59 protein-coding genes and 1 other annotated feature (1 of these 60 running past the window's edge) are annotated in these 53,151 nt (G+C 57.1%); of the genes, 9 read left to right on the plus strand and 50 right to left on the minus strand.

Features of this window, described 5'->3' with window-relative positions; all coding sequences use genetic code 11:
• Positions 1-58 carry the end of a hypothetical protein gene (locus KDN35_RS02850; protein ID WP_171564993.1) on the plus strand. Its footprint begins 407 nt before the window's first position, so only the last 58 of its 465 coding nucleotides appear in the window; its start codon lies off the left edge, out of view; the stop codon is at positions 56-58.
• 119 nt (positions 59-177) lie between these two features.
• Here the strand turns inward: KDN35_RS02850 and KDN35_RS02855 are convergent, their stop codons facing one another.
• The 16 genes from KDN35_RS02855 to prsW form a co-directional block, all read right to left on the minus strand.
• Entirely contained in the window at positions 178-447 is a 270-nt protein-coding gene (locus tag KDN35_RS02855) for a stage VI sporulation protein F (protein ID WP_212132019.1), read from the minus strand.
• Between the two features lie 90 nt (positions 448-537).
• On the minus strand, positions 538-1,566 hold the full coding sequence (locus KDN35_RS02860) for an NAD(P)H-dependent glycerol-3-phosphate dehydrogenase (protein ID WP_171564995.1): 1,029 nt from the start codon (positions 1,564-1,566) through the stop codon (positions 538-540).
• Between the two features lie 20 nt (positions 1,567-1,586).
• Positions 1,587-2,192 (minus strand): glycerol-3-phosphate 1-O-acyltransferase PlsY, encoded by a 606-nt coding sequence (gene plsY / locus KDN35_RS02865; protein ID WP_171564996.1) that lies wholly within the window; start codon positions 2,190-2,192, stop codon positions 1,587-1,589.
• Between the two features lie 14 nt (positions 2,193-2,206).
• Positions 2,207-3,520 (minus strand): ribosome biogenesis GTPase Der, encoded by a 1,314-nt coding sequence (gene der, locus KDN35_RS02870; protein WP_212132020.1) that lies wholly within the window; start codon positions 3,518-3,520, stop codon positions 2,207-2,209.
• Positions 3,521-3,573: 53 nt separating this feature from the next.
• Positions 3,574-3,756, minus strand: a complete 183-nt coding sequence (locus tag KDN35_RS02875; RefSeq protein ID WP_171564998.1) for a capping complex subunit for YIEGIA — start codon at positions 3,754-3,756, stop codon at positions 3,574-3,576.
• Between the two features lie 3 nt (positions 3,757-3,759).
• Positions 3,760-4,665: a YIEGIA family protein gene (locus KDN35_RS02880; protein WP_171564999.1), complete on the minus strand. Its 906-nt coding sequence runs from the start codon at positions 4,663-4,665 to the stop codon at positions 3,760-3,762.
• 5 nt (positions 4,666-4,670) lie between these two features.
• Complete coding sequence (locus KDN35_RS02885; protein ID WP_212132021.1) at positions 4,671-5,306, minus strand: YphA family membrane protein; 636 nt, start codon at positions 5,304-5,306, stop codon at positions 4,671-4,673.
• A 66-nt stretch (positions 5,307-5,372) separates the two neighbouring features.
• Entirely contained in the window at positions 5,373-6,437 is a 1,065-nt protein-coding gene (gene fni / locus KDN35_RS02890) for a type 2 isopentenyl-diphosphate Delta-isomerase (RefSeq protein ID WP_212132022.1), read from the minus strand.
• Between the two features lie 115 nt (positions 6,438-6,552).
• Entirely contained in the window at positions 6,553-7,725 is a 1,173-nt protein-coding gene (rpsA, locus tag KDN35_RS02895; RefSeq protein WP_171565002.1) for a 30S ribosomal protein S1, read from the minus strand.
• 156 nt (positions 7,726-7,881) lie between these two features.
• A complete protein-coding gene (locus tag KDN35_RS02900) occupies positions 7,882-8,478 on the minus strand; it encodes a lysophospholipid acyltransferase family protein (RefSeq protein WP_212132023.1) in 597 nt (198 codons plus the stop codon).
• On the minus strand, positions 8,475-9,146 hold the full coding sequence (gene cmk, locus KDN35_RS02905) for a (d)CMP kinase (RefSeq protein ID WP_171565004.1): 672 nt from the start codon (positions 9,144-9,146) through the stop codon (positions 8,475-8,477). Before cmk ends, KDN35_RS02900 begins: the two co-directional genes overlap by 4 nt.
• Positions 9,147-9,291: 145 nt before the next feature.
• A complete protein-coding gene (locus KDN35_RS02910; RefSeq protein WP_171565005.1) occupies positions 9,292-9,474 on the minus strand; it encodes a hypothetical protein in 183 nt (60 codons plus the stop codon).
• A 26-nt stretch (positions 9,475-9,500) separates the two neighbouring features.
• On the minus strand, positions 9,501-10,184 hold the full coding sequence (locus tag KDN35_RS02915; RefSeq protein ID WP_212132024.1) for a flagellar brake protein: 684 nt from the start codon (positions 10,182-10,184) through the stop codon (positions 9,501-9,503).
• 118 nt (positions 10,185-10,302) lie between these two features.
• Positions 10,303-11,667 (minus strand): germination protein YpeB, encoded by a 1,365-nt coding sequence (gene ypeB / locus KDN35_RS02920; protein ID WP_212132025.1) that lies wholly within the window; start codon positions 11,665-11,667, stop codon positions 10,303-10,305.
• A gap of 399 nt (positions 11,668-12,066) precedes the next feature.
• On the minus strand, positions 12,067-12,228 hold the full coding sequence (locus tag KDN35_RS02925; RefSeq protein ID WP_212132026.1) for a hypothetical protein: 162 nt from the start codon (positions 12,226-12,228) through the stop codon (positions 12,067-12,069).
• Positions 12,229-12,249: 21 nt separating this feature from the next.
• On the minus strand, positions 12,250-12,924 hold the full coding sequence (gene prsW, locus KDN35_RS02930) for a glutamic-type intramembrane protease PrsW (protein ID WP_212132027.1): 675 nt from the start codon (positions 12,922-12,924) through the stop codon (positions 12,250-12,252).
• 86 nt (positions 12,925-13,010) lie between these two features.
• Between prsW and KDN35_RS02935 the strand changes: the two genes are divergently transcribed.
• Positions 13,011-13,979, plus strand: coding sequence for an asparaginase (locus KDN35_RS02935; RefSeq protein ID WP_171565010.1), 969 nt, complete (start codon positions 13,011-13,013; stop codon positions 13,977-13,979).
• Between the two features lie 108 nt (positions 13,980-14,087).
• Here the strand turns inward: KDN35_RS02935 and KDN35_RS02940 are convergent, their stop codons facing one another.
• Positions 14,088-15,380, minus strand: coding sequence for a Glu/Leu/Phe/Val family dehydrogenase (locus KDN35_RS02940; RefSeq protein WP_171565011.1), 1,293 nt, complete (start codon positions 15,378-15,380; stop codon positions 14,088-14,090).
• Between the two features lie 301 nt (positions 15,381-15,681).
• On the opposite strand from KDN35_RS02940, the gene KDN35_RS02945 reads away from it, so the two are divergent.
• On the plus strand, positions 15,682-16,428 hold the full coding sequence (locus KDN35_RS02945) for a PIG-L deacetylase family protein (protein WP_212132028.1): 747 nt from the start codon (positions 15,682-15,684) through the stop codon (positions 16,426-16,428).
• 66 nt (positions 16,429-16,494) lie between these two features.
• Here the strand turns inward: KDN35_RS02945 and KDN35_RS02950 are convergent, their stop codons facing one another.
• From KDN35_RS02950 to KDN35_RS02980, 7 genes are all read right to left on the minus strand, one after another.
• On the minus strand, positions 16,495-17,097 hold the full coding sequence (locus tag KDN35_RS02950) for a genetic competence negative regulator (RefSeq protein WP_171565523.1): 603 nt from the start codon (positions 17,095-17,097) through the stop codon (positions 16,495-16,497).
• A gap of 254 nt (positions 17,098-17,351) precedes the next feature.
• A complete protein-coding gene (locus tag KDN35_RS02955; RefSeq protein ID WP_171565524.1) occupies positions 17,352-17,819 on the minus strand; it encodes a hypothetical protein in 468 nt (155 codons plus the stop codon).
• Positions 17,820-17,934: 115 nt separating this feature from the next.
• The gene (locus tag KDN35_RS02960) at positions 17,935-18,840 is read right to left on the minus strand and encodes an NAD(P)/FAD-dependent oxidoreductase (protein WP_171565525.1); all 906 of its coding nucleotides are present in this window, start codon (positions 18,838-18,840) and stop codon (positions 17,935-17,937) included.
• A gap of 61 nt (positions 18,841-18,901) precedes the next feature.
• Positions 18,902-19,603, minus strand: coding sequence for a LysM peptidoglycan-binding domain-containing protein (locus KDN35_RS20060; RefSeq protein WP_171565526.1), 702 nt, complete (start codon positions 19,601-19,603; stop codon positions 18,902-18,904).
• The gene (locus KDN35_RS02970) at positions 19,600-20,181 is read right to left on the minus strand and encodes a CPBP family intramembrane glutamic endopeptidase (protein ID WP_171565527.1); all 582 of its coding nucleotides are present in this window, start codon (positions 20,179-20,181) and stop codon (positions 19,600-19,602) included. Before KDN35_RS02970 ends, KDN35_RS20060 begins: the two co-directional genes overlap by 4 nt.
• A complete protein-coding gene (locus KDN35_RS02975; RefSeq protein WP_304414370.1) occupies positions 20,178-21,755 on the minus strand; it encodes a RecQ family ATP-dependent DNA helicase in 1,578 nt (525 codons plus the stop codon). The genes KDN35_RS02970 and KDN35_RS02975 overlap by 4 nt, the downstream gene beginning before the upstream one ends.
• Positions 21,752-22,870, minus strand: coding sequence for a YpbB family protein (locus KDN35_RS02980; RefSeq protein WP_171565528.1), 1,119 nt, complete (start codon positions 22,868-22,870; stop codon positions 21,752-21,754). Before KDN35_RS02980 ends, KDN35_RS02975 begins: the two co-directional genes overlap by 4 nt.
• Positions 22,871-22,939: 69 nt before the next feature.
• On the opposite strand from KDN35_RS02980, the gene KDN35_RS02985 reads away from it, so the two are divergent.
• The 6 genes from KDN35_RS02985 (at position 22,940) to KDN35_RS03010 (ending at position 29,555) form a co-directional block, all read left to right on the plus strand.
• Positions 22,940-23,857, plus strand: coding sequence for a hypothetical protein (locus KDN35_RS02985; protein WP_171565529.1), 918 nt, complete (start codon positions 22,940-22,942; stop codon positions 23,855-23,857).
• 103 nt (positions 23,858-23,960) lie between these two features.
• Positions 23,961-24,170, plus strand: a complete 210-nt coding sequence (locus tag KDN35_RS02990) for a ferredoxin (RefSeq protein WP_171565530.1) — start codon at positions 23,961-23,963, stop codon at positions 24,168-24,170.
• Positions 24,171-24,304: 134 nt separating this feature from the next.
• On the plus strand, positions 24,305-24,802 hold the full coding sequence (locus KDN35_RS02995) for an inorganic diphosphatase (protein WP_171565531.1): 498 nt from the start codon (positions 24,305-24,307) through the stop codon (positions 24,800-24,802).
• Positions 24,803-25,097: 295 nt separating this feature from the next.
• Positions 25,098-25,343: a binding site (T-box leader), on the plus strand.
• Positions 25,344-25,414: 71 nt separating this feature from the next.
• Complete coding sequence (locus KDN35_RS03000) at positions 25,415-26,569, plus strand: pyridoxal-phosphate-dependent aminotransferase family protein (RefSeq protein WP_212132029.1); 1,155 nt, start codon at positions 25,415-25,417, stop codon at positions 26,567-26,569.
• Positions 26,562-28,145, plus strand: a complete 1,584-nt coding sequence (serA, locus tag KDN35_RS03005) for a phosphoglycerate dehydrogenase (protein ID WP_212132030.1) — start codon at positions 26,562-26,564, stop codon at positions 28,143-28,145. The genes KDN35_RS03000 and serA overlap by 8 nt, the downstream gene beginning before the upstream one ends.
• Positions 28,146-28,271: 126 nt before the next feature.
• Positions 28,272-29,555, plus strand: coding sequence for an ArsB/NhaD family transporter (locus KDN35_RS03010; protein ID WP_212132031.1), 1,284 nt, complete (start codon positions 28,272-28,274; stop codon positions 29,553-29,555).
• A gap of 115 nt (positions 29,556-29,670) precedes the next feature.
• On the opposite strand, the gene KDN35_RS03015 is transcribed toward KDN35_RS03010, so the two are convergent.
• The 26 genes from KDN35_RS03015 to KDN35_RS03140 all read right to left on the minus strand — a co-directional run bounded on the left by KDN35_RS03015 (position 29,671) and on the right by KDN35_RS03140 (position 52,987).
• Positions 29,671-30,807 (minus strand): HAD family hydrolase, encoded by a 1,137-nt coding sequence (locus KDN35_RS03015; protein WP_212132032.1) that lies wholly within the window; start codon positions 30,805-30,807, stop codon positions 29,671-29,673.
• Positions 30,808-30,827: 20 nt separating this feature from the next.
• Positions 30,828-32,609: an ATP-binding protein gene (locus KDN35_RS03020; RefSeq protein WP_212132033.1), complete on the minus strand. Its 1,782-nt coding sequence runs from the start codon at positions 32,607-32,609 to the stop codon at positions 30,828-30,830.
• Position 32,610: 1 nt separating this feature from the next.
• Positions 32,611-33,327, minus strand: coding sequence for a response regulator transcription factor (locus tag KDN35_RS03025; protein WP_171565537.1), 717 nt, complete (start codon positions 33,325-33,327; stop codon positions 32,611-32,613).
• Positions 33,328-33,422: 95 nt separating this feature from the next.
• Positions 33,423-34,652 carry a c-type cytochrome biogenesis protein CcsB gene (gene ccsB / locus KDN35_RS03030; protein WP_212132034.1) on the minus strand — a complete coding sequence of 410 codons (1,230 nt, stop codon included), beginning with the start codon at positions 34,650-34,652 and terminating at the stop codon, positions 33,423-33,425.
• Between the two features lie 25 nt (positions 34,653-34,677).
• Positions 34,678-36,333, minus strand: a complete 1,656-nt coding sequence (resB, locus tag KDN35_RS03035; RefSeq protein ID WP_212132035.1) for a cytochrome c biogenesis protein ResB — start codon at positions 36,331-36,333, stop codon at positions 34,678-34,680.
• Positions 36,334-36,345: 12 nt separating this feature from the next.
• A complete protein-coding gene (gene resA, locus KDN35_RS03040; RefSeq protein ID WP_171565540.1) occupies positions 36,346-36,870 on the minus strand; it encodes a thiol-disulfide oxidoreductase ResA in 525 nt (174 codons plus the stop codon).
• 115 nt (positions 36,871-36,985) lie between these two features.
• Complete coding sequence (locus KDN35_RS03045) at positions 36,986-37,735, minus strand: pseudouridine synthase (protein ID WP_212132036.1); 750 nt, start codon at positions 37,733-37,735, stop codon at positions 36,986-36,988.
• Between the two features lie 103 nt (positions 37,736-37,838).
• Positions 37,839-38,372, minus strand: coding sequence for a spore maturation protein (locus KDN35_RS03050; protein WP_171565542.1), 534 nt, complete (start codon positions 38,370-38,372; stop codon positions 37,839-37,841).
• Positions 38,373-38,387: 15 nt separating this feature from the next.
• Positions 38,388-38,978 carry a nucleoside recognition domain-containing protein gene (locus KDN35_RS03055; RefSeq protein ID WP_171565543.1) on the minus strand — a complete coding sequence of 197 codons (591 nt, stop codon included), beginning with the start codon at positions 38,976-38,978 and terminating at the stop codon, positions 38,388-38,390.
• Entirely contained in the window at positions 38,971-40,131 is a 1,161-nt protein-coding gene (locus tag KDN35_RS03060; RefSeq protein WP_212132037.1) for a D-alanyl-D-alanine carboxypeptidase family protein, read from the minus strand. Before KDN35_RS03060 ends, KDN35_RS03055 begins: the two co-directional genes overlap by 8 nt.
• Positions 40,132-40,224: 93 nt before the next feature.
• A complete protein-coding gene (scpB, locus tag KDN35_RS03065; RefSeq protein WP_171565545.1) occupies positions 40,225-40,809 on the minus strand; it encodes an SMC-Scp complex subunit ScpB in 585 nt (194 codons plus the stop codon).
• Positions 40,799-41,566, minus strand: coding sequence for a segregation/condensation protein A (locus tag KDN35_RS03070; protein ID WP_212132038.1), 768 nt, complete (start codon positions 41,564-41,566; stop codon positions 40,799-40,801). The genes scpB and KDN35_RS03070 overlap by 11 nt, the downstream gene beginning before the upstream one ends.
• A 25-nt stretch (positions 41,567-41,591) precedes the next feature.
• Positions 41,592-42,266, minus strand: coding sequence for a site-2 protease family protein (locus tag KDN35_RS03075; RefSeq protein WP_212132039.1), 675 nt, complete (start codon positions 42,264-42,266; stop codon positions 41,592-41,594).
• Between the two features lie 208 nt (positions 42,267-42,474).
• Positions 42,475-42,909: a peptidylprolyl isomerase gene (locus tag KDN35_RS03080; RefSeq protein ID WP_029099542.1), complete on the minus strand. Its 435-nt coding sequence runs from the start codon at positions 42,907-42,909 to the stop codon at positions 42,475-42,477.
• 86 nt (positions 42,910-42,995) lie between these two features.
• Positions 42,996-44,318 carry a diaminopimelate decarboxylase gene (gene lysA, locus KDN35_RS03085; RefSeq protein ID WP_171565548.1) on the minus strand — a complete coding sequence of 441 codons (1,323 nt, stop codon included), beginning with the start codon at positions 44,316-44,318 and terminating at the stop codon, positions 42,996-42,998.
• A gap of 189 nt (positions 44,319-44,507) precedes the next feature.
• Positions 44,508-45,980, minus strand: coding sequence for a spore germination protein (locus KDN35_RS03090; protein ID WP_171565549.1), 1,473 nt, complete (start codon positions 45,978-45,980; stop codon positions 44,508-44,510).
• A complete protein-coding gene (gene spoVAEA, locus KDN35_RS03095) occupies positions 45,907-46,548 on the minus strand; it encodes a stage V sporulation protein SpoVABEA (RefSeq protein WP_212132040.1) in 642 nt (213 codons plus the stop codon). Before spoVAEA ends, KDN35_RS03090 begins: the two co-directional genes overlap by 74 nt.
• A gap of 29 nt (positions 46,549-46,577) precedes the next feature.
• Positions 46,578-46,928 (minus strand): stage V sporulation protein AE, encoded by a 351-nt coding sequence (gene spoVAE / locus KDN35_RS03100; protein ID WP_171565551.1) that lies wholly within the window; start codon positions 46,926-46,928, stop codon positions 46,578-46,580.
• Positions 46,928-47,956: a stage V sporulation protein AD gene (gene spoVAD / locus KDN35_RS03105; protein ID WP_212132041.1), complete on the minus strand. Its 1,029-nt coding sequence runs from the start codon at positions 47,954-47,956 to the stop codon at positions 46,928-46,930. The genes spoVAE and spoVAD overlap by 1 nt, the downstream gene beginning before the upstream one ends.
• A gap of 13 nt (positions 47,957-47,969) precedes the next feature.
• Positions 47,970-48,419: a stage V sporulation protein AC gene (gene spoVAC / locus KDN35_RS03110; RefSeq protein WP_216369384.1), complete on the minus strand. Its 450-nt coding sequence runs from the start codon at positions 48,417-48,419 to the stop codon at positions 47,970-47,972.
• 158 nt (positions 48,420-48,577) lie between these two features.
• Positions 48,578-48,997 carry a stage V sporulation protein AB gene (locus KDN35_RS03115; RefSeq protein WP_171565554.1) on the minus strand — a complete coding sequence of 140 codons (420 nt, stop codon included), beginning with the start codon at positions 48,995-48,997 and terminating at the stop codon, positions 48,578-48,580.
• Positions 48,994-49,608: a stage V sporulation protein AA gene (locus KDN35_RS03120; RefSeq protein WP_171565555.1), complete on the minus strand. Its 615-nt coding sequence runs from the start codon at positions 49,606-49,608 to the stop codon at positions 48,994-48,996. The genes KDN35_RS03115 and KDN35_RS03120 overlap by 4 nt, the downstream gene beginning before the upstream one ends.
• A gap of 473 nt (positions 49,609-50,081) precedes the next feature.
• Positions 50,082-50,837 (minus strand): RNA polymerase sporulation sigma factor SigF, encoded by a 756-nt coding sequence (gene sigF, locus KDN35_RS03125; protein ID WP_171565556.1) that lies wholly within the window; start codon positions 50,835-50,837, stop codon positions 50,082-50,084.
• A gap of 11 nt (positions 50,838-50,848) precedes the next feature.
• Positions 50,849-51,295 carry an anti-sigma F factor gene (spoIIAB, locus tag KDN35_RS03130; RefSeq protein ID WP_171565557.1) on the minus strand — a complete coding sequence of 149 codons (447 nt, stop codon included), beginning with the start codon at positions 51,293-51,295 and terminating at the stop codon, positions 50,849-50,851.
• 1 nt (position 51,296) lies between these two features.
• Positions 51,297-51,647: an anti-sigma F factor antagonist gene (spoIIAA, locus tag KDN35_RS03135; protein WP_212132042.1), complete on the minus strand. Its 351-nt coding sequence runs from the start codon at positions 51,645-51,647 to the stop codon at positions 51,297-51,299.
• A 149-nt stretch (positions 51,648-51,796) separates the two neighbouring features.
• A complete protein-coding gene (locus tag KDN35_RS03140; protein ID WP_212132043.1) occupies positions 51,797-52,987 on the minus strand; it encodes a D-alanyl-D-alanine carboxypeptidase family protein in 1,191 nt (396 codons plus the stop codon).
• Positions 52,988-53,151 lie beyond the last annotated feature (164 nt).

Consider the following 53,151-nt stretch of genomic DNA (forward strand, 5'->3'; position numbering starts at 1 on the left):
GCAAAGCCTGCTGAACCAGACGGCAAACGGTGCCGCGAAACGAAAAAAAGAGGGATGACATCCCTCTTTTTTTCTTGAATCTGTAGGCCAGCCATGTCCCTGTAGAGCCATGATTGTTCCTAGTCATACTGTATGACGTTTTGCGCAACAGGGAACGGGCATAATCGCCCAAATCGCTTACTTCAGCAATTTGCTGAGCGAGGACAGGTCGCTGAGGTTGATCTCCTGGTTGCGGAACATCTGCACGACCTTGTCTTCCTGCTCTTCGTTCAAGGTTTTGCCGTTCAATGCGGCGAGCGATCGGATTACGTGGCGCAGTTTGGCCTCGTCCTCAAAGTCGTCTCGCGTAAAATTGCTGGCCAGCGTGCGCAGCCTGCCCTCATCCACGTTTCCTCCTGCTTTTGCCAGCAACCGTTCCAATAAACGATACGACACGTTTTTGCTCATCCCTTCAGCTCCTCCTTACGGCTTAGGCAATACTGCCACATCAATAACGTATGTACAGGAGCCTAATATGGTGAGCGAACGTCCGTGACTTTACACGCCAAACGGCCCGAGGTATTCCATTTCGCGCGTGCGGCCGCGTCCCATCAGTTCTTCCACGCCCTGACGGGGCGACTTGCCTTCAAATAAAATCCCGTACAGCACCGAGGCGATCGGCATGTCCACCTGATTGCGGCTGGCCAGCGCGTACGCGGCTTTGGTCGTGCGCACGCCTTCCACCACCATGCCCATCTGCTCCAGCACCTCGTCCAGCGGTTTTCCCTGGCCAAGCAGATATCCGGCCCGCCAGTTGCGGCTGTGCTTGCTCGTGCAGGTGACGATCAGGTCGCCCACGCCGGCCAGTCCGGCAAACGTCAGCGGCATGGCGCCCAGTTTGATACCAAGCCGGGTAATTTCCGCCAGGCCGCGGGTGAGCAGCGCTGCTTTGGCGTTGTCGCCAAATCCCAGCCCGTCGGACATCCCCGCTCCCAGCGCGATGATGTTCTTCAGGGCCCCGGCAATCTCCGCTCCGACCAGGTCGGGGTTGGTATAGACGCGGAAATACGCGTTCATGAACAGGTCCTGTGCGCGCAGCATGCGGTCCTCGCAAGCGGAAGCGACGACTACCGTGGTCGGCGACCGGCGCACCACTTCCTCTGCATGGCTCGGTCCTGTCAGCACAACGACTCCTTTGCCGATCGGCTCGGGCACTTCCTCGCCGATCACCTCCGTCATGCGCTTCAAACTCTCCAGTTCAAAGCCTTTGGCGGCGTGAATCAGCAGCACATCCGGACGCAAAAATGGCGCAAGCTCGCGCGTCACCTGCCGCATCGCGTGCGAGGGGACGGCCAACAGCACAACCGGTTTGTCCGACACGACCTCCCGCAGATCGACCGAGGCACGAATCCCGGGTGACAGCATTACGCGCGGCAGGTATTTTTCATTGGTATGACGGGTATTGACCTCGTCGGCCAGTTTCGGATCGCGCACCCAGACGTTTACGCGATGGCCGTTATCCGCCAAGACCGAGGCCAGCGCCGTACCCCAACTGCCGGCGCCGATAACAGCAACATCCTGACTCACATGATTCCCTCCACGTTACCTTACTGCAGATTGCGCTGGGACGGTTCCCCCAGTTTGCGCTCTCTGCCTGCAAGAAGATTTTGGATATTGTTGTAATGGCGGACGTAGGCGAAGACAGCAAGGGCAATGCTGACCCAGACGAACGCCATGTCCTTGGCGAGAAAATACAGACACACCGGCAGTAGTGTCACAAACACGAGCGAACCCAGCGACACATATCGCGTCAGAGCAATGACCACAACGGTGACGATGACCGAGATGAGAAAGGCCAACGGAGAGAAGCCCAGTGCCACACCCAGCGTGGTGGCGATACCCTTCCCCCCGCGAAATCCGTAATAGACAGGCCAGTTATGCCCGACGATGGCAAACAGCCCGGACATCGCGTACGCCGTCGGATCGCCGTTTGTCAGCAGGTGCGTGATGCCCATCGCGGCCAGTCCCTTCAGCGCGTCCAGGACCAGCACGACGACGGCCGGTCCTTTTCCCAGAACGCGCAGGGTATTGGTCGCGCCTGCGTTTCCGCTGCCGTGGGCGCGAATGTCAATGCCCGCAATCTTTTTGGCAATAAGATAACTGAAGCTGATCGAGCCGATCAGGTAACTGATCACCCAGGACAAAAACAGCATGTTGTTTCCTCTCCCTATGTTTTTTTGCGCGTCCAAATCCGGATCGGCGTGCCTTCGAAGACAAACGCCTCCCGTATTTTGTTTTCAATGTAACGCTCATAGGAGAAATGCATCAGTTCCGGGTCGTTGACAAACAGAATGAAGGTTGGCGGTTTGACGGCCGCCTGGGTCGCGTAGTTGATTTTCAGCCGCTTGCCCCGGTCCGACGGCGGCGGTGTCATGATCGTCGCGTCCGTGATCAGATCGTTCAGCACCGATGTGGAGACGCGCATCGAATGCGCTTCCGCCACCTGGTTGACTTTCGGCAAAATCGTGTGAATCCGCTGCTTGGTTTTGGCCGAGACAAACAGAATCGGCGCGTAATCCAGATACTTGAACTCTTCCCGGATCAACTCGGTGAAGCGAAGCATCGTCTTGTCGTCCTTTTCGACCGCATCCCATTTGTTGACAACGATAATCACGGCGCGGCCTGCTTCGTGGGCGTACCCGGCGATCTTCTTGTCCTGCTCGATAATGCCTTCTTCCCCATTCAGGACGACCAGCACGACATCCGACTCTTCGATCGCCTTCATCGCCCGCATCACGCTGTATTTTTCCGTCGTTTCATATACTTTGCCCCGTTTGCGCATCCCGGCAGTGTCGATCAAAATGTAGTGCTGCCCGTCGCGCTCAAACGGCGTGTCGATGGCATCCCGCGTCGTGCCGGCCACATCGCTGACGATGACGCGCTCTTCACCAAGGATCGCGTTGGTGAGTGAAGATTTCCCTACGTTGGGCCGCCCAATGATGGCGATGCGGATTACGTCGTCGTCCCGCTCTTCTTCCTCTCCTCCCGGGAAGTGCTTCACCACCTCTTCGAGCACGTCGCCCAAGCCAAGCCCGTGACTGCCGGAAACAGGGAATGGATCGCCCAGTCCCAGCGTGTAAAAGTCGTAAATGTCAGCACGCATGTCCGGATTGTCGATCTTGTTGACGATCAAAACGATCGGCTTCCCGGTGCGGTTCAGCATGCGCGCCAGTTCCTGATCGGCATCGGTTACGCCGGCGCGGCTGTCGGTCACCATCAGGATGACGTCTGCCTCGTCGATGGCCAGTTCCGCCTGGTGGCGCATTTGTGTGAGAATTGCGTCGGTCTCACCAAATTCGATGCCGCCGGTATCGATGACGTGGAAGTAGCGGTTCAGCCATTCCCCCTTCCCGTACAGGCGGTCGCGGGTCACGCCCGGCTTGTCCTCCACGATGGCGATGCGCTCACCGACCAATCGGTTAAAAATCGTGGACTTGCCCACGTTGGGTCTACCCACAATGGCTACCACTGGCAATCCCATAGTTGACAACACTCTCTCTCATATCTGTTTTGACTAGCTAATCATACCACACTCTAGTTGTGACGAACAACGATCAGCGTCTCGTCATCCAACTCGTGCACCATCGCGTCCATCACTTTTTCCAGTGTAAAAGCCGTCTGCTGCATCCGCTCCCGGCTGGGAACGACAAAGACGGGAACGCCCCCGGCGACGTGCTCTTTGTTGGTGGTAACCACTGCTACGATTCTGGCGGACATGCACTACCCTCCTTGTTCGACCGGCTGTACCTCATTCGGCATGCGATAGACGCTCTCCAGAATCGGCACCGCTTCTATGACCGCTTTGGCCCGCTCGCGGCTAGGCACCTGCGGAAGCAAGAACACGCCCAAGCGACCTGTCTCCAGATCCCGTTTCACCAGCGGTGTGAGTGACGGCTCTCCCTCGTCGGTAAACACCCCCATCTGCGTCGCCACGTCGTGCAAAATCGCCTGCCGCTGACCCGGATGGGCAATGGAGACGGAGGCGTTGTCATCCTTGGGCACCAGAATGAAACCCATGCCCCGTTTTTGAATCAGTTCCTGGGCCTCCTTCAGGCCGACGTTCATGATGTATATGTCGCCTACGTACAGGTTTTTCCCCTCTACCCGCACGTCAGCCGGCTGCACCTCCACGATGCTGCCGAGGGTTTGGCCGGATTTGAGCAGGCGGGAGATGACCAGTGCCGCGATCCCCACCAGGCAGCCTCCCCACCAGTTGAACAGCACGGTGGCAAACGTCGTCAACAGTGAGGTGAAAATGACCAGGTAGTTGCGCCCTTCAAACACCATCGCAATTCCCTCGATGTACGGTCCGCCCCGGGGCACCAGCTCCCGCTTGTCGATCTCCGTAAGCGTCGTCCGCTCCATGTTGCGGACATCGCGAAACTGTTGGGCCGCTAAGGTCAGAAAGGTGACCGCAGTGTAGTCCTGCTTCAGCAGCGACGGCACGGCCAGCGCCCCCAGCGCAGACGCGATCACCCCCAGGGAGATGTGGATGATCTTGCCGTGGGGAAAGGTCGGATACTGCCGGTAATCTGTGCGAAGCAGATACAGCCGGCAGAGAATGCCAAAACTCAGCCCTATCGTGAGTGGAATGATGTACTCATTGGCAAGCAGTTCTCGAAACATCGGCATCACCTGTGCGTATCGGAATGGGACGTTTCTGTCTCCCGGTATCCAAACAGTCGTCTGACGGCTGCCAGTGTCGATCCGGTCAGACTCCAAAGCGAGACAGCGCTCCACAACAGATCTTGCGCATAGCCGCCGCCGATCTCACAGGTTCCCGACAGCTTCCACACATACAGTGCATACAGCACATCGGCACCGGGAAGGGAGACGGCGAGCAAATAGAGGCGGGCCAGTCCGCGGCGAGCGATGGCAAACACGGCCAGCACCGCCGCTGTTGGCAGGAGGACCGTTTCGTCCCACACCTGCAGAACCGGGTCGGTAAAAAAGAGCCAGCGCAACCAGAACAGTGCCAAGCCTGCAGCGGCACCAGCCAGCAAATAGAGGCGTCGTTTCTCTTTGGCCAACCGTCCGTACAACCAACCGCCGCAAAGAAGAGGCAGAATCGTTCCGCTGAGGCTGACCTGCACGGGCAGAAACGTGATCTGCCAGCTGACAAACGAGCATGCGAGAAACGCGGCGAGCACAGCCAGGGTGCCCGCGCGCGACACGCCCCAACGCTTCAGCGGCCGGTCGAAACTGCCCATCCAGACGAGACAGAGAAAACACCACTGGATGAGGATCGCAAGCGTTCCCTCGTTCATGTCCATCTCCTCACGTTGCGGATGTCTTCCAAAGTATGCCTCATCTGGCGATCTTTCATGAGCCAATCAAAACGGTTCCTCGTCCCGGCGGGCATAACGCTCCGGTTTGCAGCCGCGCAGCCGCGCCCGCTCCGCCGTCACGCCCGTGATCAATACCGGCACCCGCCGCAATTCAATCAGCTCCGACACACCCAGCGCCGTCATCGCCACCCGCAGTTGATGATGCCAGGCATCGACAGCGGCAAGGCACGCCTCCAACGGCACGTTCGTCACCAGGCGCAACAGGGCACCCGCCACGCCCACGGCGGAAGCTCCCAACGCCAGCGCCTTGGCCGCATCCAGCCCGTGCCGAATCCCGCCTGTTGCGATCAGACGGACCCCATCCAGGCGGCAGTTATCCGCTTCCAGCAGGCTCTCCGGCGCAGACAGCCCCCAGCTTTCAAACATGGTCAGCGGCGCAGAATGGCGCTGATTTTCCACTTTGGCAAAATTGGTGCCGCCCCTGCCGCCCACGTCGATGATCGAGACACCGGCGGAGGCCAGCTGCTCGATCGTGCGGCGGGACATGCCAAACCCCACTTCCTTGACAATCACCGGCACCCCGATCGCCTCGCGAATCGCGCGAATCCGTTCCAGATAGCCGGTAAAATCGCGGTCTCCTTCCGGCATCAAAAGTTCCTGCAAGACGTTGAGATGAATCTGCAGACCGTCGGCGCGAATCATCTCCACCGCACGCTGAGCCTCTTCCACCGTCGCTTCCGCCCCCAGATTGGCAAACACGATGCCGTCCGGATTTTCCCGACGCACCACCGCATAGCTCTCCACCACGGCCGGATCGCGCAGCGCCGCCATTTGCGAGCCTACGGCCATCGCCAGTCCCTTTTCCCGGGCGACGATCGCCAGCAGCCGGTTGATCTCGGTGACGGCAGCCGCTCCCCCAGTCATCGCATTGATCAGGAAAGGGGACGAGAGACGAAACGGAGGGATATCCGTTTCCACTTTCGTGTTACCATAACATATATTCGGTAAACTGTTTGGCACAAACGACAGGTCGTCCCAGGCGTTTCTGTGTGCTTCCGCCGTCGCCAATGCGTACTCGATATGCTCCACTTTTCGCTTCGATCGCTCCATGTCCGCCTCCCGTATAAAACTAGCCCTCCTCGTCCGTCATGGGCAATGCCCACGGCGGAATGGATCTATAAAGACCTATAAAAAAGGGATACGCCTGCGCGTATCCCCTCGGTATTTACTTCAATTTTTCTTTCAGATCGCCAAACAGTTCGCCCAGCGTAACGCCCAGCGGCTGGTTGTTTTCCTGCTGGAACTGCTGTTGTTCCCGTTTGCTGGCACGCTCCGCCTGCTCGGCGCGCTCCTCTTCGACGGCGCGAATGCTGAGGCTGACGCGCTGCTCGGAGGGAACGACATCCAGCACTTTCACCTGCACCTCTTGGCCTTCCTTCAGCACTTCACCCGGCGTTGCGACGCGGCGGTTGGCGATTTGCGAGATGTGCACCAGTCCCTCGATGCCCGGAGCGATTTCCACAAAAGCGCCGAAGGAGACGAGGCGTTTTACGGTGCCAGTCACAATATCTCCCCGCTTGAACTGTTCGCCCACCGTTGCCCAGGGACCAGGCTGGGTCTCCTTGATGCTCAGGCTGATTCGCTCGTTTTCCTTGTCAACTTTCAGCACTTTTACCTGTACCTTATCGCCTTCCTTGACGACGTCGGACGGTTTTTCCACGCGGTGCCAAGCCAGTTCGGACACGTGCACCAGACCGTCTACACCACCGATGTCGACGAACACACCGAAATCAGTCATGCGCTGTACGGTTCCCTCCAGCACCTGACCCGGCTGCAGGCGTTCCAGTACGGCTTGTTTTTGCTGTTTTGCTTCTTCTTCCAGCACCGCTTTGTGAGACAGGATCACTTTGTTCTTTTCCTTGTCCATCTCCACCACTTTCAGCCGCAGCGTCTTCCCTTTGTAATCGGAAAAGTCTTCCACGAAGTGGCGTTCCACCATGGAGGCCGGAATGAAGCCGCGCACGCCTACGTCTACGACGAGACCGCCTTTCACTACTTCCTTGATTTCGGCTTCAATGATTTCTCCGGATTCCATCTTTTTCTCCAGGTCCGCCCACGCTGCTTCCATGGCGACGGCTTTCTTGGATACGACCAGTTCTTCTTTCTCGTCGTTCAGCTTCAGCACCTTTACGTCAAAGGTGTCGCCAACCGAAACCACGTCGGACACCTTCTCCACGTGCAGCGGAGAGAGCTCGCTGATCGGAATCAGGCCGTCGTATTTGTAGCCTACGTCTACCAAAGCCTGTTTGTCTTCCACTTTGGTGACGGTAGCCTTCACTACATCCCCTACGGAAATGGTTGTTGCATCCGTCAGGCTTACGTTGCTTTCTTCCATCATGAATAAAACCTCCTTAAATACCATCCAGTCCCATGCTGTCTAAAAAGAAGCGGGAGCAGTATATTTTTAACTACCGCCGGTAGGCTAGCAGTTAGTTGACAAGCCAAGAAGTTCCAACAGATTTAGTATTCTACCCTTTGTTATTTCTATACCGACTCACGATGAACGGTGCTGATCGAGCAGTGACTGAATATGAGCCATGATCAGGTCGGTAGTCTCCTTGAGGGTATCGGACCCCGGTTTTGCTGCACGCTGCGCGGACAGGTCGATGGGCGGGCCGTACACGATTTTGATCGGGCGGAACCATTTGTAGTTGCCGATAATCGCCACCGGTATGACCACGGCCTCCGATTTCAGGGCAAACATGGCCGCTCCTGGCATGCCCGGTCCCAGTTTCCCCGTTTTGCTGCGGGTCCCTTCCGGAAAAATTCCAAAGATTTTTCCATCTTCCAGCAGCTTGAGGGCGGTGCGGATGGCAGCGCGGTCGCCAGCCCCCCGCTTGACGGGAAAAGCGCCAAACTTGGTGATGAAGTAGGAGAGGATCGGTATGCGGAACAGCTCCTCTTTTGCCATAAAGTGCACCGGTCGGTCAATTCCCGCACCCAAAAGGGGCGGGTCCCACAGCGAGATGTGATTGGCACAGAGAATAACAGGGCCTTTCTTAGGTATATGTTCAGCGCCGATTACTTGCCAACGAAAGATGATGGAAAATAAGGCGCGGAACAGGCTGTGAAAAAAACGATACGTCCTCACTGTATCGACTCACCCGACCGTTCGCAAATTTTCAAGATTTGCTCCACGACCTGTTCGATCGTCATCCCTGTCGTGTCCACCAGCACAGCGTCCGCCGCCTGGCGCAGGGGAGCCGCTTCCCGCTCCATATCCCGCTTGTCCCGTTCGGCGATCTCCGCTTCCAGCGTAGCCAGATCGGTTTGGAGCCCCTTCGCCAGCAGTTCTTTCAACCGCCGCTCGGCACGTTCCCGGGTAGAAGCAGTCAGGAAAATTTTTACATCGGCATCCGGCAGCACGTGGGTGCCGATGTCCCTCCCGTCCATGACGACGTTGCCGCCTGCTGCCATTTGACGCTGCAGCACCAGCATCTGCTCACGTACGGACGGGTAGCTGGCGACGATGGACGCGTACTGGCTCACTTCGGGCGTGCGGATCTGGTCGGTGATGTCCTGGCCGTTCCAGAATACGCGCTGGCTGTCGCGTTCCCGTTCGAGCCGGATGTCGCTTGACCGCAGCAGTTCGGATACCGCTGCTTCGTCGTCGATCGGAATGCGGTTGTTCAGCACTGCCCACGCCAGCGCCCTGTACATCGAGCCCGTGTCGATATACAAGTACGCCAGCCGTTTTGCCACCTGTTGAGCAACGGTGCTTTTCCCCGCCCCGGCCGGACCGTCGATTGCAATGTTCATTTTGTTCTCACCTGCTATGTATGAAAGTCCTGGAAGAAATGTAGAAAAATAGAAACAAGAAAAGCTTCTGTCGAAGCCCCATTCGCGTCGTCGCCACTCTATGTTATCTTTAATAGTACCATAGTATGGAAGCACGCGCAAACCTTTAGGGGCGTCCGGGCACCCCCTCCAGCCAATGGGTCTCCACGAAAAAGGCGCGAACCGGTTCGAACTCGATCAGCAATTCCCCGCACGCCAGCATGATAACGCTGATGACGATCAGCGCCATGATTCCCTTTTCCACGCGCCGCGAGAATCGGCAATAACGCGAGTCGAAGTCGTTGGCCATCGGGGATCATCCTTCTCTCGTTGCCATCAATCGAGTACACCTTTTTTCCGCCAATCAAGCTGCCGTTCGTAACAGGCGCGGACAATTTTCGCCCGGTCCGCTTCGCTGATCTGCACAAACTTTCCGGAGATCCACTGATGCAGACCCTTTTCCTCCGCGGGATTGCAGCGGACGATTTCCACCACGCCATAAGCGTGCTGTACTTGTCCGTTTTTTCCGGGCAGTGCCATCCACACCTGCAGCCGATCTTTTACCTGCAGCCGATAGGATGCTTCGCACGTAAACGAGATGCCGCCCCCGCTCAGATTAATCGTCCGCGTAAGGAAATGATAGCGCCGAACAGGGTCTGTCGTTTTGACGGCAATTTCCACCGCCGTGTTGATGCGCAGGTAACTGCGCCGCTGTGTTCGTTTCACCGCGGTTTTTTCCGGCTTCCTGATCAACAGGACGGGAATGTTTTCGCTTTGCCTGCCGTTGATGACAGTGCGGAACTCATAGCGGGAGCCGTCATCGCCTATGTACCACACGTTGCATTCGGTCCCTACAGGAAAGGGGCCGGTTCTGCCCGTTGCCTCACTGATTGGAAGCTCGATGACGATGTGTTCCTCCGTCAGATCGGCGACCCGGGTCTTGAACGTCTGGCCGTTTCGCTCTTCGGAAGCGTGGACAAGGCTCAGTCGGAGTGTTTGTCCAATTCGTGGCAGCTTCATGTACGGAATGTTCCCCCTTTTCTCCTCACCTGTTTATTATAACCTGTTTTCTTTGGAAACGGCAAATAGGGAAAGCCGGACATCCCCCGTCTTTCCCTATTTCGATGGGGCAGAGGATTTATCCCGCCTCTCCCTCTGCACCGGTGTCCATTTTGATGATGTCTTCCTCATCTCCGGTCAAGGCGTTGATGTAAACCGTGTAGGTGCTGTCCTCATACGTCCCGGTGATTTCCCAGCACAGCACGTCCCGGCCGTCGTCCTTGCTCTCGATCAAGGCCAAACGCTGACTTTTCACATTGACGGCGGGATTCACCCTGGCTCTTGCCTGTTCCTTGGTCACGCGCGGCTTGGGCAGCTTGCGCGGCTTGTGATTGAACAGGTATTCGGCCGCATTGAATGCGATGACGGAGCCGTTGTCCAGCGCCGTTTTGACCGTGACGGCATCGGGGTTGAGGCGCACCCCGTTTTGCTCCGGCACGAAGGTAAAGATGCCGATTCTGTCATAGGTGTCGCTTTCCGACACCACCATGTTGCCGAACCCGTGATCCCGCAAAAACTTGCGCGCGCTTTCCTCCGCTTCGTCCAGACTGATGCGTTCTTCGCCGACTTCCCGTTCGTTCATCATCCAGACAACTTTTCCGCTCCGTTTGGTCACATCCAGGTTGATCGGGGCGCCCGCTTTCTTGGAGGTTATCCGGACGCTGTAGGCGGTGTACCCTTCGGCCTTGCCGTTATCGTCCACTTCAACCGTCGCTTCCGCGGGATTCAATCCTGTGAATGCCAGCGCGATCCGCTTCGCCTCTTCCTTGTCAATCGGTTTGCCATCGATACCTTTGATCCGCTTCAGTTTTTTTGTTTCCAGGCTCCGAATGCCGACGCCCCAGTCGATCTCGGGGTTTTTCGACATGTTTTTTTCAATCGTGCGGAACCCGTCAATAATCGTGTTGTCCGATTTTTTGTCGTCCGAGGCCAACGCCGTCTCCACGTCCATCCAGCGCAGTTGTTTGGCAAACACGTTGGCCTGCACGTTGCGCAACTGGTTCTGGATGTTTTTGGAGTGTTTGTGCAGCTCTTTCAGCGTCTGGTACTCCTTTGCTGTCAGCGGCTCCTTGTCCAGATCGCGCACCGCTACCCGGTATGAAAAGTCAGCGACGCGGGACAAAAACTCTTCCGTGTTGTTGAACGGCATCAAGGTCAGCGGCAGTTGACCGACCTCCGACCGGGCCTCGTTGGCAAGCCGCCAGACATTGGTGAGGCAGGGGGTCATCTGCCTGCGCGTGTTGATAACCAGCGATTTACCCAATTCGTCATGCAAGTTGTCGATGTGGTAGTTCAAATCGTGAAAGGCACGCTGATACTGGTTTTCCGCCTTGATCAAAATGGAGTTTTTTTCGTTGTGCTCCTGATAGCCCCACACCCCGACACCGACAAGCGCAACCAAGGCGACGGGAAAGAGGACGCGCGCAACCGTTCCGTATCCCATTTTTATCCAATCCTCCCTTCACCAATTCCAGCCGCATTGCTGGCGGTCATCACTGTGCCAGTCGAACCGTTTAACCTGCGGCACGTTGCTTCCTTTGCTGCCAGGGCGCTGTCCGCTTCGGTCCCGCCGGCCTTCCAAGGAAAACCGCCCCTGGCCGCCGATACAGGCCTTGTGGCAGTCAGCTTGGTTCGCACGGTTTACATCCCCCTTGGCACGTAATGAAATCTTTGCATAGTGTTGGTGGAGCGAGAGCGGATTATTCATATGCGTATGGAAAGGGCGAAGCGTGTTACCGACAAAAAAAGAACCGGCGCTTGCCGGTCCCGCTGCTTGCGGCAGGGCTATCCCCCCGCCGCCATTCCATATGTTCGCCCCTGGCTGCTGCCGCACGCAGGGGATTCAGGGTTCTTCCTGAATGCTGAAATGCTTGTCGTTGTCGCACAGACACTGCTTAAAGCCGGTGTCCACACTGCCGCCGGGTTCCCTGCGGCCGCGAAGGGTGAAAGTTTCTCCACATACGTTGCAGCGAATCGTCACTTTTGCTCGTTGGCTTTTTGGCACGATGACCCTCCTCCTTACGTCCTAGTGTGGACGGGAGGTAAGCGTTTTAGAACCAAAATCGTGCGCGCGCTGCACTTTTTTCAGCCCCTGCCACCAGAGGACGGCCATGAACGGCACGATGAGCACAAGCCAGTGTTGGGTTGCAAGAAATATGGCGTTGTAGACCGCGTGCAGGCCGATCGGCAGCCCCACCGAGATCCACAGGTATCCGGCCTCTTTTCGCGCTGTGCCGGAAAATTTCGCCCGGCCGAGATAATACCCCATCCAGACGGCAAAGAGCGCATGGCTCGACACAGGCAACAACGCACGCCAAAACGCGATATCCAGCCCGTTGATGAGCAGATAGAACAAGTTTTCCAGCGTAGCAAAACCCAGTGAGACCGCCACCGCGTACACAATGCCATCGTACGGCTCATCGAACTCCACATGCTTGTATGCGGTAAAATAAACGACCATCCATTTGAAAAACTCTTCCACCACCGCGGACTGTACCACGTCGGCGACGAATTCGCTCCGCCAGTTCCACTCGGTCTGCATGATGTACTGCAGCACCATCACCGGAAAGACGAGCAAAACGCCAAAAATAAATGTCCGGATGACCATCGAGATGGGCTCCGGCTGAAGATTGTCGCGCAGGTAAAAATAGCTTAGAATGGCAATACCGGGGGCAATCGCCGCTCCGATGACAGCAATCATCTGCGTATTGCTCCTTTACACAAGACTATCACTCATCGTACCATGAATACGTCTTGATTGAAACCCCGCTACAGGAGAGACGGCACATGAAAAAAATTCTGGTGATCAATACAGGCGGTACCATCGCCATGTCTGTCGACGCATCCGAGGGTGTCAAACCGCTGGACGATCAGGCTGTGGTAAAAAATCTGCCCTTTTTGCAGCGGTATGCGGATGTAACGATGGTCAACTTTTTGAATCTGCCAAGCCCCCACATCACTCCTGCCGTAATGAACGACCTGCGTCTCTTTATCCAACAGGAACTGGACCAGCACGGCTACGACGGCGTAGTCGTGACGCACGGCACTGACACGTTGGAAGAAACGGCCTACTTCCTCGACATCACCCTGCCGGTGACGGTGCCCGTCGTGCTGACCGGCGCCATGCGAAGCAGCAACGAATTGGGCGCAGACGGCCCGGTCAACCTGATTTCCTCTGTACGTGTGGCAGCTGATCCGCAAAGCCGCGACAAGGGTGTTCTGGTCGTGTTCAACGACGAAATCCACGCTGCCCGCCACGTGACCAAAACGCATACCAGCAACGTGGCCACGTTCCAGTCGCCGGCGTACGGCCCGATTGGCACCATTTCCAAAAAAAGCGTCAACTACCACCATGCTCCCCTGGTTCGCGAGCACTATGCGATCGAACATGCCAACGCCAACGTGCCGCTGATAAAAGCGGTCGCCGGAATGGACCCAAACTGGCTGGATTTTCTCTTCACGCAGCAGGTGGACGGCCTGGTGGTGGAGGCGTTCGGCCTGGGCAACCTGCCCCCTGCTGTCGTGCCAGTGCTGGGTAAGCTCCTGGACAAGGGAGTGCCAATCGTCCTGGTTTCCCGCTGTTACAATGGCCAGGTACAGGACGTGTACGACTACGAGGGAGGCGGCCGCAAGCTGAAAGAGCTGGGCATCGTCTTTTCCAACGGCCTGAACGGCCAGAAAGCACGCATCAAGCTGATGGTGGTGCTGCAGCAGACCCGCGACTTTGGCGAACTGCAGCGCTTGTTCGAGCAGTAAGTGCTGACTTCTGCAGGCGGTCAGCACTCACACCCTCACTCAAAACAAAAACCTCCTTGGACGAACCAAGGAGGTTTTGTTTTTCGCACTTGCGTTTGACCGATTCTCTTACACCCAACCGCGGAAGCGGGAGGCTTCGGCCATCTTGCGCACGCCCACCATGTAGGCAGCCAGACGCATGTCAACACGGCGCGTTTGAGCCAGCGTGTACACGTTCTCAAACGCTTTCACCATTACTTTTTCCAATTTCTCCTGAACTTCTTCTTCGGTCCAGTAGTAACCCTGGTTGTTTTGAACCCATTCGAAGTAGGAAACGGTTACACCGCCGGCGCTTGCCAGCACGTCAGGTACCAGCAGGATGCCGCGTTCGGTGAGAATTTTGGTCGCTTCGAGCGTGGTCGGGCCGTTGGCTGCCTCCACCACGATTTTCGCCTTGATGTTGTGAGCGTTGGCAGCAGTGATCTGGTTTTCGATCGCCGCCGGAACGAGAATGTCGCAATCCAGCTCAAGCAGTTCTTTATTTGTAATCGTATCGGTAAACAACTTGGTAACCGTGCCGAACGAGTCGCGGCGGTCCAACAGGTAATCGATGTCCAATCCGTTCGGATCGTACAGGGCGCCGTAAGCGTCGGAGATGCCGATTACTTTCGCCCCTGCATCGTGCATGAACTTGGACAGGTAGCTGCCGGCGTTGCCGAAGCCCTGCACGACGACGCGAGCGCCTTTCAGGTCGATGTTACGACGTTTGGCTGCTTCACGGATGCAGATGGTTACACCTTTGGCCGTCGCTGTTTCGCGTCCGTGCGAACCGCCCAGCGCGATCGGCTTGCCCGTAATGAATCCCGGCGAGTCAAACTCGCGGATGCGGCTGTACTCGTCCATCATCCAGGCCATGATTTGAGAGTTGGTGAAGACGTCTGGTGCCGGAATATCTTTCGTCGGTCCCACGATTTGGCTGACCGCACGTACGTAACCGCGGCTGAGACGCTCAAGCTCGCGGAAAGACATTTCACGAGGATCGCAGATAATTCCGCCTTTCCCGCCGCCGTATGGCAGGTCGACGATGCCCGCTTTCAAACTCATCCAAATAGAAAGCGCTTTAACTTCTTCCTCTGTAACATCCGGGTGGAAACGAATGCCCCCCTTGGTCGGTCCAACTGCGTCGTTGTGCTGGGCGCGATAGCCTGTAAACACCTTTACCTCCCCGTTATCCATGCGGACAGGGATGCGTACAGTCAGCACGCGCAGCGGCTCCTTCAGGAGTTCATACATCGATTCCTGGTAACCTAGTTTCTCCAGTGCTTCCTTGATCACCGTCTGGGTAGATTCAAGCAAGTTCGCTTTCTCTTCCTTTTGTTCTTTCCCTCGGGTGTTTTCGGTTACCGTTTCTTGATTACCCATTACATATTCACCTCAAAATAGTTGTCGGTAGACCCACCGTTAAGTATACACGCTTGTATCAGGGATGAGAAGATGAAAATTCCCATTTGTCTCCGAAAAAGAGTTTGCAGGTATTTGTTCTGTCCCGGGCGCGTCCTGAAATCGTTCCGGAACGAGGCGCTTCACACGCAGGGCAGTACTGTTAGCGTGCCCGAAACGATAGAAGATTATATTGCCCCGACTTACACCCGCGCATGTCAAATCGTCCGTGTTGTGCGATAATAAACGGCAGAGCAGCATGTTGCAAGACGGAGGGGTTGTAATGGAACCAAAACATATCCTGTTTGTGTTTGCCCATCCAGATGATGAAACGTTCACGTCTGGAGTGACGATTTGCAAGTACGCGCAGCAACCGGACACGACCATTTCCCTGGTGTGCGCCACTCGCGGAGAGGCTGGCAAAGCGGGAGATCCGCCGCTGTGCACACAAGCCGAACTGCCGAGCTTCCGGGAGCGGGAACTGCGTGAGGCGGCAACCATCCTGGGCATCGACAACCTGCTTTTCCTCGACTACACTGACAAACGGCTCTCCTCCGTTCCCGAAGACGAATTGATCAGTCGCATCCAGGCCGTCATCGCCTCCTGTCAGCCTCAGGTCGTGGTCACCTTCGCGCCGCATGGCATCTCCGGCCATCCGGACCATCAGGCCATATCCGCAGCGACGACGCAGGCCGTCAAACAGCTTCCTCCCGGCTCTCCGGTGCGCAAGCTGTATCACGTGACGTACGCGGCGGGCGCACCCGCCGGGATGTTTGTGCCTCCCTGCACGGATCCCTACGAAGCGATCACGACGGAAATCCGCGCGCCGGAGTACGCCCTGCAGGTGGCCCGGGCGCTGGCGGCTCACCGGACACAGCACATGTCCGTGGAGCGTGTTTTCCCGGGGGTGCTGGCCGGCCGCCTCGACAACGTCCGCACCGTGAATCAGTTCATGCTCGTCTGGCACAACCTCAAGGGATACGTGCCCGATCGCGAAGGCAAGGAGAGCGACCTGTTCGCCGGGCTGTAAGAACAGCAAAAGCACCTAGCAACCGCTAGGTGCTGTTTTATTGTACAGGAATGTCCGCCAGACATTTTACTGAAAATGTCTGCAAATCTCCTTGACAGCGTCGTCAGCAACGACAACCTTGCCGTATTCCTCCAGGACGTAAACGGTAGTCGGCGTCGCTTCTCCGTATTCAGAGAGGATCGCAATCAGCTTCTGGTACTGCTCCTGATCCAAATCGAGCTCTCCCAGTACAAGGTAGTATTTGCCCTGGTAAAAATAAGCGGCTCCGCCATTGGTCAACATCGCGTTTATGCGATGAGCTGCTTCAACCAGATGCTCAAAGTCGCGGAAGGAATAGATGACGAGTTCACTCTCTTCCAGAGTGACTTCCAATTCATATACGTCATCGTCCTCGTACTCTTCCTCTTCCTTCTCAAGCATTGAGCCTGTTTTGCCGCGCGTTACGATTACGACCATTCCCTGTGCTGGCAAGGCAAACACTTCAACGGCGACAGGCCCGGACACTTCAAAGCCCAATTCGTGGTAGGCCTGTTCCATCATGTCGTTGAACAGTTCATGTACCTTTGGAATGTCACGCCACATGTCTTCTTTTTCAATTCCTCGCTCCGACAGATCGTCGAACGTTAGGAAGATCCGTATCTTGTCTTGACCAAGGCGTTCAACACGCATGACTGTCCCTCCTCGCCATCCAGTCGTATTACAAAGTATGAACCAGAGCCTGTAAGAGTTCTCCGCATTTCCGGCGGATACCCCTCGGCCATCCACCATTTTCACAATGTCGTGAAAAAAAGGGGACTGGCTCTATCATAACATAGTTGCGCGGAAGAATATAGCGCTCGGGTCCATTCGTGTGTGCTGAAGGGAGGAGCAACCGGGAATCCTGTCGACCGGACACGCAGAACGGTTGATTCTGTAAAGGTCTGTCAGATTCTGCGCTTTCCCGGGAAAGCCGTGGACAGGAACTGCTTCTGCGTGCTTTTCATCAATTCAATGATTTCCGTCTGCAGCGACCGCCTGCGCTGCATCCGAACCAACAGGATCAAGATTGCAGCTCCGCCGAAAATGAGCGTCGGCATGGGCATTTTGAGATACTGAATGTACCCGAGGAAACCTGCGTATACGCACAGCAGAGCGTTCAGACAGCCCTCGCCAAACACCCCTCGCCGGATGGCCTCGGCCGCATGGGTGCGGATCAGTCCACCCAACAGGACCGACCCCAGCACAAACAAGATGGCCGCCATTACCAGTTCGACCGGCTTGAACAGCAAAAAGGCAACCCAGTCCCCCAGCCGATCAGGGTGAAGCGGCGTGACGGGAAACAGCCGAATCGCACCGTTTCCGCACCACCATGCCAAAAGTCCCAGCAGCAAATCTCTCAGGTAGGTAATCATCTTGCCAATGTCCCTCCGTACTGCCCATGTTCGATCAAACAAAGCATACGGTGGACTGCGGTTGCTTGTGCCTGGTCACCAAATGAATACAAAATGCGATCCGTCCCGTGATATGCTATGTGATGCTTTCCTGCAGGCGCTTGTGAATCCAGATCGCGGCCTGCGCCCCATCTCCCATTGCGATCGCCACCTGCTGGGAATGGGGAATCACGTCGCCCACGGCCCATATATTCCGGTGGTCTGTTTCCTTGGTACGGGGATCGACCAGGACGTGCCCCTTTTCGTTGAAGCGGACGGCAAACGGACGCAGCAAGTCTGTGTTTACACGGGCGCCGGGAAACGCGAGAAAGGCCCGGCTGACTGACAACATGGCGCCGCCGGACAAGACGATGCCGGTAAGCATTCCGTTTTGGTGTGCAAGCCGTTCTACCCGCTCGTTGATCACGTCGATCGAGAGCGATCGGATTGTCTCGCCTTCCTGCGCTCCGAGCGGCGATCCGGCGTGGTTGATCACCGTCAGGCGGTCGGTGTAATAACGAAGCTGGACGGCCATTTTTGCCGCTTGCGGAGCAGCTCCGATGACCGCTGTCGCCTGACCGACCGTCTCGTACCCGTCACAATCGGGGCAGATGAAGATTGATTTTCCGAGACAGTCGACAAGCCCCGGTATGTCCGGAAACGGGTCGCTGATTCCTGCTGCCAGCACCACTGTACGTCCCTCGAGCCGGTAACCGGAGACGCGGAGACGGGCAAAAAAACGTCCCTCGTGTTCCGAGAGCTCTGACACCTCGTCAGAAAAAAAGCGAACGCCCAGACGGAGCGCATGGGTTCGTCCGGCATCGCGCAGCGCCTTTCCGCTGACGCCGTCGGGAAATCCGAGGATGTTGCGGTACGCTTTGGCCACCGTTGACCTGCCATGGTTGGCATCTACCACGGCGACGTTACGCAGGCATCGGGAAAGCTGAATGGCAGTCTGCAATCCTGCAATTCCCCCGCCAATGATAATCGTGTCAAAGACCATGCCATCGTCACCTGCCCGTCTCTCGGTTTTCCCTTAGCATGTCCGTTTGACTGCCGGCTCATCACGGCGACAGAGGAATCGACAATACGTCACCTGCTTTCAACTTGGCCTCCGGACTAATCCCATTGTATCTCGCAATCCGGGAGACCCCTCCGTTGTTTCCATAGTAGAGTCGGGACAGCATGAACAGCGTCTCCCCCTTTTGAACGACGTGGCGCTTTACCTTAGGCTTAGGCGCCGGCTTGGCGGCTTGGACTTTACCGGAAGACGAAGTATGCTCGAAGGAGGCAGGAGTGGTGGCGTTTGTCTGTTCTGTGGCAGGCTTTTCTGACGCCGTTCCCGCGACAGCATTCGCTTTTGTCTGCGCCGATTCATTAGGCAGCGATCCGCTGCTTGGGCTGTTCACGATGGCCGCTGCCTGTCCTCCCTCACCGCCACTGACAGCGGCCGAACCGACGGGGGGAGCAGACGGAGCCGAGCCGTCCGCTTGGGCGATAGCAGACGTCTGTCCGGCTGCGGCTTGCTCCGCTCGTGCTGTCTCATTACCTGGGGGATTCGACGACGTTTGATGGGCCTGGTACAGTTCTGCGGCCACCAGCACGAGAAACAGCGAGCCGAAAATGGCCAGGCCGGAACTGAGAACAGCTTTGTATGAGAGCCGCCCCCTTTTGTGGCGCAACCGCCGCGGAGGCAGTTCGTGCACGTCCGATTCCGGACTCACCCGGAACGTTTCCGGCATCCGTTTGCTTCTGCCCTTTGTCACTCCTGATTCCTCCTCTCGCTTGCACATCCGTATTGAATGTAGAGAGCCAGCAGCAAATCGATCGCCATGTGGGCCAGTATCGGTGTGACGAGCTGCCCGCCCGATTCAAACAGCCAGCCCAAAAGCCAGCTGGTGCCATAGACGCTTGCGACAAGCAGCGGCTTTTGCAGGTACCGGACGTGAACCAGGGTAAAGACCAGACTTGTCCATCCATTGCCGATCAGCGGCAGAAGCACACCGCGAAACAGCCATTCTTCCCCGATTCCGATCACTGCGCACAGCAAAGCGGTGGTCCCAAAAGGCAGACCGCGAAAAATTCGTTCATTAATGTCGCCGTCATCCTGCCATCGTCGCGGCAGATACCGGTCCATCAGGATGCTGGCCAGAACGACCGCAAGCGCGACGGCTCCTGCACGCGCCAGTTCCGGCAGGGTCGGCAGCGCAAACAGCAGCAGGGTACCTTTCCAACCGTGCACCCATAAGCTGCCGATTGCAGCCACCGCCAGCACGATGAACTGGGTCAGCCACAAATTGAGCCTCAGAGCGGCCGGATCGAATTCTTCCCATCGACGCTTCACGGCCCCTTCCCTCCCTTACGATTCGGCAGCAGCCGGGCCAATGCCTCCCGCAAATTCCAGATCGTTTCTCTCTGAGGAGGACGAGCCAAGTGCGTCTCCTCCAGATAGGGGGACAGCTCCAGGCCGCAGCGGGAGCAGCAAGCCAGCGAATAGGATTGGTCATCCTCACCAAAGTACCGGTTCAACTCGCGGCGCAAACAGCCGCTACCCTCCAGCCAGCGCAGCATGTCCGACAGCTTTTGCCGCTTTTGCCGCCTGCTCCATTCCGTGGCCTGCCAAACCCGCTGCACGTGGTTTTGGAGCGCTTCACCGTCCGACGGCACATCGGACAAGGTGTAGTGGTACTGTTCGCGCGTGACCGCCACTTCCCTCAACAGGCCGCTCTGTTCAGCGTAAAAGAACAGCAGCCGGGCCATGTCTGCGTCGATCTCCGCCGCGGTGAGCACCTCTGCAGGCAGTGAACCCTCCCTGTTCAGCAGGCGAAGAAAGCGGGCCACCTCTTCTGCAGTCGGGTACTCGTTTTCCAGCATGTGCGCGTGAATGTGCAAATCATCCGCCACGTAATACAGCGCAGCATAACCGGGTGCCCCGTCCCTGCCGATCCGTCCGATTTCCTGGGCGTAGGCTTCCAGGCTGGCGGGAAAGTGGTAGTGAATCACGTAGCGGATGTCGGCCTTGTCGATTCCCATGCCAAATGCGTTGGTCGCCACGATCACTTCCAGCTCTCCGCGCAAAAACTGCGTCTGTACCAGCATCCGTTCCATGCTGTTCATGCCGCCGTGATATGCGTGAACCCGTTTTTTTCCGTCCAACTGGTAAGCGGCGACGAGCGTCTCCACAGCCTGCCGTGTGCTGCAGTAGACAATCCCCGGCCCGCGCAGGCGGTCCATCGCGGCCATCACCTGTTCCCGGCGCTCGGCTTCGCTGGCTGCGGCGATCACGTCGATCGCGATATTGGCTCGATTGAGCGGAAGCGCCACCACGTCCTCCGGTTCAATCTTCAACAAGCGGCATATCTCTTCTCTCACCGCTGTCGTGGCGGTGGCGGTTACAGCCAGTACCGGCGGACCGCCGAGCTTCTCTATCACGTCCGGCAGCCGCAGATAGTCCGTGCGGAAATCATGCCCCCACTGGGAGATGCAGTGGGCTTCGTCGACGGCAACCATCGAAACACCTGCGCTGCGCAGCGTCTCCTGCACGATCGGCTGCTGCAGCTTTTCCGGAGACACATAGAGCAGTTTGCAGGCGCCGCTTCTGATGTCGCGCATGATTTGCCGGGAATCTGCCGGGTCCAGGGTGCTGTTCAGGTAGGCAGCGGGAATTTTCCGCCTGGCGCGAAGCTGCTGCACCTGGTCCACCATCAAGGAAATCAACGGAGAGACCACGACGACCACTCCTGGCAAGAGAAGCGCGGGCAGTTGGTACGTCAGCGACTTTCCGCCGCCGGTCGCCAACAGGCCGAGCACGTTTTTTCCCTGCAGCAGGCGAGAAATAATCTCCTGCTGGCCGGGACGAAACGTTTCATAGCCAAAGTGACGGCGCAGCGCTTGGGTCAGCAGATCACCGTTTATCACGTCGTCGTCCCTCCCTTCCGCCGCGCCAGCGCCAAACGGATTTGCAGATAGGATACGTCTGGCCCCAGGTGGTCCTTCACGACGCGCAGCCGGTTCGTGCCCAACTGTTCACTAGCCTGCACGATCCTCTCCGCCAACGCGGGCGAGAGAAAGCGCGAACAGTCCCACTCCGGGCAGCGCAGGGCGATTTCCGCCAGGTGATCCTCCACCGTGCTGGGTTTGATTCTTCGTCTCTGGGCGATCTCCGCGACCGAGAAGCCTTGTCGCAGGAGCGCGTACGTCTGCTCGGCGCTATCGCTCAGCCGCCGTTCCCCGCTGCCGGACGGACCGGCTAGCTCGGCCAGCAGCGGAAACCGTCCGCTCTCGCTTCGCAGCGCATCCAACGCCCGCGCCAGCCCGTATCGAAATTGCAGCTGTATGTACGAAGGGGCTTCCCGCCTGTCCAGCGCCAGTTGGGTCAAGGTTTGCCCCGATTGGGCCGCACCGGAAAAGCGGGCGACGACCACTTCCTGGACAGAGGCGGGAAGCGGTTCCAGCAGGCGGTACAGCTCGTCCGCCAGATGTTCCTGCCAGCGTTCCCGCTGCTCCGGTCTTCCCAGACGCTGCTTCACCCACTGCTGCACCTGCTTGTCCTGTACGACAGGCTGAAAGGACAAGTCGTTTGCCAGCAGGTGGGAGACGGTCTGGACGAGCAGGTGCAGGCGGCGCCAAAAGAGGTCCAGCGGCTCAGCCACCTCGGTCCCGGCAAACGGCTGGAACCAGAATCCCAGCTGATACCTCTCCCGTCCGGCTGCGGCGCAGGTCTCCCCCGCTTCCGTCAGTTCATAGGACGGCTTGCGTCCTTCCCCCGGCGGGCTCACCAGGCGGATCAATCCCTGCTGCATGAGTGCGTCGACAATTTTCTCCCAATCCTCTTTCAAAAGGCGGGGAATCATCCGATAATACGGATAAAGGGCGAACAAATGCACATCCTGCAGCGTCTGGTTGGTCTTGCGGCCGCGCAGAATGTAATACAGCGCCTGGATGGTCCGTTCTCCCGCCAGCGGACGCAATCCGTTGAGGGTGACAGCCTGCATGAAATCATGCTCCAGTTCGGCTAAGGTAGGACTGCTCATGGGTACTCGATTTTTCACTCCCCACATACTACACACTTACTATCGTACAAAAGGATACTGGAGGATCGTATGAACAAACGTTTAACCAAATCTGAATTTCTCGTTGCGTACATGATCATCATAACACTTGCCTGCTTTGTTGGCGGATTTTTTTTCGGCGCCCGGTACATGAAAGCTGCGATGGAGGAACAGCAAGCGGCAGCTTCCCAGACAGAGAAGCAAATGCTGGAGCAGGAAAAGCTGCTGCGGGAACAAAAACTGTACAGTGAACAGGACTTTATCCGTTTTCATTACGCCGTGTACGCTCCGCTGCTGGAACTGAAGCAAGCCCACTTTGACAAGATGGCAGACTGGAGCCGCATGGACACACAGCAGCGGACCGATTCGCTCAACCAACTGGTGAAGGCAGCCAAAGAGACGATCAAGCAATTGGAGAAACCGGCGGCACTCAACACCGCTCCCCTGCTGAACCAGTCCCAAAGCATCTTCCTGGACAGCGTCCGGGCTTATTTGGATAGTATCGAGCAGTTGCTCTCCGATCAGAATAGTAATATACTCGAACCCGAGGAGATTGCCTCTCGCCTCACGTTGTCCCAGAACAGTTGGCTGAAGGGACAGGAACTGCTCTACCAGGCGCTGGCCTTGTGGGAGTCATCGTATGTCACCAAACAGCCAATGCCGAAAGAAAAGCCGAAGACACTCAGCATTGCCCAGTGGAAACAGTACCCGTTTCACTATCGCACATACCTGGCCGCAACCGCGCTGACCCATCACAAACAATGGACGGCGTACAATCCGGAAGATCTGACGGCGCGGCTGGACATGCTGATGTCGTCCAACGAATGGCAGAGCCTCGGACTTCAAGACGTGAATGCAGCCCTCCGGCTGTTAACGACCGCCGACATGGTGAAAGTTGGCGATTTCAAGCAGCTTCAGCTCAAACTGTACCCGGCCGTGAAGACGCCGGAACTTCCCATATTCCGATAGGGGTCTATTTTTAGATGTGATTCATTCTTGAAATCTTTTCATACAACGAATAAAATGAGTTATGACAGTGGACGTACCATCGGGTATGGGAGGTGAAACCACGATGACCACATGGGTAGACAAAGAAACCTGTATTGCTTGCGGTGCTTGTGGCGCTACTGCTCCTGACGTCTTCGATTACGATGACGAGGGTCTGGCTTACAACAAGCTGGATGACAACACAAACACCGCTGAAATCCCGGACATCCTGCAGGACGACGTTCGCGACGCTGCAGAAGGATGCCCGACCGATTCCATTAAGGTGGAAGAATAATTTACCCACAAACAAAAAAACCGCTCATGCCTCTCGAGACATGGGGGGTTTTTTCATTTCTTTCTTTTGCTGCCGGTTCCTGCTATAATGTGGACAGTCCGTACATAATCATCTTTTTGTGAGGAGGAGCAAAGATGTCTTTCGAAAACAAAGTCGTTGACGCGTTTATCGAAATCCCCGCGGGCAGCCAAAACAAATACGAGTATGACAAGGAAGCCGGCGTATTCCGCCTGGACCGCGTCCTCTACTCGCCGATGCACTATCCGACCGAATACGGATACCTGGACAAAACGCTGGCGCTGGACGGCGATCCGCTGGATATCCTCGTGCTGACCACGTTCCCGACCTTCCCGGGCTGCGTGATCAAATCCCGCGTAATCGGTGTGCTGATCATGTCTGACGACAAAGGGCAGGACGAAAAACTGCTCGGCGTTCCGGTGGACGATCCGCGCTTCGACCATGTGAAGTCCCTGGACGACGTGCCGCCGCATGTGCTGAAGGAGATCTCCCACTTCTTCGAGCGCTACAAAGACCTGGAGAACAAAACCACCAAGATCGAGGGTTGGGAAGGCCCCGAAAAGGCAGCAGCCCTGATCGACGAGTGCCTGGCTCGCTACGCCGCCAACAACTGATCGCGTGGAGCCGATCTTCGATGAGCCCTGTGTCTTGCACCGAGACACAGGGCTTTTGCATACATCAGCTCCCGCTGCACGGAAAATCCGAACATTCCAACTGGAAATTTTCCATTTTTTATAAAACCAATTGGATAACGTTCGGTTTTTAGCCCAAAAATACACCTTCCACCAGTGAAAACGCTACTATTTTACGAACAAAAAATCTAATTTATTAAGTAATGTTCTTTTTTTGCTTGACGTCTGCAAACCCTCGTGATATTGTAAATTACAAATCTGAAACAGCTTCAATACTTCAACAACGATGACGAAGAGATGCCTGGCACGGGAAACCCTCAGAGAGCCGATGGTCGCTGCGAATCGGTGGTTCCCACCAAGGATGAGCACTTCCGAGTTGTTGCGCTGAACCGATGTCCCGGGCATCCAGTAGGCGCGAACGGTTGATCCGTTATCTCACAGGTCTCGTACCTGGCAAGGTTCTTCTTTGCGAGAAGAAGAACGAATGAGGGTGGCACCGCGAAGCAAGCCTCTCGTCCCTCACTGTTCCGCGAACAGGAGCAGTGTGGGAACGGGAGGTTTTTTATATGCACTTGTCAAGGAGGAGAGAAATCCATGTTTGCAGACAAAATGATCCTGCGCATACCAGGACCTACCCCCATCCCCCCTCGCGTCCAGCAGGCGATGAACCAGCCGATGATCGGCCATCGGAGCGGACAGTTTTCCGAGCTGTTCGCCCGCACTGCCAAACGGTTGAAGCCGTACTTCGGCACGAGCCAGGACGTGTTCATCCTCGCTGGCAGCGGCACCAGCGCATTGGAGATGAGCGTGGTCAACACGCTGCAGCCGGGCGAAGAGGCGGTGATTCTGGTAAGCGGCGCGTTTGGCGAACGGTTTGCCAAAATCTGCGAACGCTACGGCGTCATTGCCCACCGCCTGGAAGTTCCCTGGGGAAAGGCGGTCACTCCGGATCTGCTTCAGGCGTTTCTGTCTGACAAGCCGCAGGTAAAAGCCGTATTCGCCACTTACTGCGAAACGTCGACCGGCGTGCTCAACCCGATTCGCGAACTGGCACAGGTGGTGCACCAGCATTCGGACGCCCTGTTCATCGTGGATGCGGTAAGCTGTCTGGGCGCGGTCGCCTGCGAGATGGACGCCTGGGGCGTGGACATCGTCGTAACCGGTTCGCAAAAGGCGTTTATGCTTCCGACCGGATTGGCCTTCCTGGCCGCGAGCGAGCGAGCCTGGCAGGTGATTGACCAGAAGAAGCCGCTGGCCTTTTACCTCGACTTGAAGACCTACCGCAAAAGCCTGGCCGAAAACACGACGCCTTACACGCCTGCCGTGTCGCTGGTATTCGGTCTGGACGAAGTCTGCTCCATGCTGGAGGAAGAGGGACTGCCGGCCATCATCAAGCGGCATGAACTGATGCGCGACATGACCCGCGCCGCAATGCGCGCGCTGAACGTGCCGCTGATGGCCGAGGACGCCTACGCTTCGCCGACGGTCACCTCGTGCGATCCCCAAGGGGCATTCGACGCGGAGGAGCTGCGAAAAGTACTCCGCACCCGCCACAACGTTGTTATCGCCGGCGGCCAGCAGCACCTCAAGGGCAAGATTTTCCGCATCGGCCACATGGGCTACTGCGAACCGCTCGACGTGCTGCAGGTGATTGCCGCCCTCGAACTGTCGCTCCGTCAAATTGGTGCTCCCGTTGAGCTGGGAGCAGGTGTCAAAGCTGCACAGGAGGTGCTTTTTGCTCATGTATAAAATCCTGATTACCGACCCGCTTAGCGAACACGGCATTCAGCAACTGCTTGACGCCCCCGACGTGGAAGTGGTGCGTCAAACCAACCTCTCCCCCACCGATCTGCTTTCCGTAATCGGGGACTATGACGCCCTGCTCGTCCGCAGTCAGACGCAGGTGACCGCTGAGGTGCTGGCTGCCGGCAAGAAACTGAAAGTGGTCGGCCGCGCCGGCGTGGGCGTGGACAACATCGACATCAACGCGGCCACCGAAGCCGGGGTTGTCGTCATCAACGCTCCCGACGGCAACACGATCTCCACGGCGGAGCACTCCTTCGCCATGCTGATGGCCGTCGCCCGAAACATCCCGCAGGCACACAAAAAACTGACGGATGGAACCTGGGACCGAAAAAGCTTTCAGGGCGTAGAGCTGAACAACAAGGTGCTCGGCATCATCGGCCTGGGCCGGATCGGCACAGAGGTGGCCAAGCGAGCCAAGGCGTTCGGCATGACCGTGCTGGCCTACGATCCGTTCCTGACGGAAGAACGGGCGAAAAAACTGGGCGTCACCCACGCCACGATCGACGACATCTGCCGGCAGGCTGATTTCATCACCGTCCATACTCCGCTGACGAAGGAGACGCGCCATATCATCAGCTCCCGCGAGTTTATGAAGATGAAAGACGGCGTTCGCATCATCAACTGTGCCCGCGGCGGCATTATCGACGAAAAGGCGCTGTATGAAGCCATCTTGACCGGGAAAGTGGCAGGGGCTGCCCTGGACGTGTTTGAAGTGGAACCGCCGGTAGACAACCCGCTGATCGGCCTGCCGCAGGTCGTGGTCACTCCCCACCTGGGCGCCTCCACACAGGAAGCACAGGAGAACGTGGCGGTTGACGTATCGGCCGAAATTCTCAAGGTGCTGCGCGGCGAGCCGTTCAAAAACGCGGTCAACCTCCCGTCCATTCCGGCGCACGTGATGGAGCGCCTGCAGCCGTACTTTACCCTCGGCGAAAAGCTGGGGAACTTCCTGGCACAGGTGACGGTCGGCTCGATTCAGGAAATTGCGATCACGTACAGCGGCGAACTGGCCGATGTGGACACGGCACCGCTGACAAGAACCGTGCTGAGAGGCGTACTCTCCTTCCGCCTGGGCGAAGAAGTGAACTACGTCAATGCGCCGCTTCTGGCCAAAGTGCGCGACATTACGGTCACGGAGAAAAAATCGGCGCACAATCGCGGTTTTACCAACCTGCTGACGGTCACGTTGAAGACCACACAACAGACGCGCACCGTCGCCGGTACCCGCCTCAACGGTTACGGAGCGCGGATTGTCAAGATCGACGACTTTGCCATTGACGTGGCTCCGGAAGGGTACCTGCTGTACATCCACCACAACGACCGTCCCGGCGTCATCGGCCGCGTCGGATCGATTCTCGGCAACAACGACGTCAACATCGCCACCATGCAGGTGGGACGGCGTGACATCGGCGGCGACGCGATCATGATGCTCTCTGTCGACAAGCCGGTCTCCGCCGAACTGCTGGATAGCATGGGTGAGCTGCCGGAAGTCAAAAGCGTGACGCAGATCGAACTGTAGGCAGAAATGGTTGCCGCATGGTCTCCTGTACACGGCCTGGTCTCATGCACCAGGCCGTTTCTTTACCTATTGAAATGCTACAGGTATAATAGTACAAGACTAGCGACTACATGAGAGGAGATCGATATGGCAAACCAAGCACTAATCGCCATCGGCATTTTTTTGGTAACGTACGCGTTTATTATCAGTGAAAAGATTCACCGCACCATTGTCGCCATGGCCGGCGGCATCCTGATGGTCCTGTTTGGCATTGTCAATCAGGAGCAGGCAATCGAGCACATTGACTTCAACACACTCGGTCTTTTGATCGGGATGATGATTCTCGTCGCAATTACCGCCAAGACGGGCGTCTTCAAGTACATGGCCATCCGCGCCGCCAAGTTGGCCAAGGGCAATCCCGTGCGCATTCTCATCTACCTGAGTCTCGTCACGGCTGTGACCTCCGCTTTACTCGACAACGTCACCACCGTGTTGTTGATCGTGCCGGTGACTTTCAGCATCGCCCGGCAGCTCCAGGTCAACCCGATGCCCTATTTGATCAGCGAAATTATCTCGTCCAATGTGGGCGGCACGGCTACACTGATCGGGGATCCACCCAACATCATGATTGGAAGCGCTGTCCCGGAATTGGACTTCATGTCGTTCCTGGTCAACCTGGCGCCTGTTGTCGTGATTATCATGGCCGCCACGATCGGCTGTTTTGTGCTGATCTACCGCAAGCAGCTCGTCACCTCGCCGGAACTGCAGGCCCAAATTATGAACCTGGACGAACGCGCCGAAATCACCGATGTCAAGCTGCTGAAAAAGTCGCTGGCCGTGCTGGCGTTGACGATCATCGGCTTCATACTGCACGGCGTGCTGCATCTGGAATCGGCAACCATCGCCCTGAGCGGGGCGTTCCTGCTGCTGCTGCTCACTGGTGAGCACTACCTGGAAGAGGCGCTAGGCCAGGTGGAGTGGACCACCATCTTTTTCTTTGTCGGCCTGTTCGTCCTCGTTTCCGGTCTGGTTCATACCGGCGTAATCGCCAAACTGGCAGAAGAGGCGATCAATCTGACCGGCGGCAATACGCTGCACACCTCCCTGCTGATTCTCTGGCTGAGCGCGATCGCATCCGCGTTTGTCGACAACATCCCGTTCGTTGCCACGATGATCCCGATGATCAAGGAAATGGGCACACTGGGCATCACCAATCTGGAACCGCTGTGGTGGAGCCTGGCCCTGGGCGCATGCCTGGGCGGCAACGGCACGCTGATCGGCGCCAGCGCCAACGTAATCGTGGCCGGGCTGGCTGCGAAGGAAGGCCATCACATCAGCTTTCTGGGTTTTCTGAAAGTAGCGTTTCCTCTGATGATCATGTCCATTATCCTTTCACATGTGTACGTCTATCTGCGTTATTTTGTGCTGTAGGAAACAAACTGCATGGACAGGCAGTACAAAAAACGGCTCCCGCGGGAGCCGTTTTTTATTGGAGAGATCCGGCCTGCCTGTCCCCCATGCCGGGGCGGCGAAACCGGTTGATGCGCTATTCGAGGATGGAGAGAACTTCGCGGACATCGTTCAGAATATAATCCGCCTGTTCGTCTTCAAACTTGCGGCGGGCTTCCTGTCCGGTCAAACCGGTCAGTGTAGCTGCAAAGCGGCAGCCGATGGCGCGGGCCGCCATAAGATCGGCCAGCGAATCGCCGACGATCAGCACCTCGTCGCCGTTGGCAATCGGCAGCGATTGGTCAAGCACTTCGCGATTGGGCGTGGACAGACCCAGCAGCCCTTTCAGATAGGAAAACGGATGCGGCTTGGACAGCGGCGCGCTGGCCGGGATCTCCTCTTCCGCTTCCAACACGTGGCTGGCGGTCACCACCCGATCCGGATCAAAAAATTCCAGCACCTTCAGTTCGCTAAGCGGAACATGCGTCTCAATAGTAGGACGGCCCGTGCCGATGCCAAGCGTATATCCTTTTTCTTTCAACGTGCGAAACAGCTTTTGCAGTTCCTCCGGGCTGACGATCGGGATTTCGTCAGTCAAAAACCCCTTTTTCCCCGGCTGGTGTGTTTCTCGGCCGATGGACGCAGCCACACGTTCATCGCCCAGATACCATTCCTGGAACGTCTCCTGACACAGCCGCCACAAGTCGCTGTTGCGTGAGAAGGCATTGGTCACGACGCCGCAGCGCTCAAATGCAATCTGGTTCAGATAGAGCAGCATTTCCGCTTTCTGCGCGGAGCCTCGCGCAAAATCCTTGGTAAACTTGGCGTATTCAATGGAAAAGTCAGGGACGTACGCCTTTGCCCACTCCGACAGGCGGGCGAGCTGGGCGCGGTTCAGCTGGCCAGCCAGCAGATCGGTGGCCTGCTGACCCAGTGCCGGTTTCAGAGCTTCGCACAGCCGGATCACCTGGTAGGCGAAGGTCAGGAACACCATATCCCAGTTGGAGTTGATGCCGCGCGACTTGATAAAGGAGAGCACTTCATCGTCGGCAAAGACCAGCTTGCGGACGCGCCGAATTTCCGTTTCATCCGGACTGGGCGTGAACGTATCCCCGGCCAGGCCGAGATAGCGCGGGCTGTGGAGCATTTCCCAGACAGTCAGGGCGGATGCATCAAAATAGCGCTCTTCACTCAACATGACACCATCGACGTCAAACAGTATCGTCTTGATCATTTCTCGCCACTCCTATTGTGCTATTTGTTCTTGGGTTTGTCCGGCAAAGCGATAGTAAAGGTCGTGCCTTCTCCTAGTTTGCTCTGCACGCTGATCGTTCCGCCGTGGGCTTCCACCAAATTTTTGGCGATGGCCAATCCCAGTCCGGTGCCGCCCGCCTTGCCCCGCGTCCGTGCCTTGTCTGCCTTGTAAAAGCGCTCAAATACGAAAGGCAGATCTTCCTGCGGAATGCCGCTGCCCGTGTCACACACCTCGAGCAGAAGCGTTTTGTCTCCCCGAGCGCGAAGGGTCACCGTTCCCTCGTTGGGGGTGTGGCGCAGCGCATTGTCGATCAGGTTGGTCAACACCTGCTCCATCTTGTCGGGATCGACGAGTGCCGTCGTCTGCTTCGTGTCGATTTCGAGCAGGAGATGAATCTCGCGTTCCTTCGCCAAGTTGGAAAATTTCCGTTGAATGCGCTCCAGGTAGGGGCGCAGTTCGATTTGCTCCAGATTCAATTCGACGTGGCCGGCTTCCATCCTGGCGATGCTCAGGAGTTCGTTGACCAGCTTGGTCATGCGGACCGACTCGTCGTAAATGATCCGGGCCAATTCCTTGTGTTCCTCTGGCGAGGCGGCCATATCGTCGACGATCGCTTCACTGTACCCCTGCAGCATGGACAGCGGCGTGCGCAGTTCGTGTGACACGTTGGCCACAAAGTCGCTGCGCATCTTGTCCAGCTTTCGCTCCCGGGTCATGTCGCGCAGCACGGCCACGGCCCCGCGAATCTGCTCCCGGTCGTTCAGCGGCACCATCACCAGCGACCAGATCCGTCCCTGAACGGGAAGATCCTCGGTTACCTCCCGGCCGCTCTGCACCACCTGCTGGTAAAAGGCAAACAGCGGAACCGGTTCATCCGGGTGCTCGTACTCCCAGTCGCGCAAAAAATGTTTGGCCGGCGGGTTGGCGACGGCGATCTTCCCTTGCTCGTCGATCATCACCACGCCGTCCACCATGCTGCGCAGGACGCTGGCCAACTGCTCCTTTTCCTTGGAAAGGGCATCCACCAGTTGGTTCAACCGGCTGGCCATGGTGTTGAACGAAGCTGCCAGCTCGCCAATCTCGTCCGTCGTCCGGATCGGGATTTCGGCATGAAAATCCCCTTCCGCGATCCGGTGTGCCGTCTCTTTCATCTGCCGCAGCGGAGAAGTGATGCGCGAAGACAGGAAAAAGGCGAAAACCGTGGTTAAGATGAACCCGATGACGCCAACGACGAAAATCAGCTTGCGCACTTCCCGCACCGTATCGTCAAAATCTTCAATCGCCTGGTACATGACAATCGCGCCCCGCATGCCCGGAGAAAGCTCGATCGGAACGGCAACGGCCATAATCTGCATGCGCGCGTTCCGGTCTGTGGGATTATTGGTAAAGAGGATGCGTCCCGGCGCGGGGTGTTTGCCGGCCAGTGCCTCGGACAGCCTAAGCTCTGGTGCGGCAAGAAGTTGTTCCACCGGGACCATTGGCTTTCCAATGCCTTCGCTTTTGCCCACAAGCTTGCCCATTTGATCGACCATCACCAGACCGGTGCGGTGAATGGCGCCAAAACTGGAGGCGATGCCGAGCGCTGCCCGTTTGTCCGGATAGGCAGCCAGGCTTTCGGACAGGCCTTCTGCCAATTCCTGCAGGTTTTTCGTCTGCCGGTTAAAATAAAAGGAGTCAAACGACTGAACCAGCATCAGGCTAAACAGTGTCAGCACCAGGGCAAACAGTGCGATGATGGTCATCCACAGCTTGCCGACTACGCTTTTAAAGATGACGTCCACGTTACTTCGGCACCTCAAGCTTGTAGCCTACGCCCCAGACGGTGGCAATCATCTGCGCTGCAGCCGGTGAGACGCGGTTCAATTTTTCCCGCAGCCGTTTGATGTGCGTGTCGACGGTCCGCAGATCGCCGAAAAACTCGTAATGCCACACGTCTTTCAGGAGCTCCTCACGGGTAAAGACCTTGTCAGGCGACAGCGCCAGGTAATGGAGCAGCTCGTATTCCTTGGGCGTCAGGTTTACTTCCTGCCCGCTGGCGATCACCTTGTGAGCGTCGTGATCAATCGTCAGATCAGGGAAAACGAGGACCGAGTGGCTGTTGAAGTTATCCGTCTTGAGGTATGCGGTAGCCGAAGAACGACGCAGAATCGCCTTGACGCGGTATACGACCTCACGCGGGCTGAACGGCTTAACGACGTAATCGTCCACCCCGGCCTCGAAGCCGTGCACGCGGTTGGTCTCTTCCCCTTTGGCGGTCAGCATGATGATCGGCGTCGCTTTGTGCTCGCGGATTTTTTGGCACACCTCAATCCCGTCCATGCCGGGCAGCATCAGGTCGAGCAAAATGATGTCGTAGTCGGTCGCCAGCGCCATCTCCAATGCCTGTTCCCCGTTGTCCGCTTCGTCGATGACAAACGCTTCTCGTTCCAGGTACATTTTCAGCAGACGGCGAATGCGTTCCTCATCATCCACCACTAGAATGCGTGCCGCTTTTTCCATACCATACACCCCTTGGGTCCATGTTTTCAATCAAAATGAATCAGATCGTCCCAAACGCTGGCGGACAGGCCAGCAATTTGCGGCGTCTGCCGGCACTACACCCCTGCGTAGGAATGCAGTCCGGCGATCACCAGGTTGACCACCACCAGCGTAATCAGGATGATGACAAACCCGATGACAGACATCCAGGCCGATTTGGCGCCGATCCAGCCGCGAGACAGGCGCAGGTGGAGATACGCGCTGTAAAACAGCCAGACGATCAGCGCCCACACCTCTTTCGGGTCCCAGCCCCAGAAGCGGCCCCACGCCTCTTCCGCCCAGATCATGGCGAAAATCAGCGCCCCCAGCGTAAACACGGGGTAGCCGATACTAACGGCGCGATAGCTGATCTCATCCAGCAGTTCCGGTTCAATGCTGTTCAACGACGGCTGTATGACGGCTCCCAGCCGTTTGCGGAAAATCAGCCGCAAGCCGCCGTACAGGACCAGCCCGGAGATGACGGACCAGATCATCGTGTTCAGCTTCCGGGACGCATCTTTGCCTTCCATCCAGGCGGGCGCCTCGAACAGCGGCGTTATCGGACCTGCTTGGACTACCGTGGAACCATTCGGCGCAACGATGGCCGGCAGGGTATACTCTATCTTCGTGTTGCCCGCCTGGTTCTGAGTGTTCTCCTGATTTTGGTTCAGCTCAAAGACGGTCTTGGCATCCATGCGGGCGAACGCGGAGTCCATCCCGATGAAGCCGACCAGCATCAGCACCACGGCCAGAACCGTTTCCAGCCAGCGGGTGCTCTTCGTCGCCCTGTCTTGCGGGACGGTCCGCACCAGGTACATCAGCCCGGCGGCAAAACCGACTGCCAAAATCCCCTCGCCCAGAGCAGCCGTGGTGACGTGAATGTGCAGCCAGTAGCTCTGCAGTGCCGGGATCAGCGGCGTAATCTCTTTGGGGAAGACGTACGAGTACGCCAGCATGATGACCCCGAGCGGCAACACGAACATGCCAATCACGGTCAGCTTGTAGATGCGGTAGATGATCAGGTAGGCCAGGATGATACAGTAATCGAGAAACGCGATAAATTCGAACATGTTGCTGGTCGGGCTGTGGCCGCCGGCAATCCATCGCGTCACCACGTAGCCGGTTTGGGCGAGAAAACCGACCACCGCCAGCCAGTAGGCGGTCCGGCCATACTTCAATTCGTGCTGTTTCGGATCGCGTCCCGCCCAGTTTTTCCCCGTCATCGCGACGATGAATACAATCGACGAGAGCACGTACAGCACAAAGGCAATATCCAGTAGCCAATCACTCAGTTGAATGAGCTGCACGTCAATTTACCCTCCTTGGAGCCGCTTACGCTTTCGATCTGTCCTGCAGCGCGATTTGCAGCCCCGTCTGTTCAATTAGCATCTGCATCTCTCTGCGCAACCCGTACCAGTTTTTGTTGGTGTGGCCAGCCAGGAGCAGCCGCCCCTCATGAAACTGCACCCATATCCGGCGGTGCTGCCAGAAGAAGCCCATCACCAAGCCGATCATGAAGATGATCGAACCGAAGTAGATCACGGGTACCGCCTTGTCGATGCGCACCATCAGACCCGAAATGTCGATCAGGTCCGGCATCTTGATCTCCAGTGTGTAACGGGAGTCCGCTTTCTGCGTGATGATCGTGCCGCTCACGTACACCAATTTTTCCCGCACGTTGTCTTTTTCCGAGATCACTTCCAATGCGAACATCGGATTTTTCGGCAGGTTGGTCTTTGTCGCCGGTTTGTTGTCTTCTCCCATGACAAAGTCGGGAAAGTAATCCAGTACGCGAACCTTGATCCCGTCGCTCACCTGCAGTTCCGGATTGGGCTCGTAGAGATCCAGCCTGATCGGACCGATCGCTTTGCCGCCGGCCTGCTTGTCGATCAGCTCAAAGTTGAGTGCGCCCAACTGCATCTCCTGCACACCCGACTGGACCAAAGACAGGTCTTCATGGATCAAGGGGTGGTTTACCAGGATCGATCCCCGCTTCACTTCGACCAGTTCCGGCTTGGCACCGGGCAGATCGGCGTTCTTGTTCAGATAGAGAATCGCGTCCGTCTGGTACTTTTTCGGGATTACGCCCCCGTTCAGATCAAGCGCTTGCGGCATCTCCTCTTCTGACCAGTACTCGGTATGGTACGCCACGTTTTTTATGTAATACGGCGTATCCGGCACCGCCACGGTCTGCCCCTCACGCACCCAGACGAACTGGTCCAGGTAAAAGCCGGGGATATTCCGCATCAGGACGCCAATCAGGAAGATAATCAGCCCAATGTGGTTGACATAGGGACCCCAGCGGCTGAACCGGCCTTTTTCCGCCATCAGCGCATCGCCGTCGCGGAAAATGCGGTAGCCTTTTTTCCGCAGGGCTTCGGCTGCCTTATCGGCAAGCGCACCTGGCTCGGTCTCGGCGGGATGCTCCGCTTCGCCGTACAGTTTTTGCCCTTGCAGGAACGAAACGTGTTGGTTGACGCGCGGTTTGTTCAGCGCCTTGTAGAGCGGGATCACCCTGTCCAGGCTGCAGATGATCAGAGATGTGCCCAAGGCTACCAGCAGCGTGACAAACCACCACGACGAGTACATGTTGTGGAACCCCAACGCGTAGTAGATCTGCCCCAGCGTACCGTACGTCTCGCTGTAAAACCTGGCGACGTCATCCTCCGTCGGTACCGGTACGGGAATGTACTGCTGCTGCGGAAAGATCGTACCGATGGCGGAGGCGATCAAAATCACAAGGATAATGGCAATGGCGACCTTGACGGATGAGAAGAAATTCCACACCCGGTCAATCAGGCTTTTCGTATTGGTCTGCGATCGACGGGCCATCCCTTCGTAACGCATGTCGGGAAAGGCGACCTGTCCATTCTGTGCAGCCTCTCCGGTTTGTGCGGTCAACTCCTGTTCCAGCGGCCTGCCGCACGATTCACACAGCAGCGTGCCAACCGGATTGGCGTGTCCGCATTCACATTTTCGCTGATCCATGTTGCTCCTCTCTTACGGCAAGATTTTGGCCACTTTTTCGGCGATCATGTCCTCGTTTAACGGCCCCAAGAAAATTTCCTTGACTTCTCCGTCCGGATCGATGAAAAACGTCGACGGAATTTTATCAATGCGATACAGTTTGGTGATTTGCGACTCGCGGTCCATCAAGATCGGGAAAGTCACGCCAAACTGCTTCAGAAACGGTTCCACAGCGACCGGTGTTTCGCCGATGTTCACTCCCACAATCACCAGTCCCTTGTCCTTGTACGCTTCGTACTGCTTCTGCAGGGCGGGCATTTCCTGTTTACAAGGGCCGCACCACGTCCCCCAGAAATTGAGCACGACGCCTTTTCCCCTCAAATCAGACAAGGCGATGGACGGGCCGTTCAGCTGTTCCAGGCTGAAATTTGGAGCGTCTCTGCCTACTTTCACCGCGTTGGGGTCCTTTACAAAGCTGGAATAAACGGCGAAGACCAGTGCCGCCAGCAAAACGCCCAGAATCGCCACTCTGATGTATGTACGATTGCTCTTGTTCATGATTGTCCTAACTCCCATCTGTGCCTGTTGCCGGCCTGTTTGCTTCCTTTATTTATTATAACGTTCCTTGATTTTCCGCCAGCGAACAAGATATGAACAGATTTTGAACGCTGATTCAGCGGCGGTGCGGCAAGTGCTTGCGGTCCCGGGTCAGGCCCCGTTTCAACCGCTCCACTTCCGACGTCGTCAGCGGCCGGTACTGTCCCGGCTCCAGTCCTTCCAGCGTGAGAAACCCCAACTTGACGCGCTCCAGGCTCAACACCGGATGGCCGATCGCTTCACACATGCGGCGCACCTGGCGATTGCGCCCTTCGTGAATCGTCAGCTCCAGCAGCGCCCGATCACCGGCGGCCGACGTCTTCAGCAGCCTTGCCTGTGCGGGAGCCGTCATGCCGTCCTCCAGCTTGATTCCCCGCTCCAGTCTGTCAACCTTTGCCGGGCTGGGCACTCCTCTTACCCAGGCGCGGTACACCTTATCAATCTCGTAGGAGGGGTGTGTCAGCATGTTGGCCAGTTCCCCGTCGTTCGTCAGCAGCAGCAGACCCGACGTGTCGTAGTCCAGCCGTCCCACTGGATAGACCCGTTCCTTTACACCTTTCAGCAGATCGGTGACGACGCGGCGGCCCTGCGGATCAGAGACACTGGTGATGACACCCGTCGGCTTGTACAGCAGCAGGTAGACGTGCTGTTCCAGTCGAATCGGACGTCCGTCGACGACGATCCGGTCCGTGTCGGGATCGACCCGCGTTCCCAATTCCCGCACCACTTTGCCGTTTACCTGCACCCGCCCCTGCACAATCAATTCTTCGCAGTGGCGGCGTGAGGCGACGCCGGCGTGCGCCAACACTTTTTGCAACCGTTCCATGGATGGTTCACCTCTACAACATCATACCCATTCTTACCAGTGTGGACAAGAACAACAAAAAACTTCCCTCGACCGGGAAGTTTTCCAACCAGCGCATCACGGTTCAGCCAAAGACGTAGGAGACGATCAACAGCGAAAAGATGACGCCCGCCAGATCTGACCACAGCCCAACCCGCAGGGCGTAGGCGGAATTGCGGATGCCGACCGCGCCAAAGTAGACGGTCAGCACGTACAGCGTGGTATCCGTGCTTCCCTGCATCGTGGCGGCCAGCCTGCCGATAAACGAATCGGGTCCGTACTGAGCAATCAGGTCAGTGGCCACCGCCAGCGACCCCGTGCCGGTAAGCGGGCGAAGCAGCGCGAGCGGGACGATCTCTTCCGGCACGTGCAGTACCTCGAGCAGCGGTTTCAGGACGGAGAGCAGCAGTTCCAGCGCTCCGGATTCACGGAACATCGTAACAGCCACCATCATCGCGATCAGATGGGGCAGGATGCGGATGGACGTGGTCAGCCCGCCTTTGGCTCCGTCGACAAACGTCTCGTACACGGGAATCCGCCTGTGCCAGCCGTACACCAGCACGAACGCGATCGTGACCGGAATGGCCCACAACGAAATCAGGGAAACCCATTGGTACATGCCGGCTTCCCTCCTTTATCTCAGCCTGCGGGTGTGACGGTATCGGTGCCAACGATCCAGCAGCAGGGCGACAGCCGTAGCGCCGAACGACGCCAGGAGCGTCGTGCCCACGATTTCGACCGGATTGGCCGAGCCATACTGCATGCGAATCGCAATCATCGTCGTGGGGATCAGGGTAATGCTGGCCGTGTTGATCGCCAACAGTGTGCACATGGCCGGGGTGGCGTGCTGTTTGTCGGGATTCAGTTTTTGCAATTCCTCCATCGCCTTCAGTCCCATCGGCGTGGCCGCATTGCCCAGCCCGAGCAGATTTGCGCTCATATTGGACAAGATGTAGGCCATGGCCGGATGTCCGTTGGGCACGTCGGGAAACAGCCGCTTGATCAGCGGCGCCATCAGCCGGGCGAGCACATCCAGCAGCCCCGCTTTCTCGGCGATGCGCATCAAGCCCATCCAAAAGGCCAGCACGCTTACCAGCCCGAACGCGACGGTCACCCCTGTTTTGGCTCCTTCAAATGCTGCCTGATTAACCGCATCCAGCCGTCCGTTGACGGCGGCCACGACGATGCTGACGACGATCAGGGCGAGCCAGATGACGTTAAGCACCCCACATCCCTCCCGCCATGATCTCCCAGACATGGTCCCAGAACGTCCGCGTCCGCCCGGGCGTCCAGGCCGGTGAGGTATCCTGCACGGTGAGCGGCACCCGGCCGATCAATCGGTCGCCGAGGTACACCTGCAAAAATCCGACGTGACTGCCGATCATGCGCTTCGTCACGGACGGCTGGAGCAGTTCCACTTTCGTGCGGATCTGTTCGGCTTCGCCGTTTTGCAGCGGGTAGGCAAACTCGTTGATCGTCACCAGACGCAGCGATGGATCTTCTGCTGCAACATTTGCCTGAATCGTTTGCCCCTTGGCCACGACTTTGCTCACGGCAAAGTGCTCAAACCCCCAGTCCAACAGCTTCATTGAGTCATTCCAGTCATCCGGCGCATTGAGCGTAATGGCCGCCAGCTGCCGACCGTCCCGCGTAGCGGAGGAAGCCAGACAGCGTTTGGCCAGCTTGGTGTAGCCGGTCTTCACTCCGTCCGCGCCGTTGTACAGATGCAGCAGCTTGTTTTTGTTCTGCAAGCGCCGGTCCCATTTCTCCCCTTCCCACGAAATGGTCTTTACCTTGGTCGAGACGATTTGGCGAAAGATCGGATTGCGCAGCGCGTAGGCGGAAAGCTTGGCCATATCCTCTGCGGTGGAATAGTGCATGTTGCTGTCGTCGAGACCGTGTGGATTGGTGAAGTTGGTGTGGGTCATGCCGATCAGCGCCGCCTTTTCATTCATCAGGTAGACAAAACCGGGCACTGATCCGCCGACGTGATGGGCCACGGCCACGGCAGCGTCGTTGCCGGAGCGGAGCATCAGCCCGTACAGCAATTCTTCCAGCGTCAGCTTTTCGCCCTGCTTGAGGTAGATGGAGGAGCCTTCCACTCCGACCGCTTCCTTCGGCACGGTCACGACGTCCGAAAGCCGGCCCGACTCGATTGCCACAATCGCCGTCATGGTTTTGGTCAGGCTGGCAATCCGCATTTTTTTCGTTCCGTTTTTGGAGTACAGGATGCGCCCGCTGGCCACATCAATCAGGGCGGCCGCTTCCGCGGAGACGTCGGGGAACCCGTTTGCGGCCTCCACCTGCTGCTGCATGAAAAATATCTGCCAAAAAAGAAAAACGACGAGCACGCCGCACAGTTTTTTCCGTACCTTCATAACGTCCTCCCCAACGAATGTAGTACCGGCAGTTTGTACCAGTATATGGGGACGAGTCGTTTGGTAGTACCGAAACTGTCCGATGGCGACTAGCTAGTCGTTTGTCGTCTCTTCCGCTTTTCCGAACAGGGCGGACGCCTCCATCCGGGCTTCCTCGATGTTCAGGTTGACAGGCGGCTCAGGCAGATCACTCAATTCCCGCAGCCCGAAATGTTCCAAAAACTCCTTGGTCGTGGCGTAGAGGATCGGCCGCCCCACGCCTTCCGCCCGGCCCGCTTCACGGATCAGCTGTTTGGAGAGCAGCGTATTCAGCGCCTTTTCGCACTTCACGCCGCGTATCTCCTCGATTTCCGAGCGGGTGATAGGCTGCTTGTACGCGATGATTGCCAGCGTCTCCAGCGCCGCCTGGGACAATGTGGACTGGCTCGGCGACGAGGCCAGCCGTTCAAAATAGGGGGCGTGTTCCGGCAGGGTGGTCAGTTGGTAGGCGCGGGCCACCTCCACGATCTGAATGCCGCGTCCCGCCCGGCGAAAATCTGCTTTCATGTCCTCGATCAAATCGACGATGGTATCTTCCGGCACTTCGACAATCTCGCTGATTTGCTTGGCGTCAATGCCCTCGTCGCCCGAGATGAACAGCAAGCCCTCGATGACGCCCTTCAGCTTGTCATAGTCCATCAGCTTGGGCTCCTTTCTCCGTATTCTCGCAGATCATGATGTCGTGAAACAGCTTGTGCTGCACGCAGGTAACGTGTTTGGCCTTCATCAGCTCCAACAGGGCGAGAAACGTGGTGACGATCTCCGTACGCGACGCCCCTGGTGAAAAAAGCTGAAAAAAGCGGATCATGCCGCCGCCCACCCGCAAAAGCTGCCGGATGTCCTGCATTCTGTCCTTGATGGAAATTTCATCACGCGACACCTTGGCAATCGGGTCTTTCTCCTTGACCCGTTTCACCAGCTTTTCCAGTGCGCTTAGCAGGTCGTACAGGGTGACGTCCTTGATCGTCTGCTCCTCTTCGCGGACGTAGGGAGACAAGTCTTCCGCCGGACGCGTAAACACCTGGTTGCGCCCTGTCTCCATCTCGCGGAGCTGATCGGCCAACAGCTTGTACCGTTTGTACTCCAGCAGCCGCTGCACCAGCTCTTCCCGCGGGTCTGCCTCTTCCACGTCCATGTCCAACAGCGGTTGAAACACGTGCTCTTCCTTGCGCGGCAGCAGCATTTTGCTTTTGATCGACAACAGTGTGGCCGCCATCACGACGAATTCGCTGGCCACATCCAGCTGAAGCTGCTGCATCGTGTCGATCGTCGCCAGATACTGTTCGGTAATCTCCGCAATCGGGATATCGTAGATGTCTACCTCCGCCTTTTCGATCAGGTGCAGGAGCAGGTCGAGCGGGCCTTCAAAGGAATCTAGTTTGATGCTGTATGACACAAGTAACTCCCTCGTTTCCCACTGGCTAGAACAGCGATAAGATGGCGGTAGCCGCATCTGCCACCAACGAGATGGTCATGCTCAGCGGCGTGCTGAGAATCAGGCCCCGCAGCGCCGGCAGGAAGATGAGCAGCAGCAGAAGCCACGGTCCGTATACCTCCAGCTTGTAAAAGAATCCGTCCCAGCGGCGCGGCGATAGAAACCGGACGATTTTGGAGCCGTCCAGGGGATGGATCGGCAGCAGGTTGAACACGAACAGCGCACAGTTGATGAGCACGCAATTAAACAGCGTTTCATGAATGGCGATAGCAGCCTTTTCGTGCATCCCCATCAACATGTACGACTTCATCACCCAGCCGTAGATCGTCATGAAGAAAACAGCCAGCACGAGGTTGATCAGCGGGCCGGCCGCCGACACGTAGACGATCCCCAGCCGTTTGTTGCCGCGGAATTGCAGTGGATTGATCGGCACGGGCTTGGCCCAGCCAAACGGTCCGAACAAAATCAAAATCAGCCCGAATGGGTCAATGTGGGGAATCGGATTGAGCGTCAGCCGCCCTTCCCGCTTGGCCGTGTCATCCCCCAGCTTCCAGGCCACGTAGGCGTGCGCCCACTCGTGCAGCGTAAAGGCGATGACGAACGCAATCAAGCGAAACGGCACCGTTTCCCACTCAAAATGAAACAGATCCGAAAAGTCCATTCCGTTCTCCTCCGAAAAAATCGCTATCTTCTAGCATACCAGCAGACTGGGAGGGATACAACCCCGAGTGCATGGGAGAACGGGGCTCTATCGACAAGCAGCACAAAATCCCCTCCGGCAGACTGGCTTCGCCCTATACGCACCTGGGCGTTTCCCGCAGTCCACCGCGAGGGGATTTGATGAATGCAACGGATATGCTCCCTTGCCGCTATTCAGCGAACACTTCCACTTTTTCCATTCTGTCGCCTTGCTTGATCGCATCCACGTGCTCCATGCCTTTCGTCACGCGGCCGAAAACCGTATGAACGCCGTCCAGGTGGGGGAAGGAGTCGTAGCAGATGAAGAACTGGCTTCCGCCCGTATCCTTGCCCGCGTGTGCCATCGACAGGGAGCCGCGCAGATGCTTGTGCGGATTGCCTTCGGTCTCGCACTTGATGGTGTAGCCCGGACCGCCGGTTCCTGTGCCGTACGGGCATCCGCCCTGCGCCACGAATCCGGGGATGACGCGGTGGAACGTCAGGCCGTTGTAGAATCCCGAATTTGCCAGTTTTTCAAAATTGGCCACTGTTCCCGGCGCTTCCTGATCGAACAGTTCCAGCTCGATCTGGTTGCCGTTTTCCATGGTGATCAACGCTTTTTTCATTCTATTGCCTCCAGACGTGGGAAGAGTCATAACGCCCCCATTTTACCACGCTGCACTTCCCTCGTCCAATCTCTTCCGCTGCTGTCTTAGCGCAGCACTTCAGCACATGTGGGAAGCAGGTCGTGACGGATCAGATCGGCGAAGCTCTCCCGCTTCACCACCAGCTGCGCTTCGCCGTCCTTGACAAAGACGACCGCAGGGCGCGGAATCCGGTTGTAGTTGTTGGCCATGGCGTAGCCGTAAGCGCCAGTGCTGGTGACAGCCAGGATGTCGCCCGCTTGTGCCGGCGGCAGCGTAACATCCCAGATCAGCATGTCCCCCGTCTCGCAGCATTTGCCCGCAATCGAGACCTGTTCTGTCGCCGGTTCGTTCATGCGGTTGGCGACAGCCGCCTCGTATTGGGCCTGGTACAGCGCCGGCCGCAGGTTGTCGGTCATCCCGCCGTCCACGGCCAGGTATTTGCGCACGTCAGGAATCTCCTTGCGAGAGCCGATGCGATACAACGTGGTGCCTGCCTCTCCGACAATGCTGCGGCCCGGTTCGATCCACAGCTCCGGCAGCGGGATGTCACGGGCAGTCAGTTCCTGCCGCACGGCTGTCGTGATTGCTTTGACGTACTCCTCTGGCGGAAGCGGCGTGTCCCCCTCCACATAGCGGATGCCGAAGCCGCCGCCAACGTTCAGCACTTGCGGAAGATAGCCAAACCGCTCTTTTGCTTCCAGAAGTAGTTCTGCCAGTCGCTCAACGGCGATGATAAAGCCGTCCGTCTCGAAGATTTGTGAGCCGATATGGCTGTGTACGCCGAGCAGGTTCAGCCAGTCGCTTTCGTGGGCCTGCTTGATCGCGTCCAATGCCTGCCCGCTCTTGACATCAAACCCGAATTTGGAATCCTGCTGGCCGGTGGAAATGTATTCGTGCGTATGCGCCTCTACACCGGGCGTCACGCGCAGGAGCACCGCCACCTTCTCATTTCGCTCCTCGCCCAACTGCCGGAGGATGTCCAGCTCGTAAAAATTGTCGACGACGAAACAGCCGATGCCGGCATCCAACGCCATCGTAATCTCTTCCAATGATTTATTGTTGCCGTGGAAGTGAATCCGCTCGGCGGGAAACCCGGCCTGCAGGGCGGTGTACAATTCGCCGCCGGAGACGACGTCGAGCGACAGCCCTTCCTCCTCCACCAGCTTGCACATGGCCATGGTGCAAAACGCCTTGCTTGCGTAGGCGACCTGAAAACGGAACCCGGACTGGCGGAACGCCTCCATGTACGCCCGGCATTTGCTGCGAATCAGCGCTTCATCGTACACGTACAATGGCGTCCCGTACCGGACAGCCAGCTCCGTGACGTCACAGCCGCCTATTTCCAAATGTCCCCGTTCGTTTACTCGACTGGTCCCGTGCAAAAACATCCCCAAATCCTCTCCAATCTCCTGCTGCATACCGTGCGGTTGCGTTGTGTCTTTATACATAAAGGCAACTGAGCGCAATTGGCCAGTTGCCGTAACCACCTAGCATCCGAGGCTTACCATTCAATTTACTACAATAAAGTGCGTTTGACAATGGGTTAGGGCTTAATTGTCAGAAAATTCCCCGGCAGTCTACTGCCGTGACGAGTCGGAGGAACGGACAATGCTCGGCCGCTTGTTTTTCATCGGCACGGCCATGCGGATCACCACGTCCTTCATCGCCTTGTAGTTGAACGGAATAAACGGCCAGAGGTACGGGGTATCCAGCGAGCGGGTGGCGGCCAATCCCACCAGAACGACGGTCAGCCCAATCATCAGTCCGGCCGTGGAAAAGAAGCCGACCATCAGGATGAGGAAGAGGCGGACAAGCCGATTGGCCTGCGCCAGTTCATAACTGGGGGTGGCAAACATGCCGACGGCGGCCACCGCCAGGTAGAGGATCACTTCAGGCGCGAACAGCCCCACCTTGATCGCTACTTCCCCCACCAGAATCGCCGCCAGCAAGCCCATCGCGATTGACAGCGGCTGCGGCGTGTGAATCGCCGCCATCCGCATCAGATCGAGTCCCAATTCCGCCAGGACAAACTGCCCCAAGAGCGGAATTTCCGCCTTTTTCTTAATGCCGATATAGGCAAGCTGATCCGGTATCATCGAAGGGTGCATCGCCAGCAGCAGCCAGACTGGCAGCAGAAAGACAGAGGCGAAGATTCCAAAAAAGCGTACCCAGCGCAGATAGGCACCGACGACAGGGGTCTGGCGATACTCCTCGGCGTGCTGGACGTGATGAAAATAGGTGGCGGGCGTGATCATGACGCTCGGCGACGTGTCCACGTAGATCAGTACGTGTCCCTCCAGCAGATGAACCGCCGCCACGTCCGGCCGCTCCGTATAGCGGACGAGGGGAAACGGGTTCAGCGTTTTGCCGATGATGAATTCCTCCACGGTTTTTTCCGCCATCGGAATACCGTCAATCTGGATATTTTGCAGACGCTGTCTCAGCTTCTGGATCAATCCCTCGTTGGCCACATCCTTCAGGTAGGCGAGAGCCACGTCGGTTTTGGTCCGCTCCCCAATCTGCATGATTTCAAAACGCAGCCGTTCGTCCCGAATCCGCCGCCGCGTCAGAGCGGTGTTGGTCACCAGCGTTTCCGTAAACCCGTCGTGGGCGCCGCGGACGATTCGCTCCGTATCCGGCTCTTCCGGCTGACGCGTGGGCAGTTCCTTGGCGTCCATAATGATCGCTTCCGTCGACCGGTCGATGATAATTCCCACCTGGCCCACGAGGAGCTTGTCTAAAAACTCGTCGGTGGTGGACACTTTGGTCAACTGAAAAAACGGGATGTACTTGTGGTACAAATGTTCGAGTACGTTGGACTGCATGTCCCGCTCCCGCAAATCGTTCAGGTCGCGCATTACCTGAACGACGATGTCGGAACTGGCAAAGCCGTTTATGTAGTACAGCAGGAGACGCGTGCCGCCCACGGTAAACTCGTGCACACCCACATCAAAACTGACCCCCACCCCCAGCTTTTCATTCAGATACTCCTTGTTCTCGTCCACGAATTCCGAGATGGGGCGCCGTTTCGTCGCGACTTTCTGTGCCATGGGAACCGCTCCTTTCCAGTATCCATTTCACCGCTCTCAATGTGACCGGGCACCCCTTGTGCAGGTGATCCCTGCCCTGCATCTTGCCGATGTCCCCGATGCCGATGATGTTGGGCACCTGCAGCTCGTTGAGGACGTCAACCGTATCTCCGTAGATGCGGTTTTCCAGCGAGTCATCGGGAAAACCATTCTTGTCCACTGCCTCGTCTACAATCCGCTCCCGGTTGTCCACCGAGACCTTCACTGACGCCCCCCTCACCCCTTTGGTGTTGGAGGCGACGGCGATGGCGCCCAGGACTTCTATATCGGGATGCCGGACCACGTATTCGAGTGCCCGTTCGCCCTGGCCACGTCCGACGTCGCCGTTGTCGTCAAACATGACCAGCACCGGATCGGAGGCAGCCGTTTTGATCAGTTCCACGATCTGCTTGCCGGACAGAGGCGTGGGATTTCCCGCTGACAGGGAAATGGCGCGGCCGCCGATCTGACGTGCTACGGCCTCTACCGCTTTTTGCGCGACGTGATCACCGTCGGTCACCAGAATGACTTTTCGCCGTTGTCCGCCCATGAGGATCACCGTCCCGCTGCATCGGTATTTCAGCCTTTGGGTTTGAAGACAAGTGATGCCAAAAAGCCAAACGCGATCGCCGCAGAAATCCCGGCGCTGGTAACCTCGAATATACCGGTGATGACGCCGATCAGTCCGTGTTGTTCCGCTTCGCTGATCGCTCCGTGATACAGCGCATGGCCAAAGCTGGTGATCGGCACAGTGGCTCCGGCGCCGGCAAAGTCGATCAGCTTGTCGTACACGCCGATGAAGTCCAGAACGACACCGGAGACGACCAGCGTGCTCATGACATGGGCGGGAGTCAGTTTGGCGACATCCATGAGCAGTTGGCCCACGACGCAGATCAATCCGCCCACCACGAATGCGATGAGGTATTCCATTACGCTTCTCCTCCTTCCAACGCCACGGCGTGGGCGATGCACGGGATGGAATTGCCCTGCTGGTAGCTGACCGGGCTTAACAACGCGCCGGTGGCACACACCAGCACTTTTTTCAGCAGCCCTTTGTTCAGCTGGTCGACGATGTAGCCGTAGGTGACCACGGCACTGCTGGCACAGCCGCTGCCGCCCGCGAACACCTCCTGTTCGGGTGAGTACACCATTAAGCCGCAGTCGTTGTATACGCCTTCCATGTCATACCCTTCCCGCTGCATCCATTCCTTGACGATTGGATACCCGACCGATGCCAGGTCACCCGTGACGATCAAATCGTAATCGCGCGGAGTTCGGCCGGTGTCGGTGAAATGAGTCTGCAAGGTAGAGACGGCAGCGGGCGCCATCGCCGACCCCATGTCAAACGGGTCCTTCACTCCCATGTCCACCACTTTGCCGATGGTCGCATAGGTAATACGCGGCCCGTTTCCGCCGATACCGACCAGTCCCGCCCCCGCTCCCGTCACGGTCCACTGGGCAGACGGCGGCTTTTGTCCGCCGTACTCGGTCGGATAGCGGTATTGACGCTCGGCTGTCGCGTTGTGGCTGCTGCAGGCGGCAATCGCCCGGTTGACGTAGCCGGCGTTCACCAGCGCTGCCGCGTTCGCCAGAGTGAGCATGGAGGTGGAACAAGCGCCGTACATGCCCATGAGCGGGATGGCCAGCTGCTCTGCCGTGAAGTTGGTCGTAATGTTTTGGTTTAAAAGGTCACCGGCGATGATCACGTCGACATCCTGTTCGGTCAGCCCCGCCTTGTCCAGAGCAAGCTGCACCGCATCCTCCATCAATTGACGCTCTGCATCCTCCCAGCAATCCTGGCCGGCATACATGTCGTCGTATACCTTGTCAAAATAGGTCCCTAGCGGCCCTTCCCCTTCCTTGGGGCCGACCGCAGTCGCCGAAGACACAAGCCGCACGTCCCTGGTGAACTGCCAGGTTTGCCGGCTAACCCGGAATTCCCCTGCTTGGCTGCCCACGATACGTCCCCCCTTACGTGAACATCTTCCAGAGTGTCTTCAAGATGCCCGCGACAAAGGCGGCCACCACGCCAAACACGATGACGGAACCGGCCAGCTTGAACATGTTGCCGCCGACCCCCAGCACATATCCCTCGCTGCGATGCTCAATCGCGGCAGAGGCGATCGAATTGGCAAACCCGGTTACCGGCACTGCAGAGCCGGCTCCCGCATACTGGCCGATGTTGTCGTAGATGCCCAGGCCGGTCAGCAGCACGGACAAAAAAATCAGGGTGGCCACGGTCGGATTGCTTGCTGTTTTTTCGGTAAATCCGAAAAAGCTGATATACATGTTCTGCAAGATTTGTCCCAAGAGGCAGATCGTCCCGCCTACCCAAAAGGCGCGCAGCGAATTGAGCAGGACGTTTCGCTTTGGCTGGTATTTGGCCGCCTGTTGCTGATACAGTTGCTTCGTCATGGGCATCGAATTGGACGTTTTCGTCTTGGTCCCCACCTTGATCACTCCTTATTGATTCATAAGTGCAGTGCTGCCACTCCTGACCGCATGCATATGGCATATCCATATGATTCCAATTACGATTCACTTCTATGAATGGATGTGTTTTCCATCATAGTGCGCGATTACAAGTGAAACAGCCACTGCAGCAGTGACCCGCCAATCTTTCCGAACACCATCGCCATCAGCAGGACAATCAGCTTATCGTCCACGTTCAGCCTTTTCGCCAAGATCGGAAACACGTTCAGCACCTCGGTCAATCCCGCCGCCAGCATGCCCACGAACACGCCGGCGATGATGCCGTACAGGGAAGTGATCACCAGCGGCAGACGCGCCACCCATTGAAAAAAGTCAGCCAAGGTAAAAAACAGGGCACCGGCCACGAGCGCCCATTCCAGCGCCTGTATGTAGCGCTTGGCATTGGTCAGCTGCGCCAGCCGCGGAATGATGTCCAGCACGGTGATAAAGGCGACGAATCCGCTGCCGACGGCCACTCCCCCTCCCAGTCCGATCAGCACCAGCAGCAGATAATGCCAGACGTTCATGTCTTGGTCCGCTCGTTTTCCTTGTTTTCGTGCTGGATGTAATACTGATCCAGGCTTTGCTGATACATGAACAACTCCACTTCCAGCGGACTGGGCTCTTCTGTAATCCGTTTTTTAAACAAATGATTAAAAAACAGGATCATCCCCAGTCCGATTCCGATCGAATAGGGGATTTGCAGCCACAGCGGCTGCTCGCTCGCCTGCCCGGTGATCAGGTAGTGGATCCGCTGATGAACCTGCAGCATGCTCACGTCCGTATGAAAGTTCATGATCGCCAGCCCCGACCCGACAAACAGCAGCAGCCATACTGCGGCTACCAGCACCAGTTTGGGCCGTTTCCGCGGGTTGAGCACTTCCACGATGATCTGCGCCGCTCCCTGAATCTCCAGCGGGGTTTCCGGATAGGCAGTCCGGATCTTGCGAATCACCTGCATGATGTCGATGATGATCAGATCGCCGTCTTCCGGCTGCACGCGATAGACAGGCATTCTCGCTAATGCCTTCTCCCGTTCCCCGTCCCAGTAGAGCTGGCAGATGTCTCCCAGGGTGATCACCGCCTGCGGTTTGACAGACAGCCGTTTTCGCAGTCGCAGATACAAAGGTTCTTGCACGTCCACCCCTCCTTTGTGCCCTGCCGATCTTTCGCTAGTATGCGCCGTTTGCCGGTCCTATCATGCAGTTGCAGCCTCACACTTTATCGCGCATAAAAAAAGACCAGACGAGCTTACTGCTCAATCTAGTCCCAGACTGAAGACAAACGGTTCATTGAGTTAACGTCCACAAAAAATGATTTCCAGGCCAAAAGGCCTGCCTATTCATCAACCGAAGCGGAAGACAATGGGCATCGCATGGCGGGATGGGCCAAGCGAGCTCCTTTGACGACCGACTCAGCGAAAAAAACGAAGACGCGGGAATCAACAGGGGACACAAGTCTCACTTCATCGAAATACCCAGATGTTTGTCCCCTGCCCGCGTCTCGTTTTGGAGCGGACTTCATCCGCTTCTGTGCTGGGCGTCAAGCGAGCGAGCGGGCCCGATCTCCCATGCGCCGCGAACTTTGTCTACACGCTGAGACCAGACGAGCTTACTGCTCAATCTGGTCCCTGATTGTTTGCAAGATGCGCTTCTCCAGCCGCGACACCTGCACTTGCGAGATGCCCAGCCGCTCTGCCACTTCCGATTGGGTCTGATCCTTGTAGTAGCGCAGATAGACGATCAGCTGCTCCCGCTCGTTCAGCCGGCTGATAGCGTCCTTCAGCGCAATTTTTTCAAACCATCGGTTGACGCCTTCATCGGCAATCTGGTCAATCAGCGTAATCGGATCACCGTCGTTTTCAAACACCGTCTCGTGAATCGACGACGGCGCCCTGCTCGCTTCCTGAGCCAGCACCACCTCTTCCGGCGTAATGCCCACAGCCTCCGCCACTTCCGAAATGGTCGGCGCCCGGCCGTACGTTTTATACAGCTCGTCTTTTGCCCGCCGCACCTTGTTGGCCGTCTCCTTGAGAGAGCGGCTCACCTTGACCGTCCCGTCGTCGCGCAAAAACCGCTGAATTTCCCCGATGATCATCGGCACGGCGTAGGTGGAAAATTTGACGTCGTACGCCAGGTCAAACTTGTCCACGGCCTTCAGCAAGCCGATGCATCCAATCTGGAACAGGTCGTCCGCCTCGTAGCCGCGGTTGATAAAGCGCTGGACGACCGACCACACCAGCCGGATGTTGCTGTTGACGAGCAGCTCGCGGGCTTCAGCATCTCCCTTCTGGCTCTTGGCAATCAATTCCTTCACTTGATCATTGGTCAGAAAAGGCTGACTGGCATTTTTGATATCGGCACCCATTGGCACTACCCCTAATTTTGCAAGGCTTTGGCACACGAAAGGCGTTTGGTCAGGCGAACGGTGGTTCCTTTTCCGACGGCGGTCACCACCTCCAGTGTGTCCATGAAATTTTCCATGATCGTAAAGCCCATTCCGGAGCGTTCCAGTTCCGGCTTGCTGGTGTAGAGCGGCTGCATGGCCAGATCGACGTCCTCGATGCCTTTGCCCTGGTCTTCTACCAGCAGATCGACCAGGCCGTCTTCGATGCTGACAGAGATGCGGACCACGCCTTCAGCGTTTTCCTCGTACCCGTGAATGATCGCGTTGGTAACAGCCTCGGACACAACCGTTTTGATCTCTTCCAACTCTTCGACCGTCACATCCCATTGCGAGATGAACGATGCGACGGCCACACGGGCAAACGCTTCGTTTTGGCTCAGGGCAGCAAACGAGACCGTCATGAAATTGCGCGTGGTCATCTTACGCCACCCCCAGTACATGCAGCGCTTCCGCTTCGCTTTCGCGGAACTTGATCACCTTGAACAGGCCTGACATCTCAAAAATCCGGTAGATGGTCGGATTGATCGAACATACGACCATTTCGCCGGAGCGGGCAGATATTTGCTTGTAACGGCCGAGAATGACTCCGATGCCAGAGCTGTCCATGAACGCCAAATCGGCCAGACTGAGTACGATGTGGCGTATATGCGGATTGCGCAGAATCCCATCCACCGTGCTGCGCAACTCTTCCGCCGTGTGGTGATCCAGTTCTCCCTGCAAACGGACGACCAGCACGTCCTGCTTGGTCTCCGTGGCGATGCGTAGACTCATGGCTGACACACTCTCCTTCATCCCGTAGTTCTCTCTCTTTTCTGTCCGGCTTGTTCCATTTCCTGCCAGGCGACAAAAGAACAAAAAAATCGAGCAGCCGAAGGTCACATTCGTGGCAACTCGATTCTTTTCGCGATCGTGCTGACAGTTCAATAGCCAATCAAGACGTGTTTTGTGGTTCGCTTGAGAATCTCCCACATGCCTGCCTTCTCTATCGATTGCTCCGGATAGAGATCAATACGGCTTACTTCTTTGCCTTCCTTGTTTCGGATGAAGATGTGACCGACAACCTGGTCTTTGCTGATGGGCGCATTTACCGTCTGATTCAGGACGACCTCCCTGGTGTAGTGATCAGACGATTCGCCCCGCTTCATCAGCAGACTGACCGCTTGCGGTGTAATGACATTGACCTGCGGCAGCTTTCCCTTGTCCACGGTGATCGGCTGCACCACTTCTCCCTTTTTATAGACCGGCTGCACCTGGAAGTGGGTAAACGCGTAGGTGAACAGCGTGGCCACTTCCGCATTGCGCGTCTTGGTATCGGGTTCTCCCATCACGACGGCGATCACCCGCATGTTGTTGCGCTTGGCAGTTGCCGTCAGGCAGTATTTCGCTTCGCTGGTGTAACCTGTCTTCAGCCCGTCCACCCCTTCGTAAAACCGGACGAGGCGGTTGGTGTTGACCAGCCAGAACGGATTGTCCGTGTCTTTTCGCAAATAGTCCTGATAGGTCCCGGTATATTTGGTAATCAGTTCGTGTTTTAACAGCTCGCGGGACATAATCGCAATGTCCATCGCCGAGGAGTAATGATTGGGGGCCGGCAGACCGTTGGAATTCACAAAATGGGTATTCTTCATGCCGAGCTGCTTGGCCCGCTCGTTCATCCGGGCCACGAATGCCTCTTCTGTGCCGGCCAGATGCTCGGCCATGGCGACAGAGGCGTCATTGCCGGACGCGATTGCGATACCCTTGATCATGTCTTCGACGGTCATTTCTTCTCCGGGCTGCAAAAAGATTTGCGAGCCCCCCATCGACGCCGCCCGTTCGCTGGTGCGAACCTTGTCGGTCAGCTTGATCTCGCCTCGATCCAGCGCTTCCATGATCAGCAGCAGCGTCATCACTTTGGTGATGCTGGCCGGAGGCAGTTTTTCATGCGCGTTTTTCTCGAACAGAACGGTGCCCGTATCCGCTTCCATCAAGATGGCGGACGTCGCGTGCGGCGCGAAATTCATCTCCTTTTGATCGGGGGCGGGTTTTTCATTGGCTGCCGCCGCCATTGGAGAAAAGAAAGCAACACATGTGATGAGCACAGACAGACCCAGATTCAGCGTCCTTTTCATAGCATTCCCTTCCCTCCATTCATGGTTTTATTCTGACCAATCAAACAGGAAAATATTCACATGGAAGGCAACAGCGGATTCCGAGAGCGAAACGCCTCACACGGGACAGGCAGCTCCCACCACTACCTTTCCCATTTTTGCTAAAGAAAAGCCCCCTTCGCCCG

The organism is Brevibacillus sp. NL20B1 (genome assembly GCF_018195675.1).
Classification (GTDB): Bacteria; Bacillota; Bacilli; order Brevibacillales; family Brevibacillaceae; genus Brevibacillus; species Brevibacillus aydinogluensis.

Excerpts from the sequence above, each read along its gene's own strand:
- KDN35_RS02855 (WP_212132019.1), bottom strand. The coding sequence starts at position 447 with ATGAGCAAAAACGTGTCGTATCGTTTATTGGAACGGTTGCTGGCAAAA.
- plsY (WP_171564996.1), bottom strand. The coding sequence starts at position 2,192 with ATGCTGTTTTTGTCCTGGGTGATCAGTTACCTGATCGGCTCGATCAGC.
- der (WP_212132020.1), bottom strand. The coding sequence starts at position 3,520 with ATGGGATTGCCAGTGGTAGCCATTGTGGGTAGACCCAACGTGGGCAAG.
- KDN35_RS02875 (WP_171564998.1), bottom strand. The coding sequence starts at position 3,756 with ATGTCCGCCAGAATCGTAGCAGTGGTTACCACCAACAAAGAGCACGTC.
- KDN35_RS02880 (WP_171564999.1), bottom strand. The coding sequence starts at position 4,665 with ATGTTTCGAGAACTGCTTGCCAATGAGTACATCATTCCACTCACGATA.
- KDN35_RS02885 (WP_212132021.1), bottom strand. The coding sequence starts at position 5,306 with ATGAACGAGGGAACGCTTGCGATCCTCATCCAGTGGTGTTTTCTCTGT.
- fni (WP_212132022.1), bottom strand. The coding sequence starts at position 6,437 with ATGGAGCGATCGAAGCGAAAAGTGGAGCATATCGAGTACGCATTGGCG.
- rpsA (WP_171565002.1), bottom strand. The coding sequence starts at position 7,725 with ATGATGGAAGAAAGCAACGTAAGCCTGACGGATGCAACAACCATTTCC.
- cmk (WP_171565004.1), bottom strand. The coding sequence starts at position 9,146 with ATGAACATTGCAATCGACGGTCCGGCCGGGGCGGGGAAAAGCACCGTT.
- KDN35_RS02910 (WP_171565005.1), bottom strand. The coding sequence starts at position 9,474 with ATGGCCAACGACTTCGACTCGCGTTATTGCCGATTCTCGCGGCGCGTG.
- KDN35_RS02915 (WP_212132024.1), bottom strand. The coding sequence starts at position 10,184 with ATGAAGCTGCCACGAATTGGACAAACACTCCGACTGAGCCTTGTCCAC.
- ypeB (WP_212132025.1), bottom strand. The coding sequence starts at position 11,667 with ATGGGATACGGAACGGTTGCGCGCGTCCTCTTTCCCGTCGCCTTGGTT.
- prsW (WP_212132027.1), bottom strand. The coding sequence starts at position 12,924 with ATGATTGCTGTCATCGGAGCGGCGATTGCCCCCGGTATTGCCATTCTA.
- KDN35_RS02935 (WP_171565010.1), top strand. The coding sequence starts at position 13,011 with ATGAAAAAAATTCTGGTGATCAATACAGGCGGTACCATCGCCATGTCT.
- KDN35_RS02940 (WP_171565011.1), bottom strand. The coding sequence starts at position 15,380 with ATGGGTAATCAAGAAACGGTAACCGAAAACACCCGAGGGAAAGAACAA.
- KDN35_RS02945 (WP_212132028.1), top strand. The coding sequence starts at position 15,682 with ATGGAACCAAAACATATCCTGTTTGTGTTTGCCCATCCAGATGATGAA.
- KDN35_RS02950 (WP_171565523.1), bottom strand. The coding sequence starts at position 17,097 with ATGCGTGTTGAACGCCTTGGTCAAGACAAGATACGGATCTTCCTAACG.
- KDN35_RS02955 (WP_171565524.1), bottom strand. The coding sequence starts at position 17,819 with ATGATTACCTACCTGAGAGATTTGCTGCTGGGACTTTTGGCATGGTGG.
- KDN35_RS02960 (WP_171565525.1), bottom strand. The coding sequence starts at position 18,840 with ATGGTCTTTGACACGATTATCATTGGCGGGGGAATTGCAGGATTGCAG.
- KDN35_RS02980 (WP_171565528.1), bottom strand. The coding sequence starts at position 22,870 with ATGAGCAGTCCTACCTTAGCCGAACTGGAGCATGATTTCATGCAGGCT.
- KDN35_RS02985 (WP_171565529.1), top strand. The coding sequence starts at position 22,940 with ATGAACAAACGTTTAACCAAATCTGAATTTCTCGTTGCGTACATGATC.
- KDN35_RS02990 (WP_171565530.1), top strand. The coding sequence starts at position 23,961 with ATGACCACATGGGTAGACAAAGAAACCTGTATTGCTTGCGGTGCTTGT.
- KDN35_RS02995 (WP_171565531.1), top strand. The coding sequence starts at position 24,305 with ATGTCTTTCGAAAACAAAGTCGTTGACGCGTTTATCGAAATCCCCGCG.
- KDN35_RS03000 (WP_212132029.1), top strand. The coding sequence starts at position 25,415 with ATGTTTGCAGACAAAATGATCCTGCGCATACCAGGACCTACCCCCATC.
- serA (WP_212132030.1), top strand. The coding sequence starts at position 26,562 with ATGTATAAAATCCTGATTACCGACCCGCTTAGCGAACACGGCATTCAG.
- KDN35_RS03010 (WP_212132031.1), top strand. The coding sequence starts at position 28,272 with ATGGCAAACCAAGCACTAATCGCCATCGGCATTTTTTTGGTAACGTAC.
- KDN35_RS03015 (WP_212132032.1), bottom strand. The coding sequence starts at position 30,807 with ATGATCAAGACGATACTGTTTGACGTCGATGGTGTCATGTTGAGTGAA.
- KDN35_RS03025 (WP_171565537.1), bottom strand. The coding sequence starts at position 33,327 with ATGGAAAAAGCGGCACGCATTCTAGTGGTGGATGATGAGGAACGCATT.
- resB (WP_212132035.1), bottom strand. The coding sequence starts at position 36,333 with ATGGATCAGCGAAAATGTGAATGCGGACACGCCAATCCGGTTGGCACG.
- resA (WP_171565540.1), bottom strand. The coding sequence starts at position 36,870 with ATGAACAAGAGCAATCGTACATACATCAGAGTGGCGATTCTGGGCGTT.
- KDN35_RS03045 (WP_212132036.1), bottom strand. The coding sequence starts at position 37,735 with ATGGAACGGTTGCAAAAAGTGTTGGCGCACGCCGGCGTCGCCTCACGC.
- KDN35_RS03050 (WP_171565542.1), bottom strand. The coding sequence starts at position 38,372 with ATGTACCAATGGGTTTCCCTGATTTCGTTGTGGGCCATTCCGGTCACG.
- KDN35_RS03060 (WP_212132037.1), bottom strand. The coding sequence starts at position 40,131 with ATGAAGGTACGGAAAAAACTGTGCGGCGTGCTCGTCGTTTTTCTTTTT.
- scpB (WP_171565545.1), bottom strand. The coding sequence starts at position 40,809 with ATGGACTATGACAAGCTGAAGGGCGTCATCGAGGGCTTGCTGTTCATC.
- KDN35_RS03075 (WP_212132039.1), bottom strand. The coding sequence starts at position 42,266 with ATGGACTTTTCGGATCTGTTTCATTTTGAGTGGGAAACGGTGCCGTTT.
- KDN35_RS03080 (WP_029099542.1), bottom strand. The coding sequence starts at position 42,909 with ATGAAAAAAGCGTTGATCACCATGGAAAACGGCAACCAGATCGAGCTG.
- lysA (WP_171565548.1), bottom strand. The coding sequence starts at position 44,318 with ATGTTTTTGCACGGGACCAGTCGAGTAAACGAACGGGGACATTTGGAA.
- KDN35_RS03090 (WP_171565549.1), bottom strand. The coding sequence starts at position 45,980 with ATGGCACAGAAAGTCGCGACGAAACGGCGCCCCATCTCGGAATTCGTG.
- spoVAEA (WP_212132040.1), bottom strand. The coding sequence starts at position 46,548 with ATGGGCGGACAACGGCGAAAAGTCATTCTGGTGACCGACGGTGATCAC.
- spoVAE (WP_171565551.1), bottom strand. The coding sequence starts at position 46,928 with ATGGAATACCTCATCGCATTCGTGGTGGGCGGATTGATCTGCGTCGTG.
- spoVAC (WP_216369384.1), bottom strand. The coding sequence starts at position 48,419 with ATGCCCATGACGAAGCAACTGTATCAGCAACAGGCGGCCAAATACCAG.
- KDN35_RS03115 (WP_171565554.1), bottom strand. The coding sequence starts at position 48,997 with ATGAACGTCTGGCATTATCTGCTGCTGGTGCTGATCGGACTGGGAGGG.
- sigF (WP_171565556.1), bottom strand. The coding sequence starts at position 50,837 with ATGGGTGCCGATATCAAAAATGCCAGTCAGCCTTTTCTGACCAATGAT.
- spoIIAB (WP_171565557.1), bottom strand. The coding sequence starts at position 51,295 with ATGACCACGCGCAATTTCATGACGGTCTCGTTTGCTGCCCTGAGCCAA.
- spoIIAA (WP_212132042.1), bottom strand. The coding sequence starts at position 51,647 with ATGAGTCTACGCATCGCCACGGAGACCAAGCAGGACGTGCTGGTCGTC.
- KDN35_RS03140 (WP_212132043.1), bottom strand. The coding sequence starts at position 52,987 with ATGAAAAGGACGCTGAATCTGGGTCTGTCTGTGCTCATCACATGTGTT.